Here is a 41,495-nt window from a genome sequence, read left to right as displayed (position 1 = left end):
ATCGTCGACGATGCCCGCGCGACCGAAGCAGGTCTCGTCGAGGGCGCCGAAGCATCCGTTGCAGTCGACGCCGACTATCGGCACGCTCTTTCAGTCGGTCACACGGCCTGCCACCTCGCGTCTCGCCCTGAACGCCGAGCTCACCGGGTCGTGGAGCAAGCCCGGGTCGCTCGATGCCCTCGACAATCCGAACTTCGACGCCCTCGCAATCGAGACCTCACGCATCCAGGAGCGCGGCTCCCTCGACGTGTATCGCATCGGCAAGTCGCTGCGAAAGAAGGGCTTCGCGCCCGCACGCCTCGTCGACGACCTCGGCGCCGTCGAGACGGGGGTGGATACGCGGCTGTCCGCGTGGGTGCTGTCGGGCGCAGCGGCCTCGGTCGAGCGGGACGGCGACCGGCTCACCGACCGCCGGTACTGGACGACGACGCTCGACGGCCACGCCGTGAGCATCCCGTGCGGGGGAACCCACGTGGCGACCCCCGCGGAACTCGACGTCCCGCAGGTGACGCTTCAGCTGCTCGCGGCCGACTCCGCCCTCGAACTGCGCATGACGACACGCGCGTAGGTCCGCACGGGGCCGCCGGCGATTGTTCGAACCGAGGTTGAAACTGAGGCTCTGCGATCCCGCTCATGGTGCCTCTTCCTCCGCAAAGAAATCGGCACCCTCGGTGACGGCGGCCCAGACCTCGGTAGCCAGCCACCGCTCCTTGCCTCCACGGCCCCACCGGCCGACTGACGTTATCCAGCCGCGCGCTTCGGCCTTGTGGACCAGCTTGGAGGCGCCTTGCTGTGTAATACCGGCGGCATCCATAACCGTCCCGACCGTCACAACTGGGTTACGAAAAATCGCGTCGACGAGCGCCGGCAGCGAGGACCGATCGCTGTGCGCCTCCAGACGGTAGCGCTCACGCAGTTCGAGAAGGCGACGGATGCGGGTGGAGCTCCGCGTCGCCGCGTCTTCGATCGCCGCGCAGAAGAACAGCACCCACTCCTCGATCTCGCCGCGTTCACGCACCGCTTGAAGCCGACGGTAGTACTCGAGCCGGTGCCGCTCGAAATAGCCCGAGATGTGGAGCACTGGAGCAGGAAGCTCCTTGTCGTTCATGAGTTGAAACCCGATCAGCAGCCGGCCGATGCGCCCGTTACCGTCGAGGAACGGGTGGATCGTCTCGAATTGGTAGTGCATGAGCGCCGCGCGGAGCACGGCCGGCATGGTCGACGGCTCGTTGACGAACCGTTCCCAATCATCGAGCAACGCGCCGAGCTCATCCTGATGGGGCGGAATGAACTTGGCCGTCTCGGGGCGCTCGTTGGCCGATCCGATCCAGACGGGCGAGCGACGCAGCTCCCCGGGGAACTTCTCCTCTCCCCGCGTGCCGGTCAAAAGAGTTTCATGAAGCGCACAGAAGAATCGCTGCGTGACCGGCCAGGTCTCGAGTAGGGAGATGCCCTGCGTCACGGCTTTGAGGTAGTTGACGACCTCTCTCAGGTTGTCGTCCTCGATCGGAAGGTTTTCATTCGCAGACGACAGCACCTCGCTGAGCGAGGCTTCGGTTCCTTCGATCCGGGAGCTGGCGAGGGCCTCCTGGGCCATCGACGGACCGAGAAGAAGTTCGGGATCGTTGACGAGGAGCGCGAAACCCGACAGCCGTCCCAAGGCGATACTGGCTCGGGCGACAGCAGCCATGGTTTCAGGCTCCAGCGCCAACTCCCGCGGGAGTTGCGTCGGGAGGAAATAGGGATGCGGCCAGGCGCTGAGCGGGTTGGTCTTGAGCGTCCCGAACCGAGCGTCCGTGAAGTCTGAAGCGCGCATGGCGGCCCCTTCGTTGTAAGAACCTCCGAAAGAAGTAACGCAAATGACTATTCAGTTGTAAGTTACCCCGAAACTTACAACCGTTCATGCAATGTCGAGATTCCGTGCCGAGCTTGCACATATTGGGTAGTGCGCCGAAGCATCCGCGCTTTGCCTATTCAGTCGCGTTCAGTCGACCGGCAGCCGATGCACCCAGCGGGCGCGGGCACTACCGCGGGGCGCGCGCGCCCCTACGCCTGGGGCATGTCTGCGAAGCGGGAGAAGTGGCCGAGGAAGCTCGCGGTGATCGTGGCCGTCGGGCCGTTGCGGTGCTTCGCCACGATGAAGTCGGCCTCACCCGCGCGCGGGTTGTCTTTCTCATAGGCGCCCTCGCGGTGCAGGAGGATGACCATGTCGGCGTCTTGCTCGAGCGATCCCGACTCGCGAAGGTCGCTGATGGCGGGCTTCTTGTCGGCACGCTGCTCGGGGCCACGGTTGAGCTGCGACAACGCGATGACGGGAACCTGGAGTTCTTTCGCCATGAGCTTGAGCGCTCGTGAAAACTCGGAGACCTCTTGCTGGCGGCTTTCGACCTTCTTGCCGCTCGTCATGAGCTGCAGATAGTCGATGACCACGAGCTTGAGCCCGACCTTCTGCTTGAGTCGACGGCACTTGGCGCGAATCTCTACCAGCGTCATGTTGGGACTGTCGTCGATGTAGAACGGGGCGTCATTGATGCTGGAGCGCGTCGACGCGATCTTGGTCCAGTCTTGACCATTCACCTGGCCCTTGCGCATGATCTGCAGGGGCACGGATGCCTCGGCCGACAGCAGACGCATGGCGATCTCGGCGCGACCCATCTCGAGCGAGAAGAAGATGGCCGGCATGTCGTGCTTGATGGATGCCGCCCGGCAGAAGTCGAGCGCGAGGGTCGACTTTCCGAGGGCGGGGCGCGCCGCCACGATGATGAGCTGGCCGGGGTGAAATCCGTTCGTGAGGTTGTCGAGGTCGGTGAAGCCAGACGGCACGCCCGTCATCTGACCGTCTTTGCCTGCGGCGGCCTCGATCTCGTCGGTGGCCGCGGTGAGGGCGATGGTAAGCGGCACGTAGTCTTCGGTCTCGACGTTGCCGTTGACCGCGTAGATCTCGGCCTGCGCGTTGTTGACCAGGTCCATGACTTCGCCCTCGCTGGCGTAGCCCATCTGCACGATTCGGGTGCCCGCCTCGACGAGGCGCCGCAACACGGCCTTCTCGGAGACGATGTTGGCGTAGTAACCCGCGTTGGCTGCCGTCGGAACGAGACCCGTGAGCGTATGCAGGTACTCAGCACCTCCGGCTCGGCTCAGTTCGCCGTTCTTGGTGAGCTCGTCGGTGACCGCGATCACGTCGGTGGGCTCGCCGTGCGAGTAGAGGGTGAGCACGGCATCGAAGATGATCTCGTGCTTGGGAATGTAGAAGTCTGCGCCTCGGACGACCTCGACCACATCGGCCACCGCATCTTTGCTGAGCAGCATTCCGCCCAGGGCGCTCTGCTCGGCCAGGAGGTCGTGGGGAGGAGTGCGATCGCCGCGTGAGTCGGCCCGCCATTCGCCCGATGCGCTGCCGGCCGCGTTGCCGCCGCGCTGGCCGTCGCTCGGGCCGGACAGTCCGAGATGGGCTATCGACACGGGTCTCCCTTCGTGTGCGCTCGCGCGCAGATCATCCGTCTTCACAGTTCTACCTGCACCGTCCGACATCCCCAACAGACCCTGTGGAGAACCATGTGGACAACGGGGCCGAAACGCCGGAAGGTCTGGGGGAAAACTGTGGAAACTTATGTGGAAAGTCATCCCGGTGTCGGCTCGAAATAGGCGGTCTATCAGCCATTCCACGATTTCCACAGCCCGGGGCGAATAGATCCCTCCAGCAGAGCTTGAGGGTTTCGATTTGACAATTGCCCTGTGTATAAAATCGGGCGAATTTCACCCCCGAAGTGGGTCTGGCACCGGCCGATGCGCAGCCGGATTAACGACGAATGGCGGTGGAAGAATCCACCGCCATTCGTTGTGCGCCCAGTGAGCGCGGTGCTGCTGGGTTCGCGCTACTTGGCAGCGACCACGTTCAACGTGATCGTCGCGACCAGGTCGTCGCGCAGCTTGACCGTGGCCTCGTGGGTTCCGGTGAGCTTGATGGCCTGGCTGATCTCGATCTTCTTCTTGTCGAGCGAGCCGAGACCCTGAGCCGAGACCGCGTTGGCGATGTCGACGGTCTTGACCGAACCGAACAGGCGTCCGCCTTCGCCGGCCTTGACAGTCAGCTTCACGGTCGCAGCCTCGAGAACCTGCTTGAGGTGCTGGGCTTCCTCGATCGTGGCGTGCTCGCGCGAAACGCGGGCTGCCTTAATCTGTTCGACCTGCTTCTCGCCACCACGGCTCCACGAGACCGCGAAACCCTGGGGGATCAGGTAGTTGCGAGCGAAGCCGTTCTTGACCTCGACCACGTCACCCGCTGAACCGAGGCCGGAGACCTCGTGCGTGAGAATGAGTTTTGACATGTCGGTTCCTTACCTGCCCGAGCCGGCGTAGGGCAGAAGAGCCATTTCGCGGGCGTTCTTGACGGCACGGGCGATGAGGCGCTGCTCCTGAACGGAGACTCCCGTGATGCGGCGAGCGCGAATCTTTCCACGCTCCGAGATGAACTTGCGAAGAGTTGCGACATCTTTGTAGTCGATGACGCCGACGCGAATGGACTTCGCGGGAGCTGCGTTCTTGGCGCCCTTGGCACCGCGCAGCGGCTTGCGGCGGTCGCCGCTTGACTTTCCAGCCATTGTTTATCTGCTTTCGAGAAATGTTCTGTGAAGAACGAAGTTGTTAGAAGGGGGTGTCGTCGCTGAAGTTGCCGCCCGGTGTGTTCCACACGTCGGCTCCAGCTCCGGCAGCCGGCTGCGCGGGCGCCGAAGCGGCCCACGGCTCGTCGTTTCCACCGCTCGGTCCGCCGACCTGGCCGCCGCCGCCGCCACGTGAACCGGCTGCCCGGGTCACAGATGCGGTTGCGTAACGAAGGCTGGGGCCGATCTCGTCGATCTCGAGCTCGATCGAGGTGCGCTTCTCGCCCTCTTTCGTCTCGTAGGAACGCTGGCGCAGGCGACCGGTCGCAACGACACGGCTTCCCTTGGTCAGTGATCCGGCGACGTGCTCGGCGAATTCACGCCAGACGCTCGCGCGCAAGAACAGCGCCTCGCCATCTTTCCAGTCGTTCGCGGCACGGTCGAACGTGCGCGGCGTGGATGCGATGGTGAAGTTGGCAACCGCCAGCCCGCCCTGCGTGTAGCGCAGTTCAGGATCGCTGGTGAGGTTGCCCACCACGGTGATTACGGTTTCGCCAGCCATGATCGACTACTTGGCGGACTCGTCGTCGGCGGCCGCCTCAGCGGCAGCCTCGGGAGCAGCAGGTGCGGCAGCCTGGGGAGCAGCGGGCGCCTTGGTGGCAGCGGCGACCTTCGACGCGGCGCTCGGAGCGGCCTTGGCGGCAGCAGGAGCGGCGGCGGAAGACTCGGCGGGCGCAGAAGCTGAAGCGGCCTTCGGGTTGGCGGCCTTGCGGGCGGCCTTCTCGGCTGCGAGCTTGTCGGCGGTGGCGACCATGGCGATGGCCTCCTCGGCACGCAGCACCTTGGTGCGCATGACGGCCTCCGACAGCTTCAGCTGGCGGTCGAGCTCTTTGGTCGCGTCTGCACTGGCGGTCAGGTTGACCACCGCGTAGATGCCTTCGGTCTTCTTGTTGATCTCGTAGGCCAGGCGGCGGCGTCCCCAGATGTCGACGTTGTCGACGGTGCCGCCATCTTTGCGGATGACGTTGAGGAATTTGTCGAGACTGGGGGCCACGGTGCGCTCATCGATTTCAGGATCGAGGATCACCATGAGTTCGTACTGATGCGTCACAAACCCACCTCCTTCGGACTAGTTCGGTCACAGACGGTCTGTGACAGGAGGGTGTATCTGCATCGGCCCGGCACCGCGTAGGAGATTCCCACTGGCGACGGACAACCTTGAAAGACTAGCAGAGTGCCCCCGGCGAGGTCGAGGATGCGTTCGGCTAGCATTGTGGGGTTTGCCGTCCACCCCTCGTGAAAGTCGTGTCCCATGAGCATCAAAGTCGCCATCGCCGGAGTCGGAAACTGCGCCAACTCGCTGATTCAAGGAGTCACCTTCTACCGGGATGCCGCCGACGACGAGGTGGTGCCGGGCCTCATGCACGTGCGCTTCGGCGCCCACCACGTGAGCGATCTCGAGTTCGTGGCGGCGTTCGACGTCGACGCCGCAAAGGTGGGCCACGACCTCGCCGACGCGATCTGGGCGAGCGAGAACAACACCCTGCGCTTCGCCGAGGTCGCGCAGACCGGACTCACGGTTCTGCGCGGGCCGACCTTCGACGGCCTCGGCGAGTACTACGCAGACATGGTCGAGGAGTCGACCGAAGAGCCCGTCGACGTGGCGCAGGCCTTGCGCGACAGTGGAGCCGAGGTTCTCGTCTGCTACCTCCCGGTCGGAAGCGAGGTGGCGGCCAAGCACTACGCCCAGGCGGCGCTCGACGCCGGCGTCGCATTCGTCAACGCCATCCCGGTCTTTCTCGCGAGCGACCCCGTGTGGGCGGCGAAATTCGTGGAGGCGGGTCTGCCGATCGTCGGCGACGACATCAAGAGCCAGCTCGGCGCCACCATCACGCACCGGGTGCTCGCCCGACTGTTCGAGAGCCGCGGCATCACCATCGACCGCACCTACCAGCTCAACGTCGGCGGCAACATGGACTTCAAGAACATGCTCGAGCGCACACGCCTCAAGTCGAAGAAGATCTCGAAGACCCAGGCCGTCACCAGCAACATCGACGTCGACCTGCCCGAGCGCGACATCCACATCGGGCCGAGCGACCACGTGCCGTGGCTCGACGACCGCAAGTTCGCCTATGTGCGCATCGAGGGCCACGGCTTCGGCAACGCACCCGTGAGCCTCGAGTACAAGCTCGAGGTGTGGGATTCGCCGAACTCGGCTGGTGTCATCATCGACGCCGTGAGGGCCGCGAAGATCGCGCTCGACGCCGGACTGTCGGGCCCGGTCGAGGCCGCCAGTGCCTACTTCATGAAGTCGCCCGCAGTGCAGCTGCCCGACGACGAGGCCCGCGCCAGACTGGAAGCCTTCATCCAGAAGAACGGCTAGGCGAGGCTAGGCCTGGCGCGCGGCCCACCACTCGAGCAGGCGACGCGTCGCCTCCTCCTCGCCGAGCGGGCCGTCGTCGAGCCGCAGCTCGAGCAGAAAACGGTAGGCCTCGCCCACCTCGCGCCCGGGCCGGATGCCGAGGGTAGCCATGATCTGCTCACCGTCGAGATCGGGCCGCACGGCCTGCATCTCTTCGAGCTCGGCCAGCTCGGTCACGCGCGTCTCGAGGTCGTCGTAGGCGAACGAGAGCATGTGCGACTTGCGCCTGTTGCGCGTGGTCACGTCGGCCCGAGTCAGGATGTGCAGCCGCTCGAGCAGCGGTCCCGCATCCCGCACGTAGCGGCGCACGGCCGAGTCGGTCCAGGCGCCCTCGGTGTAGCCGAAGAAGCGCAGGTGCAGCTCGATCAGGCGGGCCACGTCAGAAATGGTGTCGTTGTCGTAGCGCAACTCGCGCAGCCGCTTCTTCGCGATCTTCGACCCCACCACATCGTGGTGATAGAACGTGACGACACCTCCCGGCTCGAGCCGGCGCGTGGCCGGCTTGCCGATGTCGTGCATCAACGCGGCGAGCCGCAGCACCAGGTCGGGGCCCTCGAACGAACCTCGTGACTGCTCGAGCTCGATGGCCTGGTCGAGCACCGTGAGGCTGTGCTGGTAGACGTCTTTGTGGTGGTGGTGCTCGTCGCGCTCCAGCCGCAGCGCGGGAATCTCGGGCATGACCAGGTCGGCGAGCCCCGTCTCGACCAGCAGCTCGATTCCTCGCCGCGGTGCCGGGGTCAGCAGCAGCTTCGAGAACTCGTCGCGGATGCGCTCGGCCGAGATGATCGTCAGCGAGGAGCCCATCGTGCCCAGGGCATCCATTGTCTCGGCGTCGAGGTCGAACCCGAGCTGGGCAGAGAACCGGATGGCGCGCAGCATGCGCAGCGGATCGTCGCCGAACGAGATGGCCGGCGTAGAGGGCGTGCGCAGGATGCCGGCGACGAGGTCTTCGACGCCGCCCGACGGATCGACGAGAACCAGTTCGGGCAGCCGCAGCGCGAGGGCGTTCACGGTGAAATCGCGACGGGTCAGGTCGACCTCGAGGCTGTCACCGAATTCGACGATGGGCTTGCGGGTCTGCTGGTCGTAGCTGTCGGAGCGGTAGGTGGTGATCTCGACCTGCTCGCCGTCGATCTTGGCGCCGATCGTTCCGAAGTCGCGGCCGATGTCCCACGTGCTCTTCGTGAGCGTCGACACCACGGCGAGAATCTGATCGGGTGTCGCGTTCGAGGTGAAGTCGAGGTCTTTCGCGGGCCGGCCGAGAAAAGCGTCTCGAACGGGGCCGCCGACGAGGGCGAGCTCGAAGCCGGCGTTGTCGAAGGCGGCAGCGAGTGCGGCGACGGGCGACGCCTCGCTGAGAGCGCGCAGCCGAACCATGGATTCCTGAACCGTTCGCTGCATCCCGACAGTTTACCGAGGCGCGTGTCGACGCCCGGGCAGAGCGGCCTCCCCTGCTTCCCAGCCTCCGCATCCTAGAATCTACGCGGGGCCGCATCCCATGCGTCCCTTTACGAAAGCTCCCATGAACCTGCCTCCCTCTCGACGCCCGCGCGCCGTTCCGGCCCTGTTGGGTCTCGGAGTGGTCGTCTCGTCGATGCTCGGCGTCACCCCGGCGGTCGCCCCCGCCGTCGCGGCCGGCGAGCCCGCGCAGCTGATTCTCGCTCCGGCGAACGGGGGAGTGGCGCAGCCCGGAGCCGACGTCACGATCACCGCCTCGGTCACGAACGGCGGCACGGCGGCGCTCGACGCCAGCACCCTGCAGGTGGCGCTCGACCGCGAGGTCATCTCTACCCGGGCCGACCTGAACGACTGGCTGACGCCCCTCGATGACACGTCGACGGTCGACTCCGACGCCATCATCACGAACGTCGCTGTTCCCGCCCTGCAGCCCGGCGAAGAGTTGATCGTGCAGGCAGTCATCCCCGCTGCGGCGGTCACGCTCGACGACTGGGGGGTGCGCGGAATAACAGGCACCGTCGAGCAGGCCGACGGCGCCGAGTCCGTGGCGCATTCGACGATCGTCTTCGCCGGGGCAGACGCGCCGGCCCCCACCCAGGTCGCGGTCGCCATCCCCATCACGACCCAGCCGGGGCAAACGGGCTTGATCCCCGTGGCCACGTTGGCCACGCTCACCGCCGACAACGGCCTTTTGACCCGCGAACTCGACTCTGTGATCAACCGACCCGTCGGAATCCTCATCGACCCGCGCATCATCGTGTCGATCCGCGCCCTCGGATCCGTGGCACCCGCGAGTGCCATCGCGTGGCTCGACCGGCTGCAGGCGGCATCGAATCCCACTTACCCGCTGAGCTACGCCGATGCCGACGTGGCCGCGATGAGCCAGTCGGGCGCCCCCCAACTGCTCACCCCGACCTCGTTCGACTACGCGCTCGACGAGGCGAATTTCGCAGGCCTCCTGCAGCCCAGCCCGAGTCCCGCTCCCGCGGGCCAGACGGCGGCCGTCGGGCCCGGCGGCGACCCCACCGACACACCAATTCCCACCCCCAGCGACATCCCGGATGTCGTGCCCGACACATCCGCGCTGCTCGCGTTCGATTACACGGGCACCTCCATCGCCTGGCCCCGCGACAACACGGTCGCCTCCGCCGACCTGCCGTTCTTCGCCGGCAACGGACTCACCACCTCGATTCTCTCGTCGTCGAACGTCGCGCTGCCGGCGAGCGAGGCGAGCGGGGTCGTGAGTGTCGCTGACAGTACCGTGCTCGTCTCCGACGACACCGTCTCGCGCCCTCTTCGCGAGGCCACTGGGGCGCTCACCGCAACCGAGCGGCAGAAGTCGCTCTCCGACCTCGCATCCGGCCTCGCCGTCGTGGCGAGCGAAGACGACGGCACCTCGCGCACGATCCTCGCCACAGTCGACCGGGCGGCCCCTGCCGACGGCACTGCCCTCGCCGACGCGCTGAACTCGCTCGATGCTCTCTCGTGGTCGTCGACCGCCTCGTTCGACGCCTTCGCCCTGCAGGCGCCCGCCGCCGAAGCCACCGTCGTCGACCAACCCGAGCCCGCCGAACACATCGGTCAGGTCGCAGCCCTGCTCGCATCCGAGAACCAGGTCGCCGCATTCGCGAGCATCATCACCGATCCGACCGACCTGCTCGGCGAGAATCGCGCGAATCTCCTCGCGCTGCTGGCCAACTCGTGGGCGTCGAACCCGGGCGGCTGGAACGTGGCCATGCAGGCCCAGCTCGACCGTTCGACCGAGACGCTCGGCGCGGTCTCCATCGTCGCGGGCTCTCCCATCAATCTTGTGAGCAACACCGGCGACATGCCTGTTCTGGTGCAGAACAACCTGCCCTATCCCGTGAACCTCACGGTGCGCCTCGCCCCCTCGAATTTTCGCCTCGTCGTGCAGAGAGACGTCACGATCACCGTCGAGGCCGCGTCGAGCAAGCAGGCGAAGGTTCCCATCACGGCGGGTGTCGCCAACGGAGACACGATCGTGCGCGCCGAACTCGTGAGCCCCACCGGAACCCTCATCTCGACGCAGCCCACCTTCATTCCCGTCAACGTCTCCGCCGATTGGGAGGTCGCCGGCTCGTGGCTCGTCGGCAGCGTGGTGGGAGCCCTGCTCGTCTTCGCCGCCATCCGGCTGTTTCTGAAGCGCCGGCACGGTCGCGCTGAACCAGAAATCGAGGAGCCGCGTGGCTGACACCTCCGCCAAGCCCGCGCCGAACCTCGGCCGTGCGAGCGCGATTCTGGCCTCGGGCACGACCGTGTCCCGCATCCTGGGCTTCGTCAAGGCGTTTGTTCTCATCCAGACCATCGGCACGATCGGTCTGGGCACCGACGCGTTCACCATCGCCAACCAGTTGCCGAACACCATCTTCGTCATCGTCGCGGGCGGCATGCTCAACGCGATCCTCGTTCCCCAGATCGTGCGAGCCGCTCGGCATGCCGACGGGGGAGCGGGCTACATCAACAAGCTCGTCACCGTGGCGTTCGTGGTGCTCGGCGCGGCCACCCTCGCGGCCACACTGCTCGCCCCCGTGCTCATCACGATCGTGGCCGATCCCGCGTCGAGCGGTCAGTTCGCGCTGGCGACCGCATTCGCTTACTGGTGCCTGCCGCAGATCTTCTTCTACGGCGTCTACTCGGTGCTCAGCGAGGTGTTGAATGCGCGCAACTCGTTCGGTCCGTTCACCTGGACACCGGTGCTCAACAACGTCGTCGCCATCCTCGGGCTGGTGGCGTTCAACGTGGCGTTCTCGCCGAGCGCCCTGAATGTGGGAGACCTCGACTGGTGGACGCCCGACAAGGTGGCCGTTCTTGCGGGAACAGCCACGCTGGGCGTCGCCGTTCAGGCGTTGGTGCTCTTCGTCTTCTGGCGCCGGGTCGGGCTGCGCTATCGTCCCGATTTCCGGTGGCGCGGAGTCGGGCTCGGCACGGCCGGAAAGCTCGCCGGGTGGACATTCGGGATGCTCCTGGTCACCCAGCTCGCCGGAATCGTCGAGACGCGGGTCGTCATCACAGCCTCGGGCGACGACGCCTCGACGACGGTGCTGTCGACGGCGTGGCTCATCTTCATGCTGCCTCACTCGGTCGTCGCCGTGTCGATCGCAACCGCGTACTTCACGCGCATGAGCGAGCATGCAGCTCAGGGAGACCTCGCCACAGTGCGGCGTGATCTTTCGGCATCCATCCGGGTCATCTCGGTGCTCATGGTGCTGGCGACCATGGTGCTCATCGTCGTCGCCTACCCGTTCAGCGGACTCTTCAACAAGTTCGACTTCGTGCCGACGATCGCCATGGGCAACGTGCTCATCGCATTCCTCGTCGGACTGCCGGCCTTCAGCATCCTGTTCGTCGTCCTCCGGGCCTTCTATGCCCTCGGCGATACCCGTACCCCGTTCTTCATCACACTGTTCCAAGCCGTGGTCTTCTCCGCCGCCGCCCTGGCGGTGCTGTTTTTCGTACCGAAGCAGTTCATCGGTGTGGGTGTGGCACTGGCACTGTCGGCAGCGGGCATCCTGCAGACCATCCTGGCGGCCGTCCTCATCCGCAGACGCCTCGGCGGCCTTGGCGGGGCGACCGTCGCCAAGAGCCTCGGCCGTGATCTCGCAGCTCTCGTCCCTGCCGTCATCGCCGGCGTCGCCCTCGCGCTGGTCTTCGGTTTCGCGAACGACGGCGGCTACGGCGTCAGCGGGTACGCAGGGGTGCTCAGCTCGATGATCGTGATCGGGCTGGTGATGTCGCTGCTCTACCTCGGTGCCCTCCGGCTGCTGAAGTCGCCCGAGCTGAGCGACGCCCTCACGCCATTGCTCGCGCGCGTCAGACGGCGTCGCTCCTAGTTCGCCGCCCGCGCTCCCACCCTCCCTCACGGCGGAATATCCGCGGAATAGGATGGGTTGTACCAGGCAAGTGAGAGCCTTCCAGGCCACCTCGCGACACCCTTGTTAAGGAGCTGACACGCACGTGCGCGACATCATCATCATCGGATCCGGCCCTGCCGGTTACACCGCGGCCATCTACGCTGCCCGGGCGGGCCTCAACCCCCTCCTGATCGCCTCGAGTGTCGAGGCCGGCGGCGAGCTGATGAAGACCACCGACGTCGAGAACTTCCCCGGCTTTCCCGAGGGCATCCAGGGCCCCGAGCTCATGGGCAAGCTGCAGGAGCAGGCCGAGAAGTTCGGCACCGAGGTGCTGCTCGACGACGTCACCGGCGTCGACCTCGCGGGCGGCGTCAAGAAGGTCAGCACCGGCTACAGCGGCGACCAAGAAGCCCTGGCTGTGATCTTCGCCACGGGCTCGGCCTACCGCAAGCTCGGAATCGCCGACGAGGAGCGGTTGAGTGGTCGTGGCGTCTCGTGGTGTGCCACCTGCGACGGGTTCTTCTTCAAGACCAAGACCATCGCCGTCATCGGCGGCGGCGACTCGGCCATGGAGGAGGCGACTTTCCTCACCCGCTTCGCCGACAAGGTCTACCTCGTCCACCGCAAAGACACGCTCCGCGCCTCCAAGATCATGCAGCAGCGCGCCTTCGACAACCCCAAGATCGAGTTCGTGTTCAACTCCGAGGTCGTCGGCATCTCCGGCGAGAACGCCGTCGAGGCGCTCACGCTCCGCAACACAGTGTCCGGCGAGCACAGCGAACTGCCGGTGCAGGGCCTGTTCGTGGCCATCGGCAACGATCCCCGAGTGCACCTCGTTCACGGCCAGCTCGAGCTCACGGCATCCGGAACCATCGCCGTCGATGGCCGCAGCTCGAAGACAAACCTCACCGGGGTCTTCGCGGCCGGCGACGTCGTCGACGACACCTACCGCCAGGCCGTCACGGCCGCCGCATCCGGAACGGTCGCTGCGCTCGACGCGGAGCACTACCTCGCGGGTTTAGCGCAGGCGGCACACGTCGCCCCTGACGCGGCCGCCCAAGAACTCATCCCCGTCAACTAGTTTTCCCATCCCAACGAAAGAAGCACTCATGTCCAACGCCAAGGCAGTCACCGACGCCAGCTTCGATGCCGACGTCCTGCAGTCCGACAAGCCGATCCTGGTCGACTTCTGGGCAGAGTGGTGCGGCCCGTGTCGCGCCGTCGGCCCCATCCTCGACCAGATCGCAGACGAGCACGGCGACAAGATCGACATCGTCAAGCTCAACGTCGACGAGAACCCGCAGATCGCGGCCAAGTACATGATCACGTCGATTCCCGCGCTCAAGGTCTACAAGGGCGGCGAGGTCGTCAAGACCATCATCGGCGCCAAGCCCAAGGCCGCGCTCGAGAAAGACCTCGCAGACTTCCTCGCATAAGTCGGCCGACGCTTCAGGCCTCCTGCTCAGCGCAGGGGGCCTGATCGCGTTAAGGGCACGCCGCAGGCATGCAGGCCACCTGGATGCGCGTGGCCCCGGATGCGTTCGGCCCGCGTACGACACGCCCGGGGCTGGTTAGTATGGAATTTCGCTCTGAGACAGGCATCTGGAATTCAGGAAGACCCTGACCAGGCAGAGCCGCGAAATAGGAAGTGCGTGTGAACGACAACACTCGAAGTGGCACAGGAACAAACCTCGACCCGTGGTACGGCAACTACGCCGCCCGCGCGGCAGGCCTGGCGGCATCCGAGGTGCGTGCACTCTTCGCCGTCGCTTCCCGACCCGAGGTCGTCTCCCTGGCCGGCGGAATGCCGTTCGTCTCGGGGCTGCCCCAAGATCTCGTCATCGATGCGATGAACAGGGTGATGACCGGCAACGGCGCGGCCGCCCTCCAGTACGGCTCCGGCCAGGGAGTTCCCGCACTGCGCGAGCAGATCCTCGACGTGATGGCGCTCGAAGGAATCAAGGCGGGTGTCGACGACGTCGTCGTCACGACAGGCTCGCAGCACGCGCTCGAACTCGTCAGCAAGCTCTTTCTCGACCCCGGAGACGTCGTGCTCTCCGAGGGCCCCAGCTACGTCACCGCCGTGGTGATCTTCAAGTCGTACCAGGCCGAGATCAAACACGTTCCCATGGACGAGCACGGGCTCATTCCCGAGGCGCTGCGCGAACACATCGCCGGCCTCAAGCGCGCGGGCAAGCGCATCAAGTTCCTCTACACGATCCCCAGCTTTCACAATCCGGCCGGTGTGACCCTCAGCTGGCAGCGGCGCATCGAGATTCTTGAAATCTGCAGGTCAGAGGGCATTCTCGTGCTCGAAGACAACCCGTACGGCCTGCTCTACTTCGAAGAGAAGCCGCCCGCCGCCATCCGCTCGCTCGAGAGCGACGGCGTCATCTACCTCGGCACTTTCTCGAAGACCCTTGCTCCCGGCTTTCGAGTGGGCTGGGCGCTCGCGCCCCACGCGATCCGCGAGAAGCTCATCCTCGCGAACGAGGCGGCCGTGCTGAGTCCCAGCTCGTTCAGCCAGCTGATCATCAGCCAGTACCTCGAGACCGCCGACTGGAAGGGTCAGATCGACCGCTTCCGCGGCATCTACAGGGAACGCAAAGAGACCATGCTCTCGGCGCTCACAGAGTATCTGCCCGACCTGAACTGGACCAACCCGAATGGCGGGTTCTACGTCTGGCTCACGCTTCCCGACTATCTCGACTCCAAGCAGATGCTGCCCCGCGCGGTCACCGAACTCGTCGCCTACACCCCGGGCACGGCGTTCTTCGCCGACGGACAGGGTCGCAACAACATCCGGCTGTCGTTCTGCTACCCCACACCCGAGCAGATCAAACTCGGCATCCGGCGCCTCACGAGCGTCATCAACGCCGAGATCGACCTGCTCGAATCGTTCTCGGCAACCGGTCCTCTCACGGCCATTCGCCGTGACGACAACTACACAGCACCGCCGCCCAACACCAACTAGGGATGAACACAGTGACCTCTCGTACCGTCGTCGTTCTGGCCGGAGGCATCTCGCACGAGCGCGACGTCTCTCTTCGTTCGGGTCGTCGCGTCGCCGACGGCCTGCTCGATCGCGGGCACACCGTGATTCTGCGCGAGCCGGATGCCGCGCTCCTGTCGTACCTCGAATCCAACCGCCCCGACGTGGTCTGGCCGGCCCTGCACGGGGCCAGCGGCGAAGACGGGGCACTTCGTGCGCTTCTGGACGCCCTCGACGTCACTTACGTGGGATCTCAGCCGGGCGCCAGTCGACTTGCCTGGCACAAGCCCACCGCGAAGGTCATCGTGGCACGAGCGGGGTTCTCCACACCCGAGTCGATCACGCTTCCTCGCGACACATTCCGAGAACTCGGCTCCGCCCAAGTTCTCGATAGGGTGGCAAGCCAGTTCGGAACCGACCTCGTGGTGAAGCCGGCCATGGGCGGCTCGGCCCAGGGCGTATCGATGATCGCCGATACCGACGACCTGCGTCGCGGTGTCGTGGGGGCGTACACGTACGGTGATGTCGCACTCATCGAGCGTCGCGTCTCGGGCACCGAAGTCTCGGTTGGCATCGTCGACACGGGTGACGGCCCCTTCGCCCTGCCCGCAGTTGAGATCGAGCCGCGCCTGGGCGTGTACGGCTACGACGCGCGCTACAACGCGGGGGAGACCCGCTTCTTCACTCCCGCGCGCCTGTCACCCGAGATCACCGAGCTGGTTCAGTCCACCGCCCTCTCGATCCACAACACCCTCGCGCTGCGGCACATCTCGCGCGTCGACCTCATCGTCGACGACGAGGGCGTGGTCTGGTTCCTCGAGGCCAACGTTCTGCCCGGTCTCACCGAGACTTCACTGGTTCCCCAGGCCATCCAGGCCGCAGGCCTGAATCTCGGCGAAGTCTTCGAGGCGCTCGGCGAGAAGGCGATAGCAGACGCCTCCGCATAACTTGCAGCTCGGATGTTTCACGTGAAACATCTCTCCTGACCCGCTCACATAAGCAACCCCAATGTTTCACGTGAAACATCGGGGTTGTGGTGTATCTATCGCCACCTGTTCGGGCGGTATTGCTCAGGACCGGCCGAATCCCTGGTCGCCCAGCTCGGCGAGGATGCGATTCAGGTCGCCGATCGTTGCGAAGTCGATGACGATCTGGCCCTTCGCGCGCCCCAGGCTCACCTTGACGCGCGTATCGAGGCGATCGCCCAGCCTCTCGGCGATCTCGTCGAGGTGTCCCCGCTTCGTGCCGGCAACCGTCGTCGCCTTCGCCGGCCTCGGAACCGCTGCGGCTGCAGACTCCGCGGCGCGAACCGACAGGTCTTCGTTCACGATCTTGTCAGCCAGACGCGTCATAGCCTCGGCGTCGCCCGCCGAGAGGACGGCGCGTGCGTGACCCGCGCTCAGCACGCCGGCGGCAACGCGCTTCTGCACGGCAGCGGGCAGACGCAGCAGCCGGATCGTGTTGGTGATCTGGGGACGCGAACGCCCGATGCGCGTGGCCAGCTCGTCTTGCGTGATGCCGAAGTCGCTCAGGAGCTGTTGGTAGGCGGAAGCCTCCTCAAGCGGGTTCAGCTCGGAGCGGTGCAGATTCTCGAGCAGAGCGTCTCGAAGCATGTTCTCGTCGGCCGTGTCCTTGACGATGGCGGGTATGCTCTCGAGGCCCACCTGCCGGGTGGCCCGAAGGCGACGTTCGCCCATGACCAGTTCATACTTGGGCGTCTCACCGGCGACGACGGGGAGGGGGCGCACGACAACCGGCTGCAGAACGCCGATCTCACGGATCGACACCACGAGTTCGGCGAGATCGTCTTCTTTGAAGACGGCGCGCGGCTGCTTGGCGTTGGGCACGATGTCGGCCGGATTCAGGTGGGCCAGGCGGGCGCCGGGCACCTCGACGAGGTCTGCCTGCGGCGGTGCCGCCGCCTCGCCACGCTCGGCGAAGAACACGTCGACCGGGCGAACTCCCGCACGGCCGTCACCGTCGAGGGAGTCATTCGTGGGAATGAGGGCGCCGATTCCGCGACCCAGCCCGGTTCTCTTCTTAGTGGCCATCGGCGGGCGCTCCTCTGTCTGCGATCTCGGCTGCGGCTTCGAAATACGACAGCGCGCCGGGAGAATTGGGGTCGAAACTGATCACGGTCTGGCCATAGCTGGGCGCCTCCGACACTCTCACCGAGCGGGGAATGACGGCCGTGAGGGTCTGGTCGGGAAAATGACTGCGCACATCCTCTGCCACCTGGAAGGCCAGCCGGGTGCGCCCGTCGTACATCGTCAGCAGAATCGTCGAGACGGCGAGGCTCGGATTCAAGTGCCGCTCGATCAGTTGGATATTCTTCAGCAGCTGGCTCAGGCCCTCGAGTGCGTAGAACTCGCACTGAATGGGACTGAGAACCTCATGGGCCGCAACGAACGCGTAGATGGTGAGCAGGCCGAGCGACGGGGGGCAGTCGATGAAGACGTAGTGGTACGCCGCACCGGCGTCGAACGACTGCTGCAGATAAGTGTCGACGCTGCTGCGCAGCCGCTGCTCGCGAGCCACCATCGGCACGAGTTCGATCTCGGCACCCGCCAGGTCTATGGTTGCGGGAACGCAGAACAGCGTCTCGAACTCCGGACTCCTCTGCACGACGTCGGTCATCGGCTCGTCTCGGATCAGCGCGTCGTAGACACTGGGTGTCTCGGCGCGATGGTCGACGCCCAGAGCGGTGGATGCGTTTCCCTGCGGATCGAGATCGATGACCAGAACGCGTGCGCCGCTGCGGGCGAGTGCGGCCGCGAGGTTGACGGTCGTCGTCGTTTTACCGACGCCGCCTTTCTGGTTCGCGACAGTGAAAATGCGAGTCGTCTCGGGCAGGGGAACGACTCGCTCTGAAAACTTGCGGCGCCGGCTCGAGAGGTCGGCCAATTCCCGAGCCAGGGGCGTCGACGCATCGAACGATGCTGCGCCGATTGGTTCCGTTGACATCAAATCCTGACTTGCTGAGTTGCGTGGGTGGCCCGATAAGGCCGAGTTCGGAGGAGGGGAATGAACACCGTTGATCGGCACTGGAGCGACCACACGACGAAACGAAGTCGTCCCTAGACCAAAGTACCCGTCGTCGGAGCAAACACTAAGTCGAGACCCGAATCGGTCGTTTTTGACGCCCATTTGGTTCGTTTTCGGCCCGATTCAGAGTACGCAAAAATTGCTTAGGATCCGTTTCAGCGAACGAAAACATGACGCCGTCTCTTGACTTGAAGGGCGAATGTGAAGTAAGCGAGTACGCTGCCCCGAATGAGGGCCGCCAATCAAGATGTTTCACGTGAAACATCGAGGCTCTGCTGCCTATGCGACGGTCGCCCGAATGACCCGCGTCGTCTCAGGCAGAGTGCCTTCGCCCAACTCGACGACCTCGACACCACGAAGCTTGAACCGCCGAACCTGCTTCTCGGCAGCCTCGATCTCCTTGGCCGCGTTGATTCCCTTCATCAGAATGAACTCTCCGCCGGGAACGACCAGGGGAGCGCACATGGGGATGAGTTTCGAGAACGCACTCACCGCACGCGCCGTGAGCTGGTCGAAACCTTCGGGCAACCGCACGTCTTCTGCACGATCGCGCAGAACCACCACGTTGTCGAGACCGAGTGCGCTCACCTGGTCGTTCAGCCACTTCACCCGACGCTCCATCGGCTCGATCAGCGTGAAGTGCACGTCGGGTCGGGCGATGGCAAGAACGAGGCCGGGCAGACCTGCGCCACTGCCGATGTCGCCGACGGTTCCCGCACGAAGGAGAGGAGCGACGACCACACAGTTGAGAATGTGACGACTCCACAGGCGGGCGAGTTCGAGCGGACCGATGAGCCCATACTCTTCGCCGTGGGTGGCGAGTGCGTTCGTGAACTGGCGCGCAAGCTCGATGCGATCGCCGAAAAGCTCGGCTGCAACCGACGGCTCGACCTCGGTGTTCTCAGGGATGCTCACTGCGGTGTCTGCGATGCCGGGGGGTGGGTCAGGCGCGCGTGATCACGGTGTGACGGTCGCGACCATCGCCCTCCGACGCCGAGACGAAGCCACGCTCCGCCACGATGTCGTGAACCAGTTTGCGCTCGTACGAAGACATCGCGGGCAGTGCAGCAGACTGCTCGCCGGCCTCGATCCGTGCCACCGCCGCGTCGACGAGACGAGCGAGCTCACCCTGCCTGGCCTCACGGCTGCCACCCACATCGAGGATCAGCCGGCTGAATGCGCCGGTCTTGGTCTGCACGGCCAGGCGCGTCAGCTCCTGCAGGGCGTTGACCGTATCGGGCTTCGACAGCACTCGAATGTTGGTGTCTCCCGACGCGTTGACCGAGATGTAGGCCCGGCCCCCTCGGGTATCGATATCGATGTCACCATCGAGGTCGCAGATGTCGAGAAGCTCTTCGATATAGTCGGCGGCGATGTCTCCCTCGTCATCGAGGTTGGCCTCCGGAGTCGACTCGAAGGACTCGACGGGATCTGTGCCGACGGCCGCCTCATCGATGACCTCATTGATGACCTCTACGCTCACATCTGTCTCGTCGCTCGACACGGTCGCGGTCTCGGCTGTCACGTCACTCACTTGGATCCACCCTGCTTCTTGGCTCGGTTCTTGCTTACGGGCTGCTGCCGCTGCGTAGTCTTAGGCAGTTCATCTGCAACGACCTCGTCACTCAAGGGGCCGTCCTTGAGAACCAGCTTGCCTCGCTTGGCGAGGCGTGCCTCGCGTGCCATCGCCGCTTCACTGCCTGGAGTGGGCATGTTGCGGATGACCAAGAACTGCTGCCCCATGGTCCAGAAGTTGGAGGTGAGCCAGTAGAACATGACCCCGAGCGGGAAGGCCACACCAGAGAAGATGAAAACCACAGGGAGGATGTACAGCAGGATGCGCTGCTGCTTGAACATGGGGCTGTTCTTGGCCTCGGGCGACTGGTTCTTCGACATGATCTGCAGCTGGGTGATGAACTGCGACGCCGTCATCAGGGCGATCATCGTGACCGCGAAGACGATGACCAGGAAACTGCCCTCGTTGTTGGCGAGCGTCGCTTTGAGCGGAGCACCGAACAGATCGGATTCGCCGAATGACTTGGCGAGGGCTTCGTTCAGAAGACCGACTCCACCGCCGGCCTTCTCGTGCTGGGCATCGTTCAGAACAGAGAACAGCGAGAAGAAGATGGGCATCTGCAGCAGCAGCGGCAGGCACGAACTCAGGGGATTCGTGCCGGTGCGCTTGTAGAGCTCCATGGTCTCACGCGACATGGCCTCACGAGAGAACTGGTCTTTCTTGCCCTTGTACTTGTCTTGAATCTTCTTGAGCTGGGGCGCAACCTCGAGCATTTTGCGCTGGCTCTTGATCTGCCTCACGAAGATGGGGATGAGCGCGGCGCGGATCACGAGCACGAGTCCCACGATCGACAGCACCCAGGTGAGACCGTCGTCGGGGTTGAGCCCGACCCACGTCCAGACGTAGTGGAATGCGACCAGAATGAGTTCGACAACCCATTTGATCGGCCAAAGTATGGTGCCGAGGAGATCCAAAGCGTCTAGCCCTTTCCGTGGCTACGTGGAACAACGAATCCGAACGGCGTCAGCGCGTATCGGGGGTTTCTGGCGGGCCGCACATCGTCGATTCCGCCGGCCGCCCAGGGATGACAGCGCGCGATGCGCAGGATGCCGAGACCGGTTCCCACAGACAGCCCGCGTTGCTGGATCGCCTGGAGGGTGTACGACGAACACGACGGGTAGTACCGACACACATCGCCATACAGAGGAGAGATGACCGCCCGGTACCCGCGGAGCAGAAGTACCGCCGCATTGCGAGGCAGCAGTAAGACGCTGGTCAGAACGTAAATGAACGAGATCGATGCAACAGGAACCGTCGTCATACGAGTGCGGATCCCTTCCGGAGCGATGCGGCCAACTCCTGGCAGAGTACGCCGTAAGGCTGGGATGCAGCCCCGGGAAGTGCCCGCACCACCACGTCTATTCCCGGCTTCACCTGATCGAGCATGGTGTAGCTGGCCGCCTTCAATCGCCGCCTCACGCGGTTTCGCACGACGGCGACTCCGACAGATTTGGCGACGATGAATCCGAATCGCGGTTCGGAGGCGCCGGCTTGCTCAGTTCTGGGTGAACGAAGGTACGTCACGGCATTGGGGGACACGAGACGTGTTCCCCGCCGAACCACACCCCGATAATCATCGGCGGTGGTGATCCGGTTGGCGTGAGCCAACACAGCGAGACTCTGGTGGTACTGCTACGCGGAGAGCTCGGTGCGACCCTTGCGGCGACGAGCGCCCAGGATGGCTCGGCCGGCGCGCGTGCGCATGCGCAGGCGGAAGCCGTGCACCTTGGCGCGGCGACGGTTGTTCGGCTGGAAAGTTCTCTTGCTCATGGTGTGTTCTCCGTGGCCCGGACCCCATCGCACGTGCACGACAGGGAACCGGGAAAGTAAGTGCGGGCCGATTGGCCACAAGTCAACTGATTAAACCTACGACCTCCCTTGCCTTTGGTCAAACCTCACGGGCACGAAGAATCAATTATCCACAGACTGTGGAAACTGCCTGTGCATGACACGCGTAGAGTCAATACAGTGAGCTTGCCCTGCCGCATGGCAGCAACTAGCTTAGTTATCCAGCTCGCTGACGCTCGGGGAAGCTCAGCCCGCCGGCTTTACTCGCCCTGTTTTCCACAGGCAAAACTGCATTACTCATTTGTTCGACGGGAGTTCCATGGCTGAGGATGACACCTCGACGGAGGGCCAGTGGCGCTCCGTGCTGCAGGCACTCTCCCGTGACGAACGAATAACCCCGCAACTACGCGGCTTTCTCGGCCTCGTGGTTCCCAAGGGAATCATGGCGGGGTCGTTCTACCTCGAGGTTCCTAACGACTTCACCCGCGACATGCTCGAGTTGAGGGTCCGTCCGTCTCTACTGGCCGCAATCGGCCAACTCGATCCCGATTTCGACGTCACCAACTTTTCCGTCGTGGTCAACCCCGAGATCAGCGGAAGCGAGATGGCCGGCCAGGCCGAAGCATCCGAACCCGTCTACATCGAGACGCCGCCGGTGCAACCGCCATCGACACCCGCACAAGAGACCGTGGGCCCGCCGCGCAACAACGACACCCGGCTGAACCCGAAGTACAGTTTCGACAACTTCGTCATCGGCGGATCGAACCGCTTCGCCCATGCGGCCGCGGTCGCGGTGGCCGAGGCACCGGCCAAGGCCTACAACCCCCTCTTCATCTACGGGGATTCCGGTCTCGGCAAGACCCACCTTCTGCACGCCATCGGCCACTACGCCATGAGCCTCTATCCCGGCGTTCGCGTTCGCTATGTGTCGAGCGAGGAGTTCACCAACGACTTCATCAACTCGATCGCCAACAACAGAGGTGCGGCATTCCACTCGCGCTATCGCGACATCGATCTGCTGCTCATCGACGACATCCAGTTTCTGCAGGGCAAGGCCGAAACCCAGGAAGCCTTCTTCCACACGTTCAACACCTTGCACGATCACAACAAGCAGGTCGTGATCACCTCCGACCTGCCTCCCAAGGCCCTCACCGGGTTCGAAGACCGCATGCGCACGCGATTCGAGTGGGGCCTCATCACCGATGTGCAGACGCCAGACCTCGAGACGCGCATCGCGATTCTCAGAAAGAAGGCACAGAGCGAGAAACTGCGCGTGCCCGACGACATTCTCGAGTACATGGCCACCAAGGTCTCGTCGAATGTGCGCGAACTCGAGGGAACCCTCATCCGAGTCACCGCCTTCGCGAGCCTCAATCGCACGCCGGTCGACATGCAGCTGGTGCAGACCGTGCTCAAAGACCTCATCACCCTCGACGAAGACAACATCATCGCGCCGGTCGACATCATCAACCACACAGCCGAGTACTTCAAGCTCTCGGTCGATGATCTCTACGGGTCGTCTCGGTCGCAGGCCATTGCGACCGCTCGGCAGATCGCCATGTATTTGTGCCGCGAAATGACCAGCCTCTCGCTTCCCAAGATCGGTCAGCTGTTCGGGGGCCGTGACCACACGACGGTCATGTACGCCAACAACAAGATCGGCAAGCTGATGACCGAGAAGCGCTCCATCTACAACCAGGTCACAGAAGTCAGCAATCGCATCAAGCACAACCAGCGCTATAAAGACGTCTGAGTTCGGTTCGACCCCGCACTTCGCACACGAGTTTCCACAGTGTGTGCAGAGGTTGTGGAAAACGGCCTCGAACCTGTGCGTCGATCGGCTCAAGTTGTGGAGTCGTTCATGCGGCGTTCGGAGACGGGTCGAGTTGTGGATACGTACTGCACACGATTTCTACATCTCACACCCGTGTAGTTCCCTACGGCCGACTGCAGTCCACAGAAGTTATCCACATATCCACAGCGGTTAAGACCATTAACGTTTAATTCACTTAATTCACCCCCGACAACCTTGTCGACCTCGTCACCCTCGAATCGAAAGAACGCGTCGGGAGTGTCCCCACCCGCTAGCATTGAGGCGAATAAGCAACCCATCTCAACCGGCCGATCTCGTATGGAGTGCCTTCGTGAAGTTCCAAGCCAACCGAGACGTCTTCAGCGAAGCCGTCTCCTTCGCCGTGAAGCTCTTGCCTCAGCGAACCACCCTGCCGATCCTCTCCGGAATCCTCATCAAAGCCGATGAAGACGGCCTCACTCTCTCGTCGTTCGACTACGAGGTCTCGGCCCAGACCCAGATAGCCGCAGACGTCGAAGAACCGGGCACGGTCCTCGTCTCCGGTCGACTGCTTTCCGAGATCGCGAGCAAACTCCCGAACGCTCCCGTGCGCTTCGCATCCGAAGACTCGCGCATCACCGTCTCGAGCGGATCCGCGAAGTTCACCCTGTTGAGCATGCCAGTCGAGGAATACCCGAGCCTTCCCCAGATCGGTGAGGAATCAGGCATCCTGCCCGCCGACAAATTCGCCGCTGCAGTGGCCCAGGTCGCCGTCGCCGCATCGCGTGACGATGTGACGCCCGTGATCACCGGGGTGCAGCTCGAGGTCTCGGAGAACACGCTGTCACTCGTCGCCACCGACCGCTACCGGGTCGCCGTGCGCAACATCGACTGGGACTCGGGCGATTCCGGCGTCAGCACGGCGACTGCGCTGGTACCCGCCAAGACGCTTCAAGAAGTCGGAAAGACGTTCGGCAACGCCGGCACGATCTCTGTCTCGATCACCAGCACCGACGATCGAGAACTCATCGCCTTCAGGTCCGACAAGAAGACCGTCACGTCGTTGCTCATCAAGGGCAACTTTCCCCCCGTCAAGCGGCTCTTCCCCGAGACCGTCGACAATTACGCGGTCATCAACACCGCAGAGCTCATCGAGTCGACCCGGCGAGTCAGTCTCGTGCTCGAGCGCGAAGCAGCGCTCCGCTTCACATTCACGATCGACGGCGTCACCCTCGAGGCCATCGGCTCAGAGCAGGCCCAGGCATCCGAATCGATCGACGCACTCCTCACCGGCTCCGACACCGTCGTCTCGCTGAAACCACAGTTCCTGCTTGATGGTCTGAGTGCGGTGCACTCGGAATACGTTCGGATCTCGTTCACCAAGACCGACAACCCCAACAAGCCGGGCCCCGTGCTCATCACGAGCCAGTCGTCCAAAGACCAGCCCGGCACAGACGACTACAAATATCTGCTGCAGCCGAACCTGTTGCTGCGGTAATTCACCGGATGCCGGTGGCCGGTAACTCCGGCACCTCACCCACGTATTTCGTCAAGGAGATTCTGCAATGCACATTGGACTCGTCGGTCTCGGCAAAATGGGCAACAACATGCGTGCGCGGCTGCGCAATGCGGGTCACGAGGTGACGGGCTACGACAACAACCCGGCCGTCTCCGATGTGGCCGACCTGGCTGCCCTGGCCGCCGCCCTTCCCAGCCCGCGCGTCGTGTGGGTCATGGTTCCCTCCGGAAAGATCACCGACTCGGTCATCACCGAACTCGGCACCGTTCTCTCGGGCGGCGACCTGGTGATCGACGGCGGCAACTCGCGCTTCACCGAAGACTTCAGGCACGCCGCAGAGCTCGCTCCCCGGGGCATCGGATATGTGGATGCCGGCGTCTCGGGCGGCGTCTGGGGTCTGGAGAACGGTTACGGACTCATGGTCGGCGGCACCAAGGCCGACGTCGAGCTGCTGATGCCGATCTTCGACGCGCTTCGCCCCGAAGGGCCACGCGAAGAAGGCTTCGTTCACGTGGGCGAGGTCGGCGCCGGTCACTACGCCAAGATGGTGCACAACGGCATCGAGTACGCGCTGATGCAGGCCTATGCCGAGGGCTACGAGCTGCTCGACACCCGCAAAGACATCATCAAAGACGTCACCGGAACCTTCAAAGCATGGCAGCGCGGAACCGTCGTGCGTTCCTGGCTGCTCGAGCTCCTCGTTCAGGCACTCGAGCAAGACCCCGAGTTCGACGACATCGAGGGCTACGTCGAAGACTCCGGCGAGGGTCGCTGGACGATCGAGGAGGCCATCGCGAACGCCGTTCCGGTTCCCACGATCTCGGCGTCGATCTTCGCTCGGTTCGTGTCTCGACAAGAGGACTCGCCGTCGATGAAGGCCGTCGCGGCGCTGCGCAACCAGTTCGGGGGCCACGCGGTCAAGAAGGCCGAAGACTAGGCCAGGGAACGAAACATCAAGACTGGAGAGGCCCCTCGTGCTCGTGCGGCATCTCTCTCTCGTCGACTTTCGCAACTACGCGACGGCGGAGGTCGACCTCGAGCCCGGCCCCAATCTCTTCGTCGGTAGCAACGGCCAGGGCAAGACGAACCTCGTCGAATCGCTCGGTTACCTGAGCAGCCTCGGCTCGCACCGGGTCTCTGTCGACCATGCCATGATTCGAGCCGGCCAGAACGCCGCCATCGTGCGGACGCGACTCGAACACGAAAACCGTGAGCTGCTGGTCGAGGTGCAGATCAATCGCTCGAGCGCGAACCGCGCACAGGTCAACCGATCGGTCATCAAGCCGCGGGAGCTTCCACGTTATTTCTCCTCCGTGCTGTTCGCTCCCGAAGACCTGGCGCTCATCCGAGGAGAACCGTCTGGTCGTCGGCGCTTTCTCGACCAGCTGCTCGTCGCCCGCACCCCACGGCTCGCGGGCGTGCAGTCCGACTACGAGCGCGTGCTCAAGCAGCGCAACACGCTGCTCAAGTCGGCGCGAGCGCAGGGGTTGCGCGGCGCCAACCTCTCGACGCTCGACATCTGGGACGAGCGACTCGTCGAGCTTGGCAGCGAGCTCATCGCCGAGCGGGTCGCGCTCGTGGGTCGCCTGCATCCCTTGGTCGTGGATGCCTACCGCTCGATCGCCGGGGCCGACCACCGGCCGGCGCTCGGCAATCGTCTCAGCGTGCTCTCCGCGCATCCGGATGCCGACGACTCGGCCGACGACGGATTCGGCGTTCCCGACGGCACGACCACAGACACCCTGACCCGCGAGGTCATAGCCGGCCTGTTCCGCGAGGCACTGGTGCGGGTTCGTCGCCAAGAGCTCGATCGCGGACTCACTCTCATCGGGCCGCACCGCGACGACCTGGTGTTCGAGCTCAACGGCCTGCCGGCCAAGGGCTACGCGAGCCACGGTGAGTCGTGGTCGTTTGCGCTGTCGCTGAAGCTGTCAGCCGCCGCCCTGCTTCGCATCGAATCACCCACCGGCGATCCCGTTGTGATTCTCGACGACGTGTTCGCCGAACTCGACGAGGCGCGTCGTGATCGGCTGGCTCTGGCCGTGGCCGATTACGAGCAGGTGCTCATCACGGCCGCGGTGTTCGACGATGTGCCCGCGTCGTTGACCCCGCACACGGTGCGCATCAGTGCGGGTACGATCGTCGATCCGAGCATTCCGTTCCCTGAGCCTGTCTCGTTTCCTGAGCCCGTCGAAGGGAAGAACCCATGAGCCAGGAGATCCCTTCGACAGGCTCAGACAACGAAAGCTCGGGCAACGATCCCTCACTCTCGTCGTCGGTGTACCTGCGATTCAAAGGTGTCTTCGGCGACGCCGCGAGTCGACGTTACGGATCGCGCAAGCGCCGCATTCGCGAGCCCGTCGTCGAGAGCGAGGCCTATGGCCGCGGGCGCGATCCGAAAGGCATCGCCGATGTCATGACCGCGATGACCAGCGAGCTCGGCTGGGCGACTCCCCTGGCGAAATCCGACCTGCTGCTGGCGTGGCGGGAGATAGCAGGCGCCGACACGGCCGAGCACAGCTTTCCGCTCGATGTCACCGACTCCGTTCTCACGGTGCAGTGCGACTCCACGGCCTGGGCCACGCAGCTGAGGCACATGCGCACGATGATCATGACGCGCATCGCGCAGTCCTACCCGGATGCGGGCATCGAGACCGTGCGCTTTCAGGCACCCCATGCGCCGTCCTGGAAAAAGGGCTCCAGATCAATTCCAGGGCGTGGTCCTCGCGATACCTACGGCTGACGTGGCAAATACAGTCACCCGGCCAAAATAAGCGGCTCAGATCGCCGTAGAGCCGTTTTAAGCACGCGCGCTTTGCTAGAATTAAGGGTCGCCTTCCTGACTGATATCGAGGCGGCACTGAGGAGCCCATTTCTATATGTCTGAATCCGACAAAGTGAACCCCGACAGCGAGTACGGTGCCGACCAGATCCAGGTTCTCGAGGGACTTGAAGCGGTGCGCAAGCGACCGGGTATGTACATCGGATCGACCGGACCCCGCGGGCTGCATCACCTGGTCTACGAGATCGTCGACAACTCCGTCGACGAGTCGCTCGCCGGCTACGCAGACACCATCTCCGTGGTCATGCGTCGAGACGGCGGCATCCAGGTCACCGACAACGGCCGAGGCATCCCCGTCGACATGCACCCCGTCGAGAAGAAGTCCACAGTCGAGGTCGTTCTCACCATCTTGCACGCCGGCGGCAAGTTCGGCGGCGGCGGTTATGCCGTCTCCGGCGGCTTGCACGGCGTGGGCAGCTCGGTCGTCAACGCTCTGTCGAGCGAACTCGATGTGGAGGTTCGGCGCCAGGGCAACGTCTATCGGCAGAGCTACCGCAACGGTGTTCCCGAGGCCCCCCTCTCCCAAGACGAGTCCACCACCGAGACCGGCACCCGCATCACGTTCTGGCCGAGCTCAGAGACATTCGAGACGGTCGAGTTCGACTACGAGACCCTCCGCGCGCGGTTCCAGCAGATGGCCTTCCTCAACAAGGGCCTCAGCATCAGCCTCGTCGACGAGCGCGACGGTGCCGATAAACAGAGTGCGCATGGCCAGAGTGCCGCAGATGACGGCGAGCCCGTGGCCGTCACCTATCTCTACGAAAAGGGTCTCCAAGACTATGTGGAGTACCTGAACCGCGCCAAGAAGAACGATCTCGTCAACGACGAGATCATCTCGTTCGAACAAGAAGACACGGTGCGCAAGATCGCGCTCGAGGTCGCCATGCAGTGGACGACGGGCTACACCGAGAGCGTGCACACCTACGCGAACACCATCAACACGCATGAGGGTGGAACGCATGAAGAGGGTTTCCGTGCGGCGCTCACCACGCTGGTCAACAAGTACGCCCGAGAGAAGGGCATCATCAAAGAGAAAGACGACAACCTCTCGGGCGACGACGTGCGCGAGGGACTGACCGCCGTCATCTCGATCAAGCTGGCCGAGCCGCAATTCGAGGGCCAGACGAAGACCAAGCTCGGCAACACCGAGGCGAAGGCCTTCGTTCAGCGCGTGGTCAATGTCGAGCTCACCGACTGGTTCGATCGCAACCCCACGCAGGCGCGTGACATCATCCGCAAGGCGATCCAGGCATCCCAGGCCCGCCTTGCGGCGCGCAAGGCTCGCGAGCAGACCCGGCGCAAGGGGCTGCTCGAGGGCGGCGGCATGCCCGGCAAGCTGAAGGACTGCTCGAGCCGCGACCCGGTGAAGAGCGAGATCTTCATCGTCGAGGGCGACTCGGCTGGGGGATCCGCCATCCAGGGCCGCAATCCCGAGACCCAGGCCATCCTGCCGTTGCGCGGAAAGATTCTGAATGTCGAGAAGGCACGTCTCGATCGTGCGCTCGGCAACAACGAGGTGCAGGCCATGATCACCGCGTTCGGCGCGGGAATCGGCGAGGACTTCAACCCCGACAAGGCGCGCTACCACAAGATCGTGCTGATGGCCGATGCCGACGTCGACGGCCAGCACATCACCACGCTGCTGCTCACGCTGGTCTTCCGCTATATGCGGCCGCTCATCGAACTCGGCTACGTGTACCTCGCCATGCCTCCGCTCTACCGACTCAAGTGGACCAACTCGGCGCACGAGTACGTCTACTCCGATGTCGAGCGCGACGCCCTGCTGGTCAACGGCCAGGCGTCGGGAAAGCGCATCCCCAAAGAGAACGGCATCCAGCGCTACAAGGGTCTCGGCGAGATGGACTACCGCGAGCTGTGGGACACGACGATGGATCCCGACACCCGCACGCTGCGCCAGATCACGCTCGACGACGCCGCGGCTGCCGACGAGATCTTCTCGACCCTCATGGGCGAAGACGTCGAGTCACGGCGCAACTTCATTCAGAAGAACGCCAAAGACGTTCGCTTCCTCGACATCTGACGCTCGACATTTGATGCGCCCTGCTCGGCGACGGGCTCTACCGCTAGGACAACATGACTGACGACACCACGGGCGACATCCCCCAGGCCTCCGACTCATCGGGTGCGCTGACCGACCGCATCGAGCAGGTAGACCTGCAGCTCGAGATGCAGCGTTCCTACCTCGACTACGCGATGAGCGTGATCGTGGGCCGGGCGCTTCCCGATGTGCGCGACGGACTCAAGCCCGTGCACCGCCGGGTCATCTACGCGATGTACGACGGGGGATACCGTCCCGACCGGGCTTTCTCGAAGTCGGCCCGCGTGGTCGGCGAGGTCATGGGGCAGTTCCACCCGCACGGCGACACGTCGATCTACGATGCGCTCGTGCGACTCATCCAGCCGTGGAGCCTGCGCTACCCGCTGGCCCTCGGCCAGGGCAACTTCGGTTCCGCCGGCAACGACGGCGCGGCCGCCCCTCGATACACCGAGACCAAGATGGCTCCGCTCGCGCTCGAGATGGTGCGCGACATCCAAGAAGAGACCGTCGACTTTCAAGACAACTACGACGGGCGCACGCTCGAGCCGGTCGTCCTTCCCGCCCGATTTCCGAACCTGCTGGTCAACGGATCGGTGGGCATCGCGGTCGGCATGGCCACCAACATCCCGCCGCACAACCTGCGCGAGGTCGCCGCGGGCGCCGTGTGGGCGCTCGAGAATCCGGATGCGACGCGCGAAGAACTGCAGGATGCGCTGATTCTGCGCATCAAGGGCCCGGATTTCCCCACGGGCGCGCAGATTCTCGGAACCAAGGGCATCCACGATGCCTATCGCACGGGTCGCGGCTCGATCACGATGCGCGCCGTCGTCAACGTCGAAGAGCTGCAGGGTCGCACCTGCCTCGTGGTCACCGAGCTGCCCTACCAGGTGAACCCCGACAACCTGGCGATCAAGATCGCCGACCTCGTAAAAGACGGCAAGGTCGGCGGCATCGCCGACATCCGCGACGAGACCTCGGGCCGCACCGGCCAGCGGCTGGTCATCGTGCTCAAGCGCGATGCCGTGGCCAAGGTCGTTCTCAACAACCTCTACAAGCACACGTCGCTTCAAGAGAACTTCGGCGCGAACATGCTCGCGATCGTCGACGGCATTCCGCGCACGCTGTCGATCGACGGATTCATCAGTGAGTGGGTCACTCACCAGATCGACGTCATCGTGCGCCGCACGGCGTTCCGCCTGCGCGAGGCTCAAGAGCGCATGCACATCTTGCAGGGCTACCTCAAGGCCCTCGATGCACTCGACGAGGTCATCGCCCTCATCCGCCGCTCCAACACCGTCGAAGACGCGCGTGACGGGCTGATGCAGCTGCTCGACATCGACGAGCTGCAGTCGCGCGCCATCCTCGAGATGCAGCTGCGCCGCCTGGCCGCCCTCGAGCGCCAGAAGATCATGGACGAGGCCGACGCCCTGCAGGTCAAGATCGACGAGTACAACTTCATTCTGTCTTCGCCGGCACGTCAGCGAGAGATCATCGTCGAAGAGCTCGGCGAGATCGTCGACAAGTACGGCGATGATCGACGCACCGAGATCGTCTTCGGCTTCGACGGCGATATGAACATGGAAGACCTCATCCCCGAGGAAGAGATGGTGGTCACCGTCACGCGTGGCGGCTACATCAAGCGCACGCGCAGCGACAACTACCGCAGCCAGCACCGCGGCGGCAAGGGAGTCAAGGGCGCCCAGTTGCGCGCCGACGACGTGGTCGAGCACTTCTTCGTCACGACCACCCATCACTGGCTGCTGTTCTTCACGAACAGGGGCCGCGTCTACCGCGCCAAGGCGTATGAACTACAGGAGGCCGGCCGCGACGCCAAGGGCCAGCACGTCGCCAACCTGCTCGCCATGGCTCCAGACGAGCAGATCGCCCAGGTGCTCGACATCCGCGACTACGAGGCGGCCAAGTACCTCGTGCTCGCCACCCGCGGGGGCCTTCTCAAGAAGACGGCGCTCGACGAGTACGACACCAACCGCTCCGGTGGAATCATCGCGATCAACCTGCGCGAGGGCGACGAGCTCGTCTCGGCCCTCCTCGTCGAAGAAGACAGCGACGTGCTCCTGGTCTCGAAGAAGGGCATGTCGATCCGCTTCACGGCATCGAACGACTCCCTGCGCCCGATGGGCCGCTCGACGGCCGGAGTCATCGGCATGAAGTTCCGCAGCGACGACTACCTGCTGGCCGCGTCTGTCGTGTCAGAAGAGGGATACGTCTTCGTTGTCACCGAGGGAGGGTTCGCCAAGCGCACCCACGTCGAGCAGTATCGCGTGCAGGGCCGCGGCGGTCTGGGCATCAAGGTCGCCAAGCTGCAGGAAGCCCGAGGCGATCTTGCGGGCTCCCTGATCGTCGAGGATCTCGACGAGGTGCTTGTGGTTCTTGCCAGCGGCAAGGTGGTACGCTCTGCCGTGGCCGAAGTACCCGCCAAGGGTCGCGACACCATGGGTGTGGTATTCGCCCGTTTCGCAGACGAAGACAGAATCATCGCTCTCGCCAAGAACACAGAACGAAACCTCGATGCCGACACGGCGTCGGATAGTGTTCCAGAAAGCCCCACCGCACAGGGCGAATCAGAGCCCGACGGAAAGGAAGAATCGACGAATGAGTAATGTCGCCGAGAAACTCGCGAAGAAGTCGTCGCGTCCCGCGCCCACCAAGCAGGTGCGACTCAAGCTGGTCTACGTCGATTTCTGGTCGATCCTCAAGCTGTCGTTCCTCTTCGCGGTGATTCTGGGCATCATCACAATCGTCGTGGCCTTCCTGGTCTGGTCACTGCTCAATCAGACCGGCGTCTTCGACCAGATCAACGGTCTTCTTCAAGACATCGCGGGTCAAGACAACTTCGACCTGTTCGACTTCGCGTCGCTGTCACAGGTCATGGGCTTCGCCGTGATCGTGGCGATCCTCAACGTCATCGTCGTCACCGCGCTCGGCGCGATCAGTGCGGTTCTGTACAACCTCGCCACCAAGATCACGGGCGGAATCCTGCTCGGCTTCACCAACAAGTAAGACAGTATTTCCTCCCCCGGGTTCGCCCGGTTTGGGGAAACAGGTGCAGGTGGGATAACCTACTATCTGCCCATCCGGGGGTATAGCTCAGGCGGTTAGAGCGCTTCGCTGATAACGAAGAGGTCCGTGGTTCAAGTCCACGTACCCCCACGAGAGGCTTCCACAAGAAGTCTTCTCACCCGGGGCCTTAGCTCAATTGGCAGAGCACCTGCTTTGCAAGCAGGGGGTTAGGAGTTCGATTCTCCTAGGCTCCACCGCAGTATGGAATCGCACCGAAGTTCCTGAAACTGGTGGATCGAAATGGCCTTGAGGCGAAAACCCGATCGGACGCGAAAGCGTCCGGCGGATTCGCCCGAGGCCATTTCTGTTCCCGAGGAGGCCGCGCAGCGCGCGGTCGACGAGGGTCTTCTCATCGCCCGGTTCGCCGTGGTGATGGAGGTGAAGAACCACATCATCGTGGGCGCCCTGCGGCACGACGAGCCGTTCGATGTCGAGTCGACCGGGCTCGAGGTGAGGCAATCGCTCACCCGCCTCGCGGCCGAGCAGTCGAACTATGCCGACCGCGTCACCGACGTACTTCGAGAGCGGGCGGTGCGGGCCCGGGGTAGCGTCAAGCACGAGCACGACTATCACCCCGAAGACCTGGCGACCCTCGACCTGCGCACCGCAGTGTATTCCCGCGTCGCCGCCGAACTGAGGCAGCGTGCAGAAAACCCCGGCTACGTCGCCGAGATCGTCGAGACGGCCAGGCAGGATGCGTGGGGCGAGTTGGGCGATGCCGTCGAGTTGCGTCTCGACAGACTTCCCCAACCCCCCGTGAAGAACGCCGACTACGAGCGCAACCGGGCCCGTCGCATCCGAACCCTGATCGATGTCGATCTGGCCGCCCTCAGACAGCAGATGCACGACATCTGACGCGCACACTTCTTGGGTAGCGTGGCACCCATGGATATTCGCGTCGCCGCCTACGCCGTTATCGTTCAAGAAAAGCAGATCCTGCTGGCCCACTGGAGCCAGGGCGGCCGTTCGGGATGGACCCTCCCTGGCGGGGGCATCGACCCCGGGGAGGATCCCGCGCACGCCGCGGTGCGGGAGATCGCGGAGGAGACCGGATACCGCGCGAAGCTCGGCGAGCTGATCGGGGTCGACTCCAAGGTGATCGCCGCCGAGCATCGACTCAGCGGTTCGGGGGTGCCCCTGCACGCGGTGAGGATCGTCTATACGGCCACGGTGGAGGGCGGCCAACTCACGAACGAGCTCGACGGCAGCACCGACGAGGCGGCATGGTTCGCGCTCGACGACGTCGCGACCCTCGACCGTGTCGACCTCGTCGATGTGGGGCTGCGGATGCGCTCCGCCTGACGACGCCCTCGAACGCACACGAACGACGAGAGCGGCATCCCTTCGAAGGGGATGCCGCTCTCGTCATGTGTAGGCGGTGCTGCCTAGCCGGCGGGCGATGCTGCTTAGCCGGCGGGCGCCTCTGAGACTGCCTCATCGTCGGCGATCCACAGTTCGTCGTCTGCACGCAGCGTCTGCCACAGGGCGTAGCCGACACCGGCAGCGGCGAGAACACCGAGCACGATCGCGACGATGCCGCCCACGGGCGCCTTCTTGGGTTGCGTCTTGGCGAGGGCTCGCTTGACGCTGGGGTTGTTGGCCACGTGCAGCACGGTCGCGGCAGAGCCGAGGGCCGTGCCGACCGAGGGGAGAACGTCATGAGCGAATCGACTGCGCACCTCGTGCGCGGCGAGCTTGGCGCCAGCGACGTTGCGGCCGATGATCGGTCCGATCGAGTCGACCGCTCCACGAACACGGGGCACGACCTCTTCGCGGGTCAGCTCGGATGCGTGACCGGCTGCGACGCGGGCGATCTGGTTTGCCCGATCAAGAATCTCTTGCTGGTCGAGCCAGAGCTCTTCAGCACTGCCCTTCAACTTCTTGAGCGCCTTGCGGCGCTTGCGAGTAAGACTCATTGAAAAACCTCCATCAGCGGAACGAGCGCGTTTCCCCCTAATCTTGCCATGCGCGCTGGCCACCGCGCACGGCTTGCCCTGACGATCACCTGCACATACCCTCCGCCTCGTCTGGATGGTTGAGCGTCTATGGAAGAATTGCTGCATGCCCGCACACACCCATGTCGCAACCTTTACCACCAACCACGGCGCCATCAAGGTCAACCTCTTCGGCAATCATGCGCCCAAGACCGTCGCCAACTTCGTCGGACTCGCCACGGGCGAGATCGAGTGGACCCACCCAGAGACCGGCAAGGTCTCGAAAGACAAGCTCTACGACGGCACCATCTTCCACCGCATCATCCCGGGCTTCATGATCCAGGGCGGCGACCCCATCGGCCAGGGCACCGGCGGCCCCGGCTACGCGTTCGACGACGAGATCAACCCCGAACTCAACTTCACGCAGCCCTACGTTCTGGCCATGGCCAACGCGGGCCAGCGCGGCGGCCACGGCACGAACGGCTCGCAGTTCTTCATCACCACGGGCCCGACGACCTGGCTCCAGGCCAAGCACTCCATCTTCGGCGAGGTCGCCGACGACGAATCCAAGCGCATCGTCGAGAAGCTCGGCGCTGTTGCGACCGACGCGGGCGATCGTCCCCTCGACAGCGTGGTCGTCGAGATCGTCACCATCGAAGAGGTCTAGAACTCCTTCGAGGCGATAGAGACGAGCGCGGGTGTCCCAGGCTCCGGTGGATGCCGATAACTTCTGTTATCGGCATCCCGACCGACAGAGTTTCATTCTGTGCCAGCGCTGCGGCAAAACCGTCTGCCCCGACTGCCAGGTGCAGGCTGCGGTCGGCGTGCACTGCGTCGATTGTGCGCGGCAGAACCGGCCGGTTCGCCCGAAACCGCGCTTCGTCACCGCTTTTCGCAGGACATCGACCCAGCCGGTCGTCACCTATTCGCTGATCGGCGTCACAGCGTTCTTCTTCGTGCTGCAGAGCGTTCCTGGAATCGGCTCACTGGTCACTCAGGCGCTGCAGTACGCCGGCGCGTACACGCAGCCCGGTCTCGGTGTGCCGGTCGAGCCCTGGCGCATGATCACGTCGGTATTCCTGCACGGCGGCATCCTGCACCTGCTCTTCAACATGTACGCCCTGTTCGTCTTCGGGCAAATGCTCGAGCACACGCTGGGCCGCGCGCGCTACCTCGCGCTCTACCTGCTGGCAGGGCTCGGCGGATCCGTCGCGGTCGACCTGATCGCCGTGCCTTTCCAGGGCGTCGTCGGTGCGTCTGGCGCGATCTTCGGCCTGATGGGCGCCTACTTCGTGATCCAGCGGCACCTCGGCGCAACCAACATCCAATTACTGGTTCTCGTGGGCATCAACTTGGTGATCGGGTTCATCCCGGGCTTCGGCATCGCCTGGCAGGCGCATCTCGGAGGACTAGCGGTGGGCGCCTTGATCGGCCTGATCTTCACCAAGACCCGCAACGTGCGTCAGAAGAACACGCAGATACTGCTTCTCGTGGCTACCGGTGCGAGCCTCGTTGCCCTCACGGTGGCCAAAGCCCTGGTCTAAAACCGGGAGTTATGAACAGGGTTATGCACAGATGGGGATAATTACACGCGTGTAATTAGTAGTTATCCACAAGCAGAGGACTCAACGCCAGCGCGTGGTCATCAAGAAGCCGATGAAGGCGATGCCGAAACCGATGAGAATGTTGCCGCCACCCAGATCGGCGATGGGAAACTTGGCCTGGCTGACGTAGAACGTGATGATCCAGGCGAGGCCGACGAGCATGAAGCCGAACATGACCGGCTTGAACCAGACCGGGTTGGGTCGGGTCGACTCATCACCGCTTCGGGCAGCAGTCTGTGCGACTTCGGAACGGGGTGAACGGGTCTTCTCGCGGGCCATAGGGGAGATTCTAGCCCGGAATGGCTGGGAACGGCTCTGCTCTCAGGGTAAAGGCCAGTACGCACCGCTTACAATGCAACAATGACCGAATACCAGCCGGGGGATATTCAGCCGGGTTCCAGTGCTGCGCCGATATCTCGTCGTGAAGCACGCAGAGCCGAGGCCGACGCCCTGATCGATTCAGCCGGCCCGGCACAGCCTGCACCCGTCAAACGAAGCCTGGCGACGAAGATCGTCGGAGTATTCGGCGAACTGCTCATCACAGCGGGCGTCTTCGTGCTGCTCTTTCTCGGCTGGCAGCTGTGGTGGAACAGCATCGTGCTGACCAACGAGCAGTCCTCAGACGCCACATCGCTTGCAGACGACTGGAAGCTGCCGGTCGTCACGGGCACGACGCCGACTCCGACACCCGTCTCGGGTGACACGGCGGCGCCGGCGAACTTCGGCGATCCGGCCGTCATGGGCGCCCCCTCTGTCGGGTCCGACTTCGCGATCCTCTACGTTCCCCGCTTCGGTGCCGATTTCAAGCGCACCGTCGCCGAGGGCGTCGACCCGCACACCGTGCTCAACAAGGGCGGCGCGGGCCACTACGAAGACACGCAGATGCCGGGCGAGGTCGGCAACTTCGCCATCGCCGCGCACCGCGACGGCTGGGGCAGCGCGTTCATCAAGATCAACGAGCTGCAGATCGGCGACCCTGTCTACGTCGAGACGCAAGACGGCTGGTACACCTACCGCTACCGCGACACGGAGTACGTGACACCGTATGGAGTCGGGGTCATCGATCCCATTCCGCAGGTGCAGGGCGGCACGGCGGTCGACCGTCTCATCACGCTCACCAGCTGCAACCCGCTCTACATCGCATCGGAGCGCATCATCGCCTACGGAGCATTCGAATCGTGGCAGCCGCGCTCGGCCGGCCCGCCCGCAGAGATCGCATCCGTCGTCGGATCGGGGAACTGATATGTACGCCGCTCTCTGGAGAGTTCTGCCCGGCCCCGTGTGGCTGCGAATCCTTCTCGTGCTCATCGTTGCGGCAGCCGTCGTCTACGCGCTGGCCGCCTGGGTCTTTCCGTGGATCGATGTGCTGATCACGCCGTCACAGGAAGTGACCGTCGACCGATGACACGCGTACTGGTCATCGACAACTACGACAGCTTCGTCTACACGCTCAACGGCTACCTGCTGCAGTTGGGCGCCGAGACCGACGTCGTGCGAAACGACGACTTCTCGGCCGGGGAAGCCGACGCACGCGTGGCCGACTACGACGCGGTCCTCATCTCGCCCGGCCCGGGCACGCCCCACGATGCGGGCGTCTCCATCTCGATCGTGCACGCCGCACTCGCATCGGCGACGCCGCTCCTCGGCGTGTGTCTCGGCCACCAGGCCATCGGCGAGGCGCTCGGCGCGACGGTCACGTACGCCGACGAGCTGATGCACGGCAAGACGAGCCTCATCGAGCACGACGGCAGCGCCTTCTACGACGGCGTGCCCGATCCGTTCACCGCCACGAGGTATCACTCCCTCGCGGTCGTCGACGGCACCGTTCCCGACGAACTCGTGGTGACGAGCCGCACCCGCGGCGGCGTCATCATGGGCCTGCGCCACATCGAGGCACCCGTGTTCGGAGTGCAGTTTCACCCCGAGTCCGTTCTCACCGAGGGCGGCTATCGCATGCTCGGCAATTGGCTGGGTGCGGCGGGGCTCGCGGCAGCTCCTCTGGCCGCGCGAGACCTGAGCCCGCTCATGCGGGCGATCTGAGGCGTTAGCCGCCGGTGCAGTACCGGATGGCTATGGCCGACTTCTGCTCCGCATCACCCGCGGCGACCGATTGGCTCGAGACGGGGTTGCCCGCCACGGTCTTGCAGCCGGGGTCGCCGTCGACGCTGACCTGAAGCGAGAGGCCTTGCAGGGCCGTGCTCGCCACGTCGAGCGCCTGACCTGTGACGTCGGGAACGCTGACGAGACCCGATGAGATCACGAGGTCGATGGAATCGCCGACGAAGCTCGCCGTTCCGGCGGCGGGATCGGTTCGGATGACCGTGTCGGCCGGCGCCGTGGCCGAGTTCTCTTTCGTCATCGTGCCGACCGTGAGCCCGAGCGTGGTGAGAGCCGTCGTTGCGTCTGCGGCCGACTGCCCCGCGACATCCGGAATCGAGACCGTCTGCTTGCCCAGCGAGACGAACACGTTGATCATCAGGTCGGAGTTCTCGTTCAGCACGGTGCCCGGCTCGGGGTCGGTTCGGATGACGCGGCCCTCGGGGATCTCGGGGTCGAAGACGTCTTGCCGGGCCGTGACGAGGCCCACTTGTTGCAGGGTGCTGTCGGCCGAATCGAACGTCTGACCGGCGACGGTCGGAACCGTGATCGAGTTGTCGGGAACGATGGTGGTGGGCTGGAGGGTGAAGATCCAGAAGACGATGGCGATGATGATGACCGCGATGCTGGCGATGCCCGCCCAGATCCAGACCACGGGGGGCCTGGACTGCGTGCGCACCGCATAGTCGTCGTCGCCGGCCAGCTGGGTCAGCGCCGAATCGGAGGTCGCGGTGAGGCTCGGTGGCGCACCGAAGAGCGACGACTGGAAGTCTTCGACGGGCGGACGCCTCGACGGGATCTTGCCTGCGCCGGCGATCTGCAGGTCGGTGCGGAACTCGGCCGAGGACTGGAAGCGCGAGAAGCGGTCTTTGGTGAGCGCGTGCAGCACGACGCGGTCGATCGCGGGCGAGATGTTGTTATTGATCGACGACGGAACCGGAGGAGTCTCGCTGACGTGCTGGTATGCCACGGCGACAGGCGTGTCGCCGCGGAACGGCGCCTGGCCGGTGAGCAGCTCGAACAGCACCACACCCGTCGAGTACAGGTCGGTGCGTGCGTCGACGGACTCGCCGCGGGCCTGTTCGGGAGAGAAGTACTGGGCGGTTCCGAGTATCGCCGTGGTCTGTGCCACCGTGGCCGAAGAATCGGAGATAGCGCGGGCGATACCGAAGTCCATGACCTTCACCTGGCCCGAGGTGGTGAGCATGATGTTTCCGGGTTTGATGTCGCGGTGGACGACGCCGGCGCGATGGGAGTACTCGAGGGCCGTGAGGATCCCCTCGGTGATGCGGATCGCCTCTGCGGGCTCGACCGGCCCTTCTTTGATGATGTCTTTGAGAAGGCGTCCTTCGACGTACTCCATCACGATGAAGGGAACGACACCTTCGAATCCGCCGGGCTCGCGAACCTTCTCTTCGCCGGCATCGAATACCCGCACGATCGTGGGGTGGGCCATGCGGGAGGCCGCCTGCGCCTCCTGCTTGAAGCGCGTGCGGAAGACAGGATCGCTCGCCAGTGACGAGCGCAGGAGTTTGATCGCCACCTGGCGTCCGAGACGCTCATCCCTTCCTGAGTAGACATTGGCCATGCCCCCGCGGCCGATGACTTCTCCGATTCGATACCGCCCGGCGAGCAGGCGATGTTCATCGGTCACAGTGGTACTCCATGGTCGGTGGGGATGGGGGTTCTTAGTCTAGGTGTTCAGGACTTGGCGTAATCAGCCGTTCGTTCCGCCGGTTCCGCCGATCGGCGCGGGAGTCGAGGCCTGAGCCGTGACATTCAGAATGGGGGATGGGCTCGAAGCAATGCCCGAACAGGTGACCGCATAAGTCACCTGGACATTGCCGGGATCGGTGGCCTGCAGGATCGCCTGCGTGTTGGCACCCGGATCGGCCTGAACCACCGCATTGACGGCAGACACCGTATAACTCTGCAGCGTCGTGCCCGACGGGCAGCTGTAGGCGGGCCAGCTCACGGTGAACGATCCGGTTCCGGCCAGCGTCGTGTTGTTGCCGACCGACGGGTCGGACTTCACGAACGTGGGAGAGGCGCCCGGTGCATTGACGATGGGCAGGGGGCCGTAGACCGTGAGCTCGATCTTGGAGCCGCGCTGCACGTTGCCCACCGGGTTCACCTTATACACGGTTCCGACCTGCTCGGCCGTCGTCGCCGCGTTTCCGGTGACGCTCGACGCGCTGAGGTCGAAGTCGAGCCCGACGAGGATGGCCGCCGCGTCGTCGAACGATTTTCCGACGAGGTCGCCCTCGGGGATGGCGACCGTGTTCGCGGTGGGTGTCGTCGTGGGCGTCGGTGTCGGCGTGGGTGTCTTCGTGGCCGTGGTGGCGGGCGCGCTCGTCGTGGCCGGCACCGTGTCGGGGCCGTTCTGGCCGAGGACGAGTGCGGTGATCGTGCCGCCGAGTACGAGAACGAGGATGGCGATGAGAACGATGAGCGGCCACGTCCACGGGCTGCGTTTCTTCTTGTTGTCGGCCAGCGGCTCTGCGTCGCCGGCGTCGATGGGGGCAAGGAGTGCGCCTCCGGCTCCGGCTGAACCGATCACGGTGGTCGCCTGGGTGGCTCCGTAGGGAACGGTGTTTGCGGTCGGCATCAGACTGGTGGCCTGGGTCTGTGGCGCGGGGCGGCCGCCGAGGATTGCGGGAACGGCGGCGGCCGCCGCGGCGATGTCGCCCCGCCGCAACGCGGTCGCCGCGCGGGCGAGGTTCGCGGTCGACGAGGGCCGCTCGTCGGGCTTCTTGGCGATGCATGAGAGCACGAGGTTGCGCACTGGATCGGCCACGGTGATGGGCAGGTCG

At 64.3% G+C, this 41,495-nt stretch carries 40 protein-coding genes, 2 tRNA genes and 2 pseudogenes; 25 read left to right on the top strand and 19 right to left on the bottom strand.

Going from position 1 to position 41,495, the window contains the following annotated elements:
• Positions 1 to 568 (top strand): annotated as a pseudogene (locus tag ACE5CZ_RS03850) (hypothetical protein); the annotation flags it as partial.
• A 63-nt stretch (positions 569 to 631) separates the two neighbouring features.
• Here the strand turns inward: ACE5CZ_RS03850 and ACE5CZ_RS03845 are convergent.
• The 6 genes and pseudogenes from ACE5CZ_RS03845 to rpsF form a co-directional block, all read right to left on the bottom strand.
• Positions 632 to 1,816, bottom strand: a complete 1,185-nt coding sequence (locus ACE5CZ_RS03845; protein ID WP_374946033.1) for a Fic family protein — start codon at positions 1,814 to 1,816, stop codon at positions 632 to 634.
• Between the two features lie 230 nt (positions 1,817 to 2,046).
• Complete coding sequence (gene dnaB / locus ACE5CZ_RS03840; RefSeq protein ID WP_374946032.1) at positions 2,047 to 3,462, bottom strand: replicative DNA helicase; 1,416 nt, start codon at positions 3,460 to 3,462, stop codon at positions 2,047 to 2,049.
• A 413-nt stretch (positions 3,463 to 3,875) separates the two neighbouring features.
• Positions 3,876 to 4,328, bottom strand: coding sequence for a 50S ribosomal protein L9 (gene rplI, locus ACE5CZ_RS03835; RefSeq protein WP_374946031.1), 453 nt, complete (start codon positions 4,326 to 4,328; stop codon positions 3,876 to 3,878).
• A 9-nt stretch (positions 4,329 to 4,337) separates the two neighbouring features.
• Positions 4,338 to 4,601 carry a 30S ribosomal protein S18 gene (gene rpsR, locus ACE5CZ_RS03830; protein WP_022895757.1) on the bottom strand — a complete coding sequence of 88 codons (264 nt, stop codon included), beginning with the start codon at positions 4,599 to 4,601 and terminating at the stop codon, positions 4,338 to 4,340.
• 43 nt (positions 4,602 to 4,644) lie between these two features.
• On the bottom strand, positions 4,645 to 5,163 hold the full coding sequence (locus ACE5CZ_RS03825; RefSeq protein WP_374946030.1) for a single-stranded DNA-binding protein: 519 nt from the start codon (positions 5,161 to 5,163) through the stop codon (positions 4,645 to 4,647).
• 177 nt (positions 5,164 to 5,340) lie between these two features.
• A pseudogene (gene rpsF / locus ACE5CZ_RS03820) lies at positions 5,341 to 5,691 on the bottom strand (30S ribosomal protein S6); the annotation flags it as partial.
• A 222-nt stretch (positions 5,692 to 5,913) separates the two neighbouring features.
• Between rpsF and ACE5CZ_RS03815 the strand changes: the two are divergent.
• Complete coding sequence (locus tag ACE5CZ_RS03815; RefSeq protein ID WP_374946029.1) at positions 5,914 to 6,984, top strand: inositol-3-phosphate synthase; 1,071 nt, start codon at positions 5,914 to 5,916, stop codon at positions 6,982 to 6,984.
• Between the two features lie 6 nt (positions 6,985 to 6,990).
• Here ACE5CZ_RS03815 and ACE5CZ_RS03810 read toward each other — a convergent pair whose 3' ends face one another.
• Positions 6,991 to 8,424 carry a CCA tRNA nucleotidyltransferase gene (locus tag ACE5CZ_RS03810; protein ID WP_374946028.1) on the bottom strand — a complete coding sequence of 478 codons (1,434 nt, stop codon included), beginning with the start codon at positions 8,422 to 8,424 and terminating at the stop codon, positions 6,991 to 6,993.
• Between the two features lie 121 nt (positions 8,425 to 8,545).
• Between ACE5CZ_RS03810 and ACE5CZ_RS03805 the strand changes: the two genes are divergently transcribed.
• The 6 genes from ACE5CZ_RS03805 (at position 8,546) to ACE5CZ_RS03780 (ending at position 16,292) form a co-directional block, all read left to right on the top strand.
• On the top strand, positions 8,546 to 10,693 hold the full coding sequence (locus ACE5CZ_RS03805) for a DUF6049 family protein (protein WP_374946027.1): 2,148 nt from the start codon (positions 8,546 to 8,548) through the stop codon (positions 10,691 to 10,693).
• Positions 10,686 to 12,332 carry a murein biosynthesis integral membrane protein MurJ gene (gene murJ, locus ACE5CZ_RS03800; protein ID WP_374946026.1) on the top strand — a complete coding sequence of 549 codons (1,647 nt, stop codon included), beginning with the start codon at positions 10,686 to 10,688 and terminating at the stop codon, positions 12,330 to 12,332. The genes ACE5CZ_RS03805 and murJ overlap by 8 nt, the downstream gene beginning before the upstream one ends.
• Before the next feature lie 124 nt (positions 12,333 to 12,456).
• Complete coding sequence (gene trxB, locus ACE5CZ_RS03795; RefSeq protein ID WP_374946025.1) at positions 12,457 to 13,434, top strand: thioredoxin-disulfide reductase; 978 nt, start codon at positions 12,457 to 12,459, stop codon at positions 13,432 to 13,434.
• A 28-nt stretch (positions 13,435 to 13,462) separates the two neighbouring features.
• Positions 13,463 to 13,789, top strand: coding sequence for a thioredoxin (gene trxA, locus ACE5CZ_RS03790; RefSeq protein ID WP_374946024.1), 327 nt, complete (start codon positions 13,463 to 13,465; stop codon positions 13,787 to 13,789).
• A 218-nt stretch (positions 13,790 to 14,007) separates the two neighbouring features.
• Positions 14,008 to 15,327, top strand: a complete 1,320-nt coding sequence (locus ACE5CZ_RS03785; RefSeq protein WP_374946023.1) for a PLP-dependent aminotransferase family protein — start codon at positions 14,008 to 14,010, stop codon at positions 15,325 to 15,327.
• A 2-nt stretch (positions 15,328 to 15,329) separates the two neighbouring features.
• Positions 15,330 to 16,292 carry a D-alanine--D-alanine ligase gene (locus ACE5CZ_RS03780; protein ID WP_374946022.1) on the top strand — a complete coding sequence of 321 codons (963 nt, stop codon included), beginning with the start codon at positions 15,330 to 15,332 and terminating at the stop codon, positions 16,290 to 16,292.
• A gap of 123 nt (positions 16,293 to 16,415) precedes the next feature.
• On the opposite strand, the gene ACE5CZ_RS03775 is transcribed toward ACE5CZ_RS03780, so the two are convergent.
• The 8 genes from ACE5CZ_RS03775 to rpmH all read right to left on the bottom strand — a co-directional run bounded on the left by ACE5CZ_RS03775 (position 16,416) and on the right by rpmH (position 21,736).
• The gene (locus tag ACE5CZ_RS03775; RefSeq protein ID WP_374946021.1) at positions 16,416 to 17,396 is read right to left on the bottom strand and encodes a ParB/RepB/Spo0J family partition protein; all 981 of its coding nucleotides are present in this window, start codon (positions 17,394 to 17,396) and stop codon (positions 16,416 to 16,418) included.
• Entirely contained in the window at positions 17,386 to 18,309 is a 924-nt protein-coding gene (locus ACE5CZ_RS03770; RefSeq protein ID WP_374946020.1) for a ParA family protein, read from the bottom strand. Before ACE5CZ_RS03770 ends, ACE5CZ_RS03775 begins: the two co-directional genes overlap by 11 nt.
• 360 nt (positions 18,310 to 18,669) lie before the next feature.
• Entirely contained in the window at positions 18,670 to 19,299 is a 630-nt protein-coding gene (gene rsmG / locus ACE5CZ_RS03765) for a 16S rRNA (guanine(527)-N(7))-methyltransferase RsmG (protein ID WP_374946035.1), read from the bottom strand.
• A gap of 34 nt (positions 19,300 to 19,333) precedes the next feature.
• On the bottom strand, positions 19,334 to 19,873 hold the full coding sequence (locus ACE5CZ_RS03760; RefSeq protein ID WP_374946034.1) for a protein jag: 540 nt from the start codon (positions 19,871 to 19,873) through the stop codon (positions 19,334 to 19,336).
• 47 nt (positions 19,874 to 19,920) lie between these two features.
• The gene (gene yidC / locus ACE5CZ_RS03755) at positions 19,921 to 20,880 is read right to left on the bottom strand and encodes a membrane protein insertase YidC (protein ID WP_374946019.1); all 960 of its coding nucleotides are present in this window, start codon (positions 20,878 to 20,880) and stop codon (positions 19,921 to 19,923) included.
• A gap of 5 nt (positions 20,881 to 20,885) precedes the next feature.
• Positions 20,886 to 21,227, bottom strand: a complete 342-nt coding sequence (gene yidD / locus ACE5CZ_RS03750; protein ID WP_374946018.1) for a membrane protein insertion efficiency factor YidD — start codon at positions 21,225 to 21,227, stop codon at positions 20,886 to 20,888.
• On the bottom strand, positions 21,224 to 21,577 hold the full coding sequence (gene rnpA / locus ACE5CZ_RS03745) for a ribonuclease P protein component (RefSeq protein ID WP_374946017.1): 354 nt from the start codon (positions 21,575 to 21,577) through the stop codon (positions 21,224 to 21,226). The genes yidD and rnpA overlap by 4 nt, the downstream gene beginning before the upstream one ends.
• 21 nt (positions 21,578 to 21,598) lie before the next feature.
• Positions 21,599 to 21,736 carry a 50S ribosomal protein L34 gene (rpmH, locus tag ACE5CZ_RS03740; protein WP_010204566.1) on the bottom strand — a complete coding sequence of 46 codons (138 nt, stop codon included), beginning with the start codon at positions 21,734 to 21,736 and terminating at the stop codon, positions 21,599 to 21,601.
• 337 nt (positions 21,737 to 22,073) lie between these two features.
• Here rpmH and dnaA point away from each other — a divergent pair, with 337 nt between their 5' ends.
• The 12 genes from dnaA to ACE5CZ_RS03680 all read left to right on the top strand — a co-directional run bounded on the left by dnaA (position 22,074) and on the right by ACE5CZ_RS03680 (position 34,349).
• On the top strand, positions 22,074 to 23,507 hold the full coding sequence (gene dnaA / locus ACE5CZ_RS03735) for a chromosomal replication initiator protein DnaA (protein WP_374946016.1): 1,434 nt from the start codon (positions 22,074 to 22,076) through the stop codon (positions 23,505 to 23,507).
• 391 nt (positions 23,508 to 23,898) lie between these two features.
• Entirely contained in the window at positions 23,899 to 25,044 is a 1,146-nt protein-coding gene (gene dnaN / locus ACE5CZ_RS03730; RefSeq protein ID WP_374946015.1) for a DNA polymerase III subunit beta, read from the top strand.
• A 67-nt stretch (positions 25,045 to 25,111) separates the two neighbouring features.
• Positions 25,112 to 26,002 carry a phosphogluconate dehydrogenase (NAD(+)-dependent, decarboxylating) gene (gene gnd / locus ACE5CZ_RS03725; protein ID WP_374946014.1) on the top strand — a complete coding sequence of 297 codons (891 nt, stop codon included), beginning with the start codon at positions 25,112 to 25,114 and terminating at the stop codon, positions 26,000 to 26,002.
• A gap of 37 nt (positions 26,003 to 26,039) precedes the next feature.
• On the top strand, positions 26,040 to 27,275 hold the full coding sequence (gene recF / locus ACE5CZ_RS03720; RefSeq protein ID WP_374946013.1) for a DNA replication/repair protein RecF: 1,236 nt from the start codon (positions 26,040 to 26,042) through the stop codon (positions 27,273 to 27,275).
• The gene (locus ACE5CZ_RS03715; RefSeq protein WP_374946012.1) at positions 27,272 to 27,808 is read left to right on the top strand and encodes a DUF721 domain-containing protein; all 537 of its coding nucleotides are present in this window, start codon (positions 27,272 to 27,274) and stop codon (positions 27,806 to 27,808) included. Before recF ends, ACE5CZ_RS03715 begins: the two co-directional genes overlap by 4 nt.
• Positions 27,809 to 27,944: 136 nt before the next feature.
• Positions 27,945 to 29,948 (top strand): DNA topoisomerase (ATP-hydrolyzing) subunit B, encoded by a 2,004-nt coding sequence (gene gyrB / locus ACE5CZ_RS03710; protein ID WP_374946011.1) that lies wholly within the window; start codon positions 27,945 to 27,947, stop codon positions 29,946 to 29,948.
• Positions 29,949 to 30,001: 53 nt separating this feature from the next.
• Positions 30,002 to 32,587, top strand: a complete 2,586-nt coding sequence (gene gyrA / locus ACE5CZ_RS03705; protein WP_374946010.1) for a DNA gyrase subunit A — start codon at positions 30,002 to 30,004, stop codon at positions 32,585 to 32,587.
• Positions 32,580 to 32,987: a DUF3566 domain-containing protein gene (locus ACE5CZ_RS03700; protein ID WP_374946009.1), complete on the top strand. Its 408-nt coding sequence runs from the start codon at positions 32,580 to 32,582 to the stop codon at positions 32,985 to 32,987. Before gyrA ends, ACE5CZ_RS03700 begins: the two co-directional genes overlap by 8 nt.
• Positions 32,988 to 33,063: 76 nt before the next feature.
• A tRNA-Ile gene (locus ACE5CZ_RS03695) sits at positions 33,064 to 33,137 on the top strand.
• A gap of 31 nt (positions 33,138 to 33,168) precedes the next feature.
• Positions 33,169 to 33,241, top strand: a tRNA-Ala gene (locus tag ACE5CZ_RS03690).
• A gap of 46 nt (positions 33,242 to 33,287) precedes the next feature.
• On the top strand, positions 33,288 to 33,902 hold the full coding sequence (locus ACE5CZ_RS03685; protein ID WP_374946008.1) for a hypothetical protein: 615 nt from the start codon (positions 33,288 to 33,290) through the stop codon (positions 33,900 to 33,902).
• 30 nt (positions 33,903 to 33,932) lie between these two features.
• Complete coding sequence (locus ACE5CZ_RS03680) at positions 33,933 to 34,349, top strand: NUDIX hydrolase (protein WP_374946007.1); 417 nt, start codon at positions 33,933 to 33,935, stop codon at positions 34,347 to 34,349.
• Positions 34,350 to 34,453: 104 nt separating this feature from the next.
• On the opposite strand, the gene ACE5CZ_RS03675 is transcribed toward ACE5CZ_RS03680, so the two are convergent.
• The gene (locus ACE5CZ_RS03675; RefSeq protein ID WP_374946006.1) at positions 34,454 to 34,963 is read right to left on the bottom strand and encodes a DNA helicase; all 510 of its coding nucleotides are present in this window, start codon (positions 34,961 to 34,963) and stop codon (positions 34,454 to 34,456) included.
• A 145-nt stretch (positions 34,964 to 35,108) separates the two neighbouring features.
• Here ACE5CZ_RS03675 and ACE5CZ_RS03670 point away from each other — a divergent pair, with 145 nt between their 5' ends.
• The gene (locus ACE5CZ_RS03670; RefSeq protein ID WP_374946005.1) at positions 35,109 to 35,648 is read left to right on the top strand and encodes a peptidylprolyl isomerase; all 540 of its coding nucleotides are present in this window, start codon (positions 35,109 to 35,111) and stop codon (positions 35,646 to 35,648) included.
• A gap of 31 nt (positions 35,649 to 35,679) precedes the next feature.
• Positions 35,680 to 36,525 carry a rhomboid family intramembrane serine protease gene (locus tag ACE5CZ_RS03665; protein WP_374946004.1) on the top strand — a complete coding sequence of 282 codons (846 nt, stop codon included), beginning with the start codon at positions 35,680 to 35,682 and terminating at the stop codon, positions 36,523 to 36,525.
• Positions 36,526 to 36,606: 81 nt separating this feature from the next.
• Here ACE5CZ_RS03665 and ACE5CZ_RS03660 read toward each other — a convergent pair whose 3' ends face one another.
• Positions 36,607 to 36,864, bottom strand: a complete 258-nt coding sequence (locus ACE5CZ_RS03660) for a cell division protein CrgA (protein WP_374946003.1) — start codon at positions 36,862 to 36,864, stop codon at positions 36,607 to 36,609.
• Positions 36,865 to 36,945: 81 nt separating this feature from the next.
• On the opposite strand from ACE5CZ_RS03660, the gene ACE5CZ_RS03655 reads away from it, so the two are divergent.
• Genes ACE5CZ_RS03655 through ACE5CZ_RS03645 form a run of 3 tightly spaced genes read left to right on the top strand, consistent with a single transcriptional unit; the run spans position 36,946 to position 38,625 of the window.
• Entirely contained in the window at positions 36,946 to 37,827 is an 882-nt protein-coding gene (locus tag ACE5CZ_RS03655) for a class E sortase (protein ID WP_374946002.1), read from the top strand.
• Between the two features lies 1 nt (position 37,828).
• Positions 37,829 to 37,990, top strand: coding sequence for a hypothetical protein (locus tag ACE5CZ_RS03650; protein ID WP_374946001.1), 162 nt, complete (start codon positions 37,829 to 37,831; stop codon positions 37,988 to 37,990).
• Complete coding sequence (locus ACE5CZ_RS03645) at positions 37,987 to 38,625, top strand: anthranilate synthase component II (protein ID WP_374946000.1); 639 nt, start codon at positions 37,987 to 37,989, stop codon at positions 38,623 to 38,625. The genes ACE5CZ_RS03650 and ACE5CZ_RS03645 overlap by 4 nt, the downstream gene beginning before the upstream one ends.
• Positions 38,626 to 38,629: 4 nt before the next feature.
• On the opposite strand, the gene pknB is transcribed toward ACE5CZ_RS03645, so the two are convergent.
• A complete protein-coding gene (pknB, locus tag ACE5CZ_RS03640) occupies positions 38,630 to 40,336 on the bottom strand; it encodes a Stk1 family PASTA domain-containing Ser/Thr kinase (protein ID WP_374945999.1) in 1,707 nt (568 codons plus the stop codon).
• 63 nt (positions 40,337 to 40,399) lie between these two features.
• The coding region (locus ACE5CZ_RS03635; protein ID WP_374945998.1) for a PASTA domain-containing protein at positions 40,400 to 41,495 on the bottom strand (1,096 nt) is incomplete at its 5' end.

The sequence above is a fragment of the Agreia sp. genome (assembly GCF_964263775.1).
GTDB lineage: Bacteria > Actinomycetota > Actinomycetes > Actinomycetales > Microbacteriaceae > Agreia.
This window is presented reverse-complemented; position numbering and strand designations above follow the sequence as displayed.

Excerpts from the sequence above, each read along its gene's own strand:
- ACE5CZ_RS03675 (WP_374946006.1), bottom strand. The coding sequence starts at position 34,963 with ATGAGTCTTACTCGCAAGCGCCGCAAGGCGCTCAAGAAGTTGAAGGGC.
- ACE5CZ_RS03815 (WP_374946029.1), top strand. The coding sequence starts at position 5,914 with ATGAGCATCAAAGTCGCCATCGCCGGAGTCGGAAACTGCGCCAACTCG.
- gyrB (WP_374946011.1), top strand. The coding sequence starts at position 27,945 with ATGTCTGAATCCGACAAAGTGAACCCCGACAGCGAGTACGGTGCCGAC.
- ACE5CZ_RS03770 (WP_374946020.1), bottom strand. The coding sequence starts at position 18,309 with ATGTCAACGGAACCAATCGGCGCAGCATCGTTCGATGCGTCGACGCCC.
- rpsR (WP_022895757.1), bottom strand. The coding sequence starts at position 4,601 with ATGGCTGGAAAGTCAAGCGGCGACCGCCGCAAGCCGCTGCGCGGTGCC.
- yidD (WP_374946018.1), bottom strand. The coding sequence starts at position 21,227 with ATGACGACGGTTCCTGTTGCATCGATCTCGTTCATTTACGTTCTGACC.
- ACE5CZ_RS03780 (WP_374946022.1), top strand. The coding sequence starts at position 15,330 with ATGAACACAGTGACCTCTCGTACCGTCGTCGTTCTGGCCGGAGGCATC.
- ACE5CZ_RS03700 (WP_374946009.1), top strand. The coding sequence starts at position 32,580 with ATGAGTAATGTCGCCGAGAAACTCGCGAAGAAGTCGTCGCGTCCCGCG.
- ACE5CZ_RS03645 (WP_374946000.1), top strand. The coding sequence starts at position 37,987 with ATGACACGCGTACTGGTCATCGACAACTACGACAGCTTCGTCTACACG.
- dnaA (WP_374946016.1), top strand. The coding sequence starts at position 22,074 with ATGGCTGAGGATGACACCTCGACGGAGGGCCAGTGGCGCTCCGTGCTG.
- rpmH (WP_010204566.1), bottom strand. The coding sequence starts at position 21,736 with ATGAGCAAGAGAACTTTCCAGCCGAACAACCGTCGCCGCGCCAAGGTG.
- ACE5CZ_RS03670 (WP_374946005.1), top strand. The coding sequence starts at position 35,109 with ATGCCCGCACACACCCATGTCGCAACCTTTACCACCAACCACGGCGCC.
- ACE5CZ_RS03680 (WP_374946007.1), top strand. The coding sequence starts at position 33,933 with ATGGATATTCGCGTCGCCGCCTACGCCGTTATCGTTCAAGAAAAGCAG.
- ACE5CZ_RS03685 (WP_374946008.1), top strand. The coding sequence starts at position 33,288 with ATGGCCTTGAGGCGAAAACCCGATCGGACGCGAAAGCGTCCGGCGGAT.
- ACE5CZ_RS03660 (WP_374946003.1), bottom strand. The coding sequence starts at position 36,864 with ATGGCCCGCGAGAAGACCCGTTCACCCCGTTCCGAAGTCGCACAGACT.
- ACE5CZ_RS03775 (WP_374946021.1), bottom strand. The coding sequence starts at position 17,396 with ATGGCCACTAAGAAGAGAACCGGGCTGGGTCGCGGAATCGGCGCCCTC.
- ACE5CZ_RS03715 (WP_374946012.1), top strand. The coding sequence starts at position 27,272 with ATGAGCCAGGAGATCCCTTCGACAGGCTCAGACAACGAAAGCTCGGGC.
- ACE5CZ_RS03810 (WP_374946028.1), bottom strand. The coding sequence starts at position 8,424 with ATGCAGCGAACGGTTCAGGAATCCATGGTTCGGCTGCGCGCTCTCAGC.
- gyrA (WP_374946010.1), top strand. The coding sequence starts at position 30,002 with ATGACTGACGACACCACGGGCGACATCCCCCAGGCCTCCGACTCATCG.
- rplI (WP_374946031.1), bottom strand. The coding sequence starts at position 4,328 with ATGTCAAAACTCATTCTCACGCACGAGGTCTCCGGCCTCGGTTCAGCG.
- ACE5CZ_RS03825 (WP_374946030.1), bottom strand. The coding sequence starts at position 5,163 with ATGGCTGGCGAAACCGTAATCACCGTGGTGGGCAACCTCACCAGCGAT.
- gnd (WP_374946014.1), top strand. The coding sequence starts at position 25,112 with ATGCACATTGGACTCGTCGGTCTCGGCAAAATGGGCAACAACATGCGT.
- ACE5CZ_RS03805 (WP_374946027.1), top strand. The coding sequence starts at position 8,546 with ATGAACCTGCCTCCCTCTCGACGCCCGCGCGCCGTTCCGGCCCTGTTG.
- trxA (WP_374946024.1), top strand. The coding sequence starts at position 13,463 with ATGTCCAACGCCAAGGCAGTCACCGACGCCAGCTTCGATGCCGACGTC.
- ACE5CZ_RS03845 (WP_374946033.1), bottom strand. The coding sequence starts at position 1,816 with ATGCGCGCTTCAGACTTCACGGACGCTCGGTTCGGGACGCTCAAGACC.
- ACE5CZ_RS03655 (WP_374946002.1), top strand. The coding sequence starts at position 36,946 with ATGACCGAATACCAGCCGGGGGATATTCAGCCGGGTTCCAGTGCTGCG.
- ACE5CZ_RS03650 (WP_374946001.1), top strand. The coding sequence starts at position 37,829 with ATGTACGCCGCTCTCTGGAGAGTTCTGCCCGGCCCCGTGTGGCTGCGA.